Origin of the sequence: Acinetobacter sp. NIPH 2100 (assembly GCF_000369805.1) — a bacterium.
Lineage (GTDB): Bacteria > Pseudomonadota > Gammaproteobacteria > Pseudomonadales > Moraxellaceae > Acinetobacter.
The window spans coordinates 783,266-840,936 of record NZ_KB850224.1 but is presented as its reverse complement, the minus strand read 5'-3'; the positions used below and the strand labels follow the sequence as shown (position 1 = coordinate 840,936).

Sequence of the window (57,671 nt, the reverse complement as noted above, 5' to 3'; positions counted from 1 at the left end):
GCAAGCTAATACTCGTCTCACCCGCTTTCACTGTAATACGTTGACCGTCTTGAACATTCAAACGAGTCGCATCTTGCTCACCCACAGCAAACATGGCCTCAGGAATACGAGATTCCATCGCAGGTGTTTTAATGGTGAATTCGCCAGAACCAAAGATATGGTGCATTGGCACAAGACGGAAACTTTCAGGATTCACAACAACAGCTGACGGTGCCACATAGCTACGTGCAGGACGTTTTGCTAAACGATCGAATAAACGTACACCTGAATCACCACCTTTTAAGTGACCACCCACTTCATCTTGGTATTTGTTCCAAGCTTGCGGTGAGTTCCAACCTGCAGACCATGCGAAAGGTACCAATGACGATGCAGTCTGGTTACCCACATAGCCTTCCATCGAGAAGGTTAATGCTGAATCGATGTCAGTCGGTTGCTTAGGTTCGTGAATCGATAACGGCGCACGCATTGCAGTACGACCTGAATAACGACGTGGTTCACGTGCAATTTTCAAGCCGTGAATACGATAACCCGCATCAGGTGCAACATCTTCAATTGCTGCAAGCACAGGAACATTCTTCACGATGTCATCAATTACATCATCAAGAAGTGTCCAATCCACTGCTTTGCCTTTAAGACCAGTCTCAATGGCATGTAACCAGCGCCAAGATTCTTTAATCGCATATTCAGGTTTGTAGTAGCTTGGGTCATACACTTGATAGAAACGTTGTGCACGGCCTTCTTGGCTCACGACAGTACCATCACCTTCAGCGAAACTTGCTGCTGAAAGTACGATATCGGCAAGTTTCAAGGTTTCAGTTTCACTATGATCGAGTACGATCACAGTCTCAGCCTTGTCAAATGCAGCTTTCACTTGTGCAACTGGTAAACGACGAGTTAAGTCATTTTCAATCACAACCACTGCATCATAATCTTGTGCAAATGCTTGTTCTAAGCTTAAGCCACCAAACAATGCCAAGCCCATTGAGTTCACTTCTGGAACAGTCAATGACAAGCCTGCATGTTCGCCTAGATTTTGCGCTACTTGAGCTGCAGCTTCCATGATGGCAGGATCTTGTAAGCTAGTACCCGAGATAATCAATGGCTTTTTCGCAGCTTTCAAGGTATCTGCAATGGTTTGCGCAAATGCTTTTGCATCATCAGCTAAACCAGAGAGTGCTTCGCCTTTAACAGCAGCAGCAACCGCAAAACCTAAACGTGCGATATCATTTGGCGATGCAACCACTTCACCTGTTGCAACATCGGCTAAACGCGTTTGAGTTGCAGCAAGGATATAGATTGGTGATTTTGCATCTTGACCAATACGTTGCACAGGTTCAGCTAACCAGTCTGGTGTACGTGTTGCAGCAGCCATTTCTTTGGCTTTGTTTTTCGCAGCTTGGCGAACTGACAATGCCATACGTGGCGCAGTTTGAGTTAAGTCTTCACCCAAGATCAACACTGCATCATAGCTTTCAATTTCACGCATGTTCGGGTTATAGATACCCTGTGTTTGCATGATTGATGCAGCTAACTCAACCAAGTTTTGATCTTTTTGAGACATACCTGTTGAGTAATTGTCTTGCCCAACGAGTTCACGCAGTGCGTAGTTTGATTCCAAGCTCGCGCGTGGAGAACCAATACCTAACACTTTCTTGCCTTGAAGTTGAGTAATCACTTGATCAAGTGCCTGATCAACACTCACGGTCGCAACAGTTTCACCATTACGGAACTGCGGTTGACGTGGACGATCTTCACGGTTCACATAGCCTGTACCGAAACGACCTTTGTCGCAAAGGAAGTACTGGTTGACTGAACCATTAAAACGGTTTTCAACACGACGGATTTCGCCATAGCGTTCGCCCGGAGAAATGTTACAACCTGAAGAACAGCCATGACATACGCTTGGCGCATACTGCATGTCCCATTTACGGTTATAGCGTGCTGAATGTGTCTTGTCGGTGAATACACCTGTTGGGCAGACTTCAGTCAAGTTACCAGAGAATTCAGATTCTAAAGTTCCCGATTCTGGACGACCGAAATACACGCGTGATGCATTGGCATACACACCAAAGTCTGTACCGCCAGCATAATCTTTGTAGTAACGCACACAACGGTAGCAAGCGATACAACGGTTCATCTCATGCGCAATAAACGAACCCAACTCTTGGTTGTGATGAGTACGTTTGGTAAAGCGATAGCGACGACGATCATGTTGCGTCATGACTGTCATATCTTGTAAATGACAGTGACCGCCCTCTTCACAGACTGGACAGTCGTGTGGGTGGTTGGTCATCAAGAATTCAACAATCGATGCACGGAAATCCGTTGCTTCTTTGTCTTCAATCGAAATATAGGTATTGTCGGTCGCAGGTGTCATACATGACATCACCAAGCGTCCACGTGTGTCCTCAGGATTTGCGTACTGAGTCACCGCACATTGACGACAAGAACCAACAGAACCTAAGGATGGGTGCCAACAAAAATACGGGATGTCGATGCCAAGGCTTAAACATGCTTGTAGCAAGTTTTCTGTGCCGTTGACTTCATACGATTTTCCATCGACATGAATTGTAGCCATAGTCGAATTCCTTAAGCTTGTTCTACGTCTAGAGCAGGAGCATGGGTTTTAACCTTTGCTTCAAACTCGCCACGGAAATATTTAAGTGCGCCCATAAGCGGCTCCATCGCACCTGGTGCGTGAGCACAGAAAGTTTTACCAATCCATAATTTACGAGTAAGCTCTTGTAAATGATCGATATCTTCTTTCTTACCCTCGCCCGCTTCGAGTGCTTTCAGCGCTTTAACTGCCCAAGGTAAACCATCACGGCATGGTGTACAGAAACCACATGATTCACGTGCAAAGAATTCTTCTAAATTACGTGTCGCAGAAACCATACATTGGGTTTCATCCACCACCATCAACAAACAGGTTCCTAAACGTGAACCCGCTTTCATGATTGTTTCAGAATCCATTGGAAGATCAATGTGCTCAGCTGCTAAAAAGTCAGTCGATGCACCACCTGGTAACCATGCTTTCAAAGTTAAGCCATCACGCATACCGCCAGCATGTTCTTCAATCACTTCACGTGCGGTTGTACCGAATGGAAGTTCCCAAAGACCTGGGAATTTAACCTTACCTGATGCGCCATAGATCTTGGTACCTGGGTCTTTCGACTTACCAGCAGAAAGATTGATGTACCACTCAGGACCACGAAGCATAATCGCAGGCAAGTTATTATAGGTCTCAACGTTGTTGACAATCGTTGGACGACCCCATGCCCCTGCAACTTGCGGGAACGGTGGCTTAGTACGCGGATTGGCACGACGACCTTCAAGCGAGTTAATCAATGCAGTTTCTTCACCACAGATATAACGCCCTGCGCCTGTATGCACATACAACTCGAAGTTCCAACCTGTACCCAAGATATTTTCACCGAGGTAACCTTTGGCACGAACTTGCTCTAACGCTTCATTTAAGTATTGGGCAGCTTCGATATATTCACCACGAATGAAGATATAACCATGAGTTGCTTCAAGGGTATAACCCGCAATCAGCATGCCTTCGATCAATTGATGAGGAAGTTTTTCCATCAACAAACGGTCTTTAAAGGTACCTGGTTCCATTTCATCGGCATTACAGATCAAATAACGTGGACCACCATCATTTGGTGCCATCAATGACCATTTGATCCCTGCTGGGAAGCCTGCACCACCACGACCTTTAACCGTCGCAGCTTTAATCACTTCAAGCACATCTTTTGGCGGCATGCTAAGCGCTTTTTTGAAGCCAGCATAACCTTCAAGTGCTTCGTAATCGTCAGCCACACGTACGTGTTCTTGCTTACTCAAACGCCAAGTGAGTGGATGCGTTTCTGGGTTACCGTCGCCATAAATTGGTTTTGGTTCAGTATTCATACATACTTCTCCAATAACTGTTTGACTGATGACACTTCCACTAAACCGTGAGTATCTTCATCAATCATTAAAGTTGGACCTTTATCACAGTTGCCTAAACAGCAAATTGGGAGCAAGGTAAAACGACCATCTGCTGTAGTTTGTCCGTACTGGATACCCAACTCGCGCTGAAATGCTTCGGCTAAAGTTTCTGAACCCATCAAGAAGCACGCAATTGAGTCACATAATAAAATCACATGACGACCCACAGGTTGGCGATAGATTCGGTTATAGAACGTCGCTACACCTTCTAAATCCGCCACACTAATCGTCAGCAATTGTGCAATTGCATTCATTTGCGCATCATCTACCCAGCCATTACGGCCTTGTACACACTTCAATGCATCCAAAGATGCTGCACGTGGGTACGGATAGTGACCAATGTGATGTTCAATTTCATGGATTTCTTCAGCAGTCAAAATCCCTTCAACATTCACACGAGGTTTTTTATCAGTCAAAATCATCATAATCGTTTACCCCTAGCGATCCACGTCAGCCATAACCACGTCAATGGTTGCCAAATAAATGATCAAGTCAGAAACCAAACTGCCGTTAATCACTGATGGCATTTGCTGTAAGTGAGTAAATGTCGGAGTACGGATACGCGTACGATAACTCATGGTTGACTTATCAGAAGTCAAATAATAAGTACTCGCACCTTTCACCACTTCCGTCATAAATGATGACTCACCCGCAGGCATCACTGGACCCCAAGAAACGCTCAAGAAGTGCGTAATCAAGGTTTCAATATCTTGTAATGTCTTATCTTTCGGTGGTGGAACAGCCAATGGGTGATCCGCTTTATATGGACCAGATGGCATGTTGTCCAAGCACTGTTGAATGATTTTCAACGACTCAGTAATTTCACGGAAGTGAACCAAGACACGTGCATATGCATCGCCTTCATATTCCACTGGAATATCAAAGTCGAAGTTTTCATAACCACTGTATGGACGATATTTACGAACATCAAAATCAATACCTGTCGCACGTAGACCCGTACCAGTCACACCCCAAGCCAACGCAGATTTAGCATCGTATTGCGCAACATTGCGGGTACGACCAATAAATACTGAGTTTTTAAGCGCCGCAGTGTAGTACTCGTTCAAACGTTTCGGCATCCATTCCAACAACTCTTTCACCAGCTTTTGCCAGTTATTTGGAAGGTCATGTGCCGTACCACCGATACGGAACCATGCTGGGTGCATACGGTAACCAGTAATCGCCTCAACGATGTCATAGACTTTTTGACGGTCTGCGAACATATAGAATACTGGGGTCATACCACCCGCATCCTGAATCGCTGTACCACAGAACAACAAGTGGTTATTGATACGGAATAATTCGTTCAGCATCACACGAATAACTTGTGCACGCTCAGGCACTTTAATACCAGCAAGCTGCTCAACTGCCATCACGTATGGCATGTTTTGCGCACAACCTCCGAGGTAGTCAACACGATCCGTATAAGGAATGAATGAATGCCATGTTTGACGCTCAGCCATCTTTTCCACACCACGGTGGTGATAACCGATATCAGGTACACAGTCTTTCACTTCTTCACCGTCCAACTGTAACACCACACGGAAAGCACCGTGCGCAGATGGATGGTTAGGACCCAAGTTCAGGAACATGAAGTCTTCGTCGTCATTGCCGCGTTTTAGACCCCAGTCTTCTGGCACAAAGCGTAAGTGTTCTTGTTCGAAATCTTGCTTCGCTTGGTCTTGCATGTACGGCGTATATTCTGTCGCACGCGCTGAATATTCTTTACGTAACGGATGACCTTCCCAATAGGTTGGCAACAAGATACGACGGAGCATTGGATGCCCTGCGAAATCGATACCAAACATATCGTAAGCTTCACGCTCGTACCAGTTGGCATTTGGCCAAATATTGGTTGCGGTTGGGAGGCTTAAGTCATTTTCATTCAAAGCAACTTTAATACGAATATCACTATTACGCTCAAGCGATAACAAGTGATAGAACACAGTAAAGTCTGATGCTGGTAAACCATCACGGTGAACACGTAAACGCTCATCTACCGCTGATAAGTCAAACAACATCACATAAGGACGTTCCACTTTACGGAGGAACATGAGGACTTCTTGCACGCGTGCGCGCTCAACCCAGACTGTTGGAAACTCTTCAAAAGTCGTCTGCACGTAGAAGTTCTCACCAAATTTGGTTTTGAGCTCTTCTACGATTGCAAATGCAGGGCGGGAATCAACTGGTGTTGATTCTGGCATAGCAATGTCAGTTTCAGCCATTGGCTTGGCTTCCTATTTAATACAAATTCTGGCAATTTTTCCGATGACCATATCCATCACGGGACACGTCAAAAACTCATCGTCAAAATTATTTAATATCATCCATAGAGCGTAAGTTTTTCACCGCAATACGTTCAGCATTTTTACGGTCACGTTCTGGCATCATCTTTGGCTTATACACAGGCTGAAGATCATCACCAATAACCGCTGAAAGTGGACGGCGCTCTAGTTGAATTTGGTCTTGAAGTAACATCAATGCTTGAATCAATGCTTCTGGACGAGGTGGGCAACCTGGGATGTACACATCAACAGGAATAATTTTATCGACACCTTGAACGACAGAATAAATGTCGTACATACCGCCAGAGTTCGCACAGGCACCCATTGAGATCACCCATTTAGGCTCAAGCATTTGTTCATACAAACGTTGAATTACAGGTGCCATTTTGACAAAGCAGGTCCCTGCAACAATCATCAAGTCAGCTTGGCGTGGTGAAGCACGAATAACCTCAGCACCAAAACGAGACAAGTCATGTACGCCAGTTAAAGTCGTTGCATATTCAACGTAGCAGCATGACGTACCAAAGTTAAATGGCCACAAAGAGTTTTTACGCCCCCAGTTCACCGCTGTATGCAATACATCTTCAAGACGCGTCATCATTACGCTTTTATTCACTTCTTCTTCAAGTGGATCAGTAACGATTTGACGATCTTGTAATGGATATTGATCTGCATCCGGATTCGCACGGGTTAAAGTATATTTCATCCCGACTTACTCCTGTTCAAATGATGATGTAGTCGGTGTTTTTGATTTAACACGACCAGAAGACTGTGCTGGAATATGACCAGTAGGATCGACAACTAATTCTTCAATGTTATTGAAGCGAGTAATGTCAGCAATGTTCATATTTGGCGAACCGATTTTGGTTTTAATCCCAGCCGCTTTACGACGATCCGAAGGTGCCCAGTTCAGCGCGCCTGTAGAAAGTTCATAAATTAAACCGATCAATAAAACTAAAATAAAGACTGCAGCCGTTGCAAAGCCAACCCAACCAACTTCACGGACTGAAGTTGCCCAAGCGTAGAGATAGAGGGCTTCTAAATCGAAAACCACAAAGAAGATTGCAACTAAATAGAACTTGGCTGACAAGCGGATACGAGCACCGCCCGCACCAACTACACCTGATTCAAACTGCTCTTGCTTTGCACGTCCCCATGCTTTACCCCCTAGGAGTAAGGGAACAGTGAGCATAAAAACGCAAAGAAATGTAACGCCGATCACGAAGGCGATAATCGCCCATTCGTATGGAGTAATGGCACTCATGCGGGGATAACTCCTGGCAGGCCTATTTTTAACAAAGAATGTATGTATTGGCCTTCAAATACACCAAACACAAAATTAATCCCGCCAATTGTACCTGATTTCTAATTTCTCATGCTAGTTGAAGCGCTTTAGTCTTTCGGATGATTTTGTCCTTAAAGTTACAGATATATCCAAGATCATGGTTAATTCACCCCTAAAAATCGAATTATCTAATCAAGAAAACGATATTGATCATTTTTTTCTTTATTTATGCATTAAAAACATTCGCATTTTAAGCACCCTGCGCCAAAAGATTGCAGCACGAACTAAATCATTGCATTGATACAAATTTATGATGAAAATTTAAACAGAATTTATATAATAGCGCGACCTTGTCTCCCCATAGAAACGCGTCAGAATGCCTATCGCTCATGCAGCATTAAAACCACGCTCACTGTTACAATTATTTTTACTCTTTACTGGGGTGATTTTACTGTGCTGTCTACTCGGTATTGCGACGAGACATCTCACTTTTCTCGCCTCATTTTGGCCAGCCAATTCGGTTCTGCTTGGTTTACTGATTCGCTTTCCACAAACCCGCCATCCCATCAGTTTTATTGGCGCAATTGTCGGGTATTTGCTTGCAGATACCTTACAAGAGACGCCTTTTCTGTTAAATATTTGCCTGACCTCGGCAAACCTGTTGTATGTCATCACTACATTAGCCCTATATGTAAAATTTAATGCATATATTCGTTCATTGCATCATGGTTACTTCTACTTATTTTTATTCAGTTTTTGCTGTGTAGGTGGACTGGCTAGTTCTTCCTTTGCCGCAGTAACCCTTCCTTTATTTAATACTAAATTTGCTTTAGGTTCGTTTTGGATCGACTTTGGGTACTGGTTCACTGCAGAAATTCAAAATGCACTGCTGCTATTACCTGCTATCATTAGCGCGCCCTATTGGAGTGAATTTAAACAACAACTGAAAGAGTTTAAAACTCAGACCGTTCAACAAAGCCTCCCTTTATTTGCCGTTATTTTTTCCATTGCCATTGGCTACTACGATGCTGGTCCTGGCTCACTGCTCTATCCGATTGCGGCACTCATCTGGTGTGCCTTGAGTTATCGTCATTTTTCCGTGGCAATTATTACTTCAATTAGCTGTGCCTTTGTCATCTATCACGTCTCACAAAACTATCTACTGCTCTATCCTGATCAATTCTTAAATAACGCGATTTCCATCCGTCTTGGGTTGATTATGATGACCATTGCACCCCTCACGGTTTCCAGCATCAACATGGTGAGATCAAAGCTGATTCAGGAGCTACAGCACACCATTGCTCATGATGAACTGACGTCAAGCTTAACCCGACGCCAGTTTCTACAGTCGGTGCAGCTGTTACAGCAACAAGCAACACACACAGGACAAACCACGGCTTTCCTGATGCTCGACATTGATCATTTTAAACAGGTGAATGATAACTATGGACATCAAATGGGAGATCGAGCCTTGCAAAGTTGCGTGCAGACCATTCAAAGCATACTTCGTCCACAAGATCTACTCGGGCGTTTAGGTGGAGAAGAGTTTGCAATTTTTATGACAGATACCCATGCGGATGCAGCCTATCTTTGTGCAGAAAAAATCCGCTTGCAGATCAGCCAAATGCCAATTGAGTATGAACCCTACCGAAGTTTCTTTATTCAAATCAGCATCGGAATTTGTATTTGCGTACCTGAAAACCAACACAGCATCGAGCAATTATTTAAACAAGCCGATGACGCGCTTTACCAAGCCAAAAGACAAGGCCGAAACCAAGTTATCATTTCGACATAATATGTTGCAATTCAGCTAAATACTTTAATTATCTTTATACACAGCCGACCCAATAGATGAGTATTCTAGAATAAGCACAAAAGGAGAAAAATATGCATCTAGAATACACACACGCTTCGGATTATTTCTTTTTTTCACAACTACTTATGCGTCACATAGAAAGTTATGTTCGAAAACATCCAGATGCTGATAATGCGATTTTTGATTTAAGAGACATTTACGAAGTATTTAGAGAGGATTTTGCGGCCACCACCACCAATTTAGAAAGCATTTTGAATATTGCCGACACATATAAAGTCGAAACCTTAAATGGAGATCAAGCACTGATCAAAGGTTATAAAATCGATATTAAGAATAATGCCCTGCTGATTGATTTTAACGCTGAGGGACTGACCAGCTTACGTAATGGCAAAACCTTAATCACACCAGATGCGACGCTGCATGAGTAAAACTTATTCATTTCGTGCCAATAAACGGTCAGCACTTTAGATTATTGTCATTCTTTACTATATTTATAAAAAGCAGCAAAGATGCTGCTTTTTTCTTGCCAATAATTCAATAAATGGCACAAGACAATCGAAGAAATGACACTATAATCTTGAGGAACAGCGATGCAAATCAAACAATTCAACCAAAGCATCACCATGATTATGTTACTGAGCCTATCGACGATAGTCTCCGCAAAAACCGTGGAACAAGTATTTACAGCAGAGCAAATGCAACAGCTTAACAAGCTATTGAAAGAACAAAATTTGCTGGATCACAATAATCAACTGGTAGATGTGATTTCCACCTACGGCGATAATCAACCCGTTGGGCTGTTCTCACCTTTATACCAATATGTTTATAAAATCATAAAAGACTCAAGTAGCGTCGATCAAAATACTAAATTTTGGTTTAGTCAGGCAGCCGCTATTAACGCCGCAAACACCAGTATTCCTGCCAGTAATTATATCCGTGGTGCGACGCAGTATGGTCTGCAATATCGAGGTGCTATCCACTCCAACACGCCACAATATCAAATCAATCAGCAACTACAAAAAACTTCAAATCTGATTGGGCAAAATGTCATCAATGACATTTTAAACTCAAAGGGAATCCCCGTTTTTCCAGCAATGATTAGCAACGATATTAGCGCGGCAATCGGCAATTATCGTTTAGGTCGTTTTCAACAAACACCTGGAGGCTGGGGTGGCTCTTTTTATTACTGGAATGCATCATTAAATTATGGTCAAGTAGAACAAAATAATGTCAGTGTGGGGCAATCCATTTTATATGGAGCAACAGTCTATATAAATGGTTCAAATCAGTCCTTTGATCGTAGCAAAGCAGAATTCTTATATGCCAATAGCCAAGCTGTCACCGACTTTATTCTCGCCAGTAAAAGCAGTACAGTTATCCTACAAAGCCTACAAAACCCTACTGCCATCAATACGCTGGTAGATAATGCGATGAATTCAATTATGACAGGATTGAATGCTCAAGCACCACAGAGCATCAAAGCTCAATTGGCATCACAAGTCATTGCCAACTTAGGTATACGTGCAGCAACACGTAACTGGACACCAGGACCACATTCTCCAACAGGCGGACACTATTAAATAGAAACGATTAAAACCTATGTTAAAACTCTACCATCTAAGCAACTCACGCTCCCAGCGTATCGTTTGGCTGCTTGAAGTCTTACAACTCGACTATGAGCTTATTTTTTGTGAGCGCACTCGCAACGGCGAGGCACCTGAGTGGCTGAAAGACATTCACCCCTTAGGTAAGGTGCCTATTCTGGTGGATGACACATCTACTCCGCCCCAAGTTTTAGCAGAGACGTCTGCTATATTAGACAATCTACTAATGAAGGAGTCGCTTCATCAGCTCCAACCAATAAATTCAGCAAATAAACAGCACTATTTTTATTGGAAAAACTTTGCAGATGCAACGCTAATGCCGAATTTGGCACTCAAGCAAATTTTTTCTCGAATGGTAGACAGGTCACCCTTTTTTGCACGACCTGTAATGAAAATGATAAAGCGATCTTTTGATCGACAATTTCTCAACCCCACGCTTTATCGTCAGATGTCATTCATAGAACAACATCTTGCTACATCTGTATGGTTTGCAGGAGAAAGTTTTTCTGCTGCCGATATCATGATGGTCTTTTTAGTAGAAGCGCTGCTGGATTTAATCCCTGACAGTCAACGATTTTCTGCTACTACAAACTACATGCAGCGTGTCCAGAGATTAAATTCTTTTCAGGCTGCACAACACAAAGGTCATTGGAATCGTACAGAACATCAAGTTTACTGGTCTAAAACATGGGCTTAAATGCTATCGACCATGCACCTACGTTTCGCTATCACCCATACATTTGTCCCTACATAAAAAAGCAATGAGCGAACTTCAAACCTCTCCATAAAAAAAGCCAAGGCAATAAATACCTTGGCTTTTTATCTTATCGAAAAGAGCAGCACTCTTTTCGTTCTACTTTTTAATCACTTGTTTATAACGCTTTGCTGGCCAAGTCATAATAAAACGTGCACCGCCCAAGTTTGGACTCTGATCCACCTGAATCGTGCCACCGAACCAATAGGCAATACGGCTCACAATCGACAAACCAAGACCATAACCGCCCGAAGCACGGGTACGACTATCATCTAGGCGGGCAAAAGCCTCAAAGATGCGTGTGCGGTCTTGCTCTGGAATCCCTGGACCGTCATCTTCCACACAGACATAGGCATTACCATCTGCGCGAATACCACCGCTGATACGGACTTTGTTATCACAATAACGTACCGCATTACCGACAAGGTTCTGTACCACACGGTGTAAATAGCGACGCTCAGCATCCACTTTTAACGCCAAAGGTGGTGCGATCAGTTCGATTTCTTTTTGCGTCTTCAGTGCTTCCGTTTCCATTGCCACCTGATCTAATACTTCAACCAGTACAATGTCTTCAAAATCTAAAGATGGCGTACCCTGTTCCAGCTTGGCATAGGTCATGATCTCATCAATCAAGGTATTAAGTGCCTCAATATCCTTATCAATCATGTCCACTTGCTGAATGCGATAATTATAATCATCTTCTTCCGCCAGCATCTCCATCCCAAAACGAATCCGCGCTACGGGAGTTCTTAACTCATGCGACACCGCACGCATTAACTCACGCTGTGCTTCAATCAAACGCTGAATATGATCTGACATGTTGTTATAACTTGACGCCAAGTTTGCCATTTCATCCGTCCCTTCAATCGGCACACGTAATGACAAATCACCCGACTTCATCTTGTTCAACGCATAACGAACCTGACGGATTTTACGTTCAAGCGGCAAAATCAAGCCATAAACACCCAAGCTCAACAAGAACAAGCTAAATAAGGTAATCCCTGCTGAAAGCTGGAATGGCATCCAGTTGAACATTGGAACAGGCCCAAGGATCAGCACTTGTGCAGGATGATTTGGCATTGGAGAAACAATGGAAATTGTGGTGCCACGCATGGTTGCACTGTCTTTATACAGCAATACGCTTTGGTCTTGGCGCAAGCGACCGATCTGCTCAGAATCCAGATTGATGTCTTTAATATCTTTAATTTCAATTGAATAATAGAAATGTTTTTTAATTTTATCTAAATACTCACGCTCCTGCCCTGGATAAAAAATTAAATAATCCAGTACAAATATCGGAAGCGCTTTCATTTGGCGTTCGCCAATTTTATCGACTTTAATATAGAGGAAATGCTTAGGATCATCTTTCAGGCCAATAATAATATAGCCGATCCCATTATTGGCATCATAACGAACCACTGACTTTTGCTCAGCGACTCTTTTCTTCTCAGTACGGGATAATTCTACCCGTTCAGCATCGACATAGTAGATAGGGAGTTCCAGCAAGTCAGATGCATCGGAAATCCAGTCGAGTTTTTGTTGTTTTTCTGGCTGACGAGATACCCCTTCACTAATGACATAGGAAATGCCATCTGTGAGAGACTCGCGATATTCTTGCGCCCGTTGATAGTTAATAATTTGGACCAGCAAATAACAAAATGCGGCAACCACAACAACTAAAACCACCAACCCAGCATAAATACGCAAGAATATGCTGTTTTTCAGTACTCGACTCACCATAAGGTAAATAATTCCAAGCTATTAAAATCCCGCTTATGCAGCCACGCTACATAAATCCTTTGCAGAAAGGAAAGAATCCCCCTTTTTCAAGGAGGATTCGAGGGATTTAGATCCCGTTGGTTTCTTTAACAAATAGATAACCTTTACTACGCACAGTTTTGATGCGTTTCGGGTTTTCTGGGTCATCACCGATTTTTGGACGGATACGCGAAATACGCACATCGATCGAACGATCCTGACCGTCGTATTCAATACCGCGTAGACGCTCAAAGATATCTTCACGAGACAAGATGCGACCAGCGTTTGAAGCCAACAACCATAACAAGTCATATTCAGCACTAGTGAAATCAACCAACTCACCATTTAACGTTACTGAACGACCACCGTTATCAATCACAAGGTCATCAAACTCGATACGTTGTGCCACTTCATCTTCAACGGTCTTATCCGTACGGCGTAATAAGGCACGGATACGAGCTAACAATACGCGTGGCTGAACAGGTTTTGCAACGTAATCGTCTGCACCCATTTCTAAGCCAAGTACCTGATCCATATCTTCTGTACGTGCAGTCAGCATCAGAATCGGTTGGTGGTAATGTGGACGTACTTCGCGACAAACGGTTAAACCATCTGCACCTGGTAACATCACATCGAGAACCACTAAATCTGGCTGCTCGCTGATAATGCGACGGATTGCACGATTACCATCAGTTTCGACTCCAACTTCTAAACCGTTACGAATCAAATACTCTTGTGTTAAACGTGCTAAGCGTTCGTCATCTTCTACGATCAAAATCTTCGGTAACTTTTCTTCTTGGCTCATTTGTTTGCCCCTAAAATCTGAGTGAATCTGTCTATGAAATCTGACAGATACATTGGTTTATGTTTTGCAATATACACACGTTTACATTGTAAACAAGTAGCCGTTCACCAAACTGATACACGCCTACCCAGTTTTGTTATCTTTTTATTAAAATTATGAATTTTAATATCTTTTTCAGAAATATATGCATTTTCCGACAGGATGAATATTTAGTATAGATTTTGTGCCAATGTTAAACAATTTGTTTCTTTCTTGGCCCAAAATAATTTAAGTGTTTGTTTTTTGAGTTATCCACAGAGTTATCTATAAGCCTTTTTCAATGGCTTTGATATGCTATGTGACTGTGATTTCAGCAGTTAAGACATGAAAAAAAAATTAGTAAAATGTCAAGGATTGATCTACTCCAAAAAATCCCGTATCTTGTGTTGAAAATAAACTTTAACCACTAAGTATTGTGTTTATCCCTCAAACATCGTGGCATACTTTTTGCTCGATTCAAACGGTCCATGAACATAAAAATAGATGATAATGGAGCTATGCTGACATGAGCATCATCACTTCTACTCCTGGCCAACTTCAGGTCATTAAGCGCACCGGTGAGATTGCGACATTTAATGCCGAGAAAATTTCTGTTGCGATTGGGAAAGCATTTTTAGCTGTTGAAGGTCAACAAGGTACGGACTCAAGTCGTATCCATGACCGTATCACTCAACTGACTGAAATGGTAATGAACACATTTAATCGTCGTTTGCCTTCTGGCGGTACGATTCATATCGAAGAAATTCAAGACCAAGTTGAATTGGCATTGATGCGTACAGGCGAGCAAAAAGTTGCACGTGCCTACGTCATTTATCGTGACCAACGCGCAAGTGCTCGTCAGCAAACTGGTGCGAACCATCACCCTACCCTTCAAATTACAGATGCTAATGGTCAGCTCCAACCATTAGATTTGGATGCGCTTACCGCAACCATTCAAACTGCAAGCGAAGGCTTAGAAGGGATTGATGTTCAAGCTATTCTTGATGAAACGGTTAAGAACTTATATAACGGCGTAAAAGAAAGCGATATCGCGACCACCATGATGATGGCAACGCGTACCCGTATCGAACAAGAGCCAAACTATACTTATGTCACTGCGCGTTTACTCAGTAGCGAATTGGTCAGCACAGGTTTAGAGTTCTTAGGTCTACCGACAGATACCCCTGAAGGTGACGCTTTAGAAACCTTCTTGAAGAAAGGTATCGAGCTTGATCTTCTTTCTAAAGACTTGCTTGAGTTTGACCTTGCAAAATTGGCTGCTGCGATCAAACCAGAACGCTCAAACCAATTTACCTATTTAGGTCTACAGACTTTATTTGACCGTTACTTCATCCATTCAAATGGCGTGCGTTTTGAATTACCACAATTATTCTTTATGCGTGTGTCGATGGGTCTTTCGCTCAATGAAGAAAACAGAGAAGACCGTGCAATCGAGTTCTATGACTTATTGTCTAGCTTCGATTATATGGCTTCTACACCGACGCTATTTAACTCAGGTACATTGCGTCCGCAATTATCGAGCTGTTACTTAACCACGATTGGTGATGACCTGTACGACATTTATGGTGCAATGCGTGACAACGCAATGCTCTCAAAATGGGCTGGCGGTTTAGGTAATGACTGGACACCTGTACGTGCATTGAACTCTTATATCAAAGGCACTAACGGTAAATCTCAAGGTGTTGTACCTTTCCTTAAAGTTGCGAACGATACAGCCGTTGCGGTGAACCAAGGTGGTAAGCGTAAAGGTGCAGTTTGTGCATACCTCGAAACTTGGCACTTGGATGTTGAAGAATTCCTAGAGCTACGTAAGAACACAGGTGATGACCGTCGTCGTACCCACGACATGAACACAGCGAACTGGGTTCCTGACTTGTTCATGCAACGTGTTTTTGAAGATGCTGAATGGACACTGTTCACACCTTCTGAAACACCAGACCTGCATGATTTAACTGGTGCTGAATTTGCTGAGCGTTATGCACACTACGAAGCGGTAGCAAAAGAACAAAACATGCTACACAAGAAAGTACGTGCGAAAGACTTATGGCGCAAAATGCTTTCGATGTTGTTCGAAACAGGTCACCCATGGATCACATTCAAAGACGTATGTAACTTACGTTCACCACAACAACACGTGGGCGTGGTTCACTCATCGAACTTGTGTACAGAAATCACCTTAAATACAAACCAAGATGAAATCGCGGTCTGTAACTTAGGTTCGATTAACCTTGTACAACACGTTCAAGGTGGCGTATTAGATCGTGAAAAGCTTGCACGTACAGTGAAAACTGCCGTGCGTATGCTCGATAACGTGATCGACATTAACTACTATGCGGTTCCACAAGCGAAAACGTCGAACTTGAAACACCGCCCTGTGGGTATGGGTATCATGGGCTTCCAAGATGCATTGTATGAAATGAATCTTGCTTATGGTTCAGATGAAGCGGTTGATTTCGCTGATGAATCAATGGAAGTGATCAGCTACTACGCGATCGAAACATCAAGCAACCTTGCAATCGAACGTGGTGCTTACTCAACATTCAAAGGTTCATTGTGGGATCAAGGGATTCTGCCAATCGACTCTTTAGAAATTGTTGCAAAATCTCGTCCAGAGCGTATGTTCGAAGTGGATCGTACACAACGTTTAGACTGGGATACATTACGTACTAAAGTTCAAAAAGATGGTATGCGTAACTCAAATGTGATGGCGATTGCACCTACTGCAACCATCTCTAACATTTGTGGCGTGTCTCAATCAATTGAGCCAACATTCCAGAACTTGTATGTGAAATCGAACCTTTCTGGTGAGTTCACAGTCATCAACCCTTACCTTGTTCGTGCATTAAAAGAACGTGGTCTTTGGGATACTGTGATGGTGAATGACCTAAAACACTTCGAAGGTTCTGTTCAAAAAATTGCGCGTATTCCTGAAGAATTAAAAGCAATCTTCGCGACTGCATTTGAAGTGGATACTCGCTGGATCGTTGATGCTGCATCACGTCGTCAAAAGTGGATCGACCAAGCACAGTCATTGAACCTTTACATCGCTGGCGCGAATGGCAAGAAACTTGACATCACTTATAAGATGGCATGGTTACGTGGTCTTAAAACTACGTATTACCTCCGAGCTTTAGGTGCAACATCGGCTGAGAAATCAACCATTAATACTGGTGCACTCAATGCAGTGAAACCAGCATCGGTTGAAGCACCTGTTGTTGCAGCACAAGCAGCGGTTGTTGCAGAAAAAGCTGAAGTGCAAACTGAAGATGATGGTTTCTCAACCGCAGCTCCAGTGCCATTGGCGTGTTCAATCGACAACCCAGACTGCGAAGCCTGTCAGTAATTTCACACCTCTCTCTATAAATTCTCTCTCCTTTGGAGGGGGGCGAGAAAGGTTTCTATAGAGGCATAGCGCATGTTCCATCTCAGTCATAATTATCAATTTGGTGTGATAGTCCTGATCTGTGCCTTTCTAGTGTTTTATATTCCAATGGTTTACGCGTTTTTTAAAATACGTAAGCAACAGCGTAAGCAAAATAAGTTTTAGGGATTGTCAGTGTCCATTGGTCACTTTTTAAAATTTCAGTCAATAAAACTTAATTTTGCTTACACAAATTGAGCGTATAGTAGGACATCTCCTTGCTTGAGATGTCTAAATAAAAGATATAAAGCAACGAAGAGAGAATGAATATGTCTATCCTTAGTTGGGACGATTTTGAAGATGATTCGCAAAAACCGACTGCACCTGAACACAAGTCTGCGCCCATCGACACGCAAAAAACGGTTAATACGCAAGTGGTATCTGATTCAGAGCAATCATCGCCGCGCGTGGCAGCTGCACAACCCGCTGGAACCAATTCCGTGCGATCAACAAATCCCACCGATTCGTTGGCACGAGCATCTGCTGCCTTAGAGCACTTAGATGCTGCACCTGGCTTGGAAGAGCTTGAGATGGGTGCACAGCGTGTACAGGTTGATGATAAAGCGATGATCAACTGTCGCGCAGACTTAAACCAACTTGTTCCGTTTAAATACGAGTGGGCTTGGCAGAAGTATCTTGACGGGTGTGCAAACCACTGGATGCCGCAAGAAGTGAACATGAACCATGATATCGCGCTTTGGAAGTCTGAAAATGGCTTAACTGAAGATGAGCGTACCATCATCATGCGTTCTTTGGGTTTCTTCTCGACTGCGGACTCATTGGTTGCAAACAACTTGGTATTGGCGATCTACCGTCACATTACTAACCCTGAATGCCGTCAATACATCTTGCGTCAAGCATTTGAAGAAGCGATTCACACCCATGCTTATCAATACTGTATCGAATCTTTGGGTATGGATGAAGGCGAAGTCTTCAACATGTACCGCGAGATTCCAAGTGTTGCGCGTAAAGCATCGTGGGGCTTGAAGTACACTCAATCTTTAAGTGATCCAACGTTCAACACTGGTACACCTGAAAACGACCAGCGTTTATTGCGTAACTTGATCGCATTCTATTGCGTACTTGAAGGGATCTTCTTCTACTGTGGCTTTACTCAAATCTTGAGTATGGGTCGTCGTAACAAGATGAACGGTGTTGCTGAGCAGTTCCAGTACATCTTGCGTGATGAGTCTATGCACTTGAACTTCGGTATCGACATGATCAACCAGATCAAGATCGAGAACCCGCACTTGTGGACGGCTGAGTTCCAAGAAGAAGTGATTCAAATGATTCTTGAAGGTACCATGCTTGAGATCGAATATGCGCGTGACACGATGCCACGTGGTGTATTGGGTATGAATGCAAGCATGATGGAAGAATACTTGAAGTTCATCTGTAACCGTCGTTTAGCGCAACTTGGTTTACCTGAGCAGTTTGCTGGTGTAACTAACCCGTTTGCATGGATGTCTGAGATGATGGACTTGCGTAAAGAGAAGAACTTCTTTGAAACGCGTGTAACTGACTACCAAACTGGTGGTGCGTTAAGCTGGTAAGTTGAATTAACCGTTGAACGACACAAAGTTTGTCATTTGCGACGTGTAAGGTGTTATTTATAAAAAACCGCCATTATTGGCGGTTTTTTTATGGTGTAAAATAAATTTAATTATGCTTTGTTAATTTTCTCATATTCCGCATACTTAAATTCATTGATATTCCAACTCATAGCTCTTTAATTGAATTAAATAAGCAAATGTATCCAACAGCATTTATGAAAGTGAAAAAAGTATGAACAATGAAAAATTTGTTGACGGACTTAAGCTACATGTTAGAGATGCAGCAGTAAGCGATATTATTAGTAAGTTAAAAGAACCACCTGGTAGACGTATTTTGCCACAAATTAAATTGCTTTCTGAGTGGTATAAGTCTTTAGCGGAAGAGGATATTACTAAGATCAATAGTATAATTGAGTTAACTGCACATGAAGTTTTATTTGGTGTTTTAGCAGTATTAGATGGCGCTAGAGTTATTGATGAAGAAAAAGGACAGCTAGAGTTAGTATATGAAATACAGGATGCGAAAGTTAGGCTAAATAATCCTTCTGAGATAGGACTACATGAATTACTTAATGCTTCCAATTGAACCATGGGTAGCATAAATAAGGTATTTCAATTTACCTCTATTATAGTAGCTAGTAGCCTGAATAATGAACTAGAAATAAACATAGCCAATCAATAAAAAATTTTAAATTATCTTAATAATTTATATTAATTATTAATCCTAAATTTACAACTATATTCTTAACCCCACCAAAAACCCTTCAATCAACCGTTCTGGGTCATCCACACCACTTCCTCCCAATAGCAGAACCATTGCCCCATCCATCACAAACAAGAACATATGCGCATCCTTTTTAGAGGCGTTTGCAGAGTTGGTTAAAAGCAATTTATAAATTTGATTCAGCAACCATTTCCGATAGTTCACAACAATCTTATAAGCTTTGGGATAACGCTTTTCAATTTCAAAAATCGCCTTAAATGGCAAATGATACAAACCTTCTAAACTGACATGAAGAACATAAATACGTTTAAGCTTTTCATGCACGGTAAGCCCTTTATTTCGATGAATAATCGAAAATACTTCTTCTTTAAGCGCGTCTGTTTGAAATCCCAGACTCATTTCAATCAATTGTTCTTTAGACTGAAAGTATTTATAAAAACTGGCTTTGGCGATTTGAGAAGACTCAATAATACGATCTACCCCGACACTATGAAAACCATGGCTATTAAATAAATTTCGGGCAGTATCAAGCACTCTTAAAGCACGAAATGAAACCTCTAAATTCGACATATATTTTCCCTATAAAATAATTTCCCATCTCAATGAGATAAAACGATGCTCGGCTTCGTTGTAAGCAAAAAAGGCATACAAAAGCCCCTAAAGACGGCTTTAGCGCATCTCAAGTTTTTATTGTTGATTTGATTTTTTAGTCGTGACAAAGCACTGTCTGAATTGCGAAATGCATTCAAACCCTGCCAAAGACTAATAAAGAAGTATGAAAATACTGTGCATGGCCAACTCCTAATCAATTCGGAATTCTGCCAAGACATAAAGCTTTATGGAGGCAGGACGGAAAAGGGTTGACAGACCGGGTAAGACTCCAGCACACCTAAAGGTGTCCCTCTCCCGTCCTACCACTACGGAAGGGGGACGAGAAGTATACACACAAAACTATTCCTCAGACGGAATAGTTCTGATGTAGTCTTACTAAACGGTCTGTCAAAACCGACTGGCGATGTAGGCCAGCGTTTAAAGAATAATCGGGGTAATGATGAGTGTCAATTTACACTTCGGGCCAAATAAATTTTATTATTATTTTTCAATACCCTATATTTTATTATTTTTAAACTATTTTATAAGTATATTTTCACAATAAACAGGTCGCTTAAAGCACAACGCTTTAAGCAAGTTCAGTCTGCCCCACTTGGTGATAGGCACGGTTAAAATACACCAAGCTTTGATCATGTCCACTTTGTTGAACGGCCACAATACGACAAATAAAAATCGTATGCGTTCCAACTTCCTGAATTTGATCAATCTCACAATCGAAATTTACCAAAGCATCATCCAAAACAGGCGCACCCGTTTCCAACGCTGACCAAGCACCGTGTTTAAAACGCTCTTCTGGACTCAATTTAGACGAAAAAGCTTTAGAAATATGTTGATGATCTGCGCTTAACACATTCACGCTTAAGATTTTATTGTCGACAAAATGCACATGCGAACTCGATGCCCGATTCATGCAAACCAATAAAGTCGGAGGCGTATCTGTGACGCTACATACAGCAGATGCAGTAAAGCCATAACGACCAGACATGCCTGTGGTAGTAATCACACTGACTGCACTGGTGAGTAAAGACATTGCATCTCTAAAATCTGTTGCTTCAACCATCACTTTATTCCTAAATTAAACTCGATCTATTTTAAATATGCTCAGGGCTACTCTGCGCAGCCCTAAAGCCATCAAGAGATCGGTAAATTAAGCCAGTTCTTTACGAACAATTTCTGCACCTGCACTTAATGCATTCAACTTGCCACGTGCAACATCACGCGCCAACGGTGCCATACCACAGTTGGTTGATGGATAGAGCTTATCTGCATCGACAAACTGAAGTGCTTTACGTAACGTGTTTGCAACTTCTTCTGGCGTTTCAACCGTGTTGCTTGCCACGTCAATCGCACCCACCATCACCTTCTTGCCACGAATCAATTCAATCAGATCCATTGGCACACGTGAGTTGTGACATTCGAGTGAGATGATATCAATTTTTGATTGCTGTAACTTTGGAAAGGCTTCTTCATATTGACGCCATTCTGAACCGAGGGTCTTTTTCCAGTCAGTATTGGCTTTGATGCCGTAACCATAGCAAATATGCACCGCGGTTTCACACTTCAACCCTTCAAGCGCACGCTCTAAAGTTGCCACACCCCAATCATTCACTTCATCAAAGAACACATTAAAGGCTGGCTCATCGAACTGGATAATATCCACACCCGCAGCTTCTAATTCTCTCGCTTCTTCATTCAGGATTTTGGCAAATTCCCACGCCAATTTTTCACGGCTTTTATAATGCGCATCATATAGCGTATCAATCATGGTCATTGGACCAGGTAAAGCCCATTTAATCGGTTGATTGGTTTGCTGACGTAAAAACTTGGCATCTTCAACAAAAACAGGCTTTTGACGAGATACAGCACCCACAACAGTTGGAACACTGGCATCATAACGATTACGGATTCGAACCGTCTCACGTTTCTCAAAATCGACACCCGTAAGGTGCTCAATAAAGGTCGTGACAAAATGCTGACGGGTTTGTTCACCATCGCTGACAATATCAATGCCTGCCACTTGCTGTTCATGCAGAGACAAACGCAAAGCATCCTGTTTACCTTCAATCAAACCCTGCTCTTGCAGTTTCCACGGCGACCAAAGTGTTTCAGGCTCTGCCAGCCAAGATGGTTTCGGTAAGCTACCCGCAGTCGACGTTGGTAATAATCTTTTCATCATCAATAACCTTATATTTTCAATAAATTAGTGCGCGTAACTTTTTTGCGAGTTGCTTTGTGCTGCATAACTGGCAGACCACTGTTCCAGAATGGTTTGATAAGGTTTGATAAACTGTTCTTCAACAAATTTACCCTGTTCAATCGCCAAACGGCCACGTTCTTCTCGGTCATATACGATGCGAGTCAGTGAATAATCTTGGTTATTCAAACTTGGTTGATAAGACTTTCCTGCTGAAGAGTTCGCATTGTAAATTTCAGGTCGGTAAATCTTTTGGAACGTTTCCATGGTGCTGATGGTACTGATCAACTCAAGATTGGTGTAATCCGCCAGCAAATCACCAGAGAAATAGAAAGCCAACGGCGCAACACTGTTTGGCGGCATGAAATAACGCACCTTTAAGCCCATTTTTTGGAAATACTCATCTGTTAATGAATATTCATCTTGCAGGTACTCGACACCCAACACAGGATGCTGATTTTCAGTACGTTGGTACACCTTGCTGCTTGAAACACTGAGACAGATCACAGGTGGCTTTTTAAAGTTTGCCTTGTAGGTCTCTGACTCAATAAAGCTTTTAAACAAGTTGCCATGTAAATCGCCAAAGTTCTCTGGCGTGCTAAATCCAGACTGATTTTTATTATGGTCAAGCAATAGCACACTGAAATCATAGTCACGGACATAAGAAGAGAAATTGTTCCCCACAATACCTTCGATGCGCTCATTGGTTTTTTGATCAACAATATTGGTTTTCAAAATTTCAATTAAAGGAAGTGCATTGGCATTGCTTGCAGCATCAACCTTCATTTCAACCGAAATGATTTCCAGCTCAACTTTATAACGATCAGCCAAAGGATTATCCCAATGCGCCAAAGCATTAAAGCGATTGTCGATCATCTTTAAGGTGTTGTGCAGATTCTGTTGACGACTTTCGCCTCTTGCCAAATTCGCAAAGTTGGTTGTGATACGTGTATTTTCTGATGGAGTGTAGTTCTCATCAAAACCAATACGCTTAATCGTAAATGCAAACTCTTTACTCATTTTAATCTGCCACCCTAATTTCCGAGATAAATCTAAACTTCTTTATAGAGTGATTTATACCGCAATCATTAGCTGAATAAAAATGATTTAATCTAACCTCAAAATGAATGAAATTCATGTTGAGAAATTTGCTGAGATGAAAATGGCTCAACAAGGTCTGTGCAATCAGGCGAACATTAGAGCTCAGCCCGATCACATTAGGGAAAATCTGGCGCTTTTCGTTCAAGTGAAATCATCAAATGAAGTCGCAAAAAGTTTTATGATCAGTTTATTGGTCACAACATAACCGATGAACTATAAAAAAACCGCCTTTTCTAGCGGTTTAAAAACAGAACGCAATCTACACACTTGGCTAAGATAGCGAAATTAATGCAAATTTTTTCGATATTGGATAAATCCAGCATTCACCGCCATGCTGTCATAAAGCATTCGGGCCTGGTAATTGGTTTCATGGGTTAACCAATAAACACGTGAGCACTCCCTTTGTGCTGCCGCTTCATAAACCGCTTCAATTAATTTACGCCCCAAGCCTTTAACCCTTGAATTTTGATCAACAAATAAATCCTGTAAATAACAGTAATCACCTGTGGTCCACGTACTTCGATGAAAAATAAAATGCACAAAAGCAATAAGGCGATCTTGATCAACAACGACCAAACATTGCATCTGTTCGTCTGGGTCAAGCAACCGTGTAAATGTTTTTTCCGTCACCTGATGATCAATTTCAACCTTATAGAAAGCCTGATAGCCTTGCCATAATAACAACCAGTTTTGATAATCTTGCTGCTCGAGCGCTCTAAGCTGCATGCCAGCGCCTCCATGTTAGAATGATGCCCAAACATCATAGTTTTATCTTTTTATAAAGCCGAGTGCCAATTTATTGCTTTTATCTAAACCAATTTTTTGATGAATCAATCCGTTCATCTGGTTAAAATGTGACTCATCTCTCTAAACCATAAGCTATGGATTTACTAGAACTTTCTACAACTTTCACACAATAAATCATCAAAGTTGGCTTGATTTGTACATTTTGAAACATTAGTTCAACCAAAATACCGTCTAATTTAAAGTAAAATTCATGAACTAACTTCTTCAACATCAATGTTAAGGCAATCCCTTACTGTACTGATGTGCCTTTATTGCGCCTGTATCATCATTTAAATTCTTTCTCTCTATATCGCTTGTCATATAGAGCGTCATTTAATTTTTAAGGTAAATTGAATGAAAAAATTTTGGAAATATTTATTAGTACTACTCGTCGTACTAATTATTATTGCAATTGCCTTTCTTTTTAGACCAGTTGCGTCTAAGGCAATTAAAACCACCAATAACGAACCAACTGTCGATGTTGTACTCATCGGCGGCGGGATCATGAGTGCCACTTTAGGTACTTATCTCAACGAATTACAGCCTGACTGGAATATCCGTATGTACGAACGTCTTGATGCTGTTGCACAAGAAAGTTCAAACGGTTTTAACAACGCAGGTACAGGCCACTCAGGCTTTATGGAAATGAACTATACCGAAGAAAAAGACGGTAAAATGGACATTTCTAAAGCTGTAAACGTGGCTGGTCAGTTTGAAATTGCCAAGCAGTTCTGGGCATACCAAGTGAAACAGGGTGTTTTAGAAACACCAAATACTTTCATCAATCCAGTACCACATATTGCTTTCGTCTGGGGCGATAACGTCAACTTCATGGAAAAGCGTTATGCTGCCATGGTTCAAAATCCGTTATTCGCTGGCATGAAGTTGAGTGAAGACAAAGCTGAAATTCAACAATGGGCACCATTGGTGATGGACGGTCGTGATCCTCAACAGAAAGTCGCTGCAACTCGTATGGACGTAGGTTCTGACGTCAACTACGGTGCAATCACCAAGCAGTTGATTGGCAACCTTGAAAAGAGTCCAAACTTCAAGCTCAGCACTTCAACTGAAGTGACTGGCATTAGCAAAAACGATGACAACACTTGGTCTGTTGCTTTCAAAGATTTGAAATCTGGCAAAGTTAACCATGTGAAAACACGTTTTGTGTTTATTGGTGCAGGCGGTGCTGCAATTAAATTATTGCAAATGACTGGCTTACCAGAAGCTCAACAATATGCTGGTTTCCCTGTGGGCGGTGAGTTCCTTGTAACGGACAACCCAGCAATAACAGCAAAACACACTGCTAAAGTGTATGGTCGTGCTGATCTGGGTGCGCCTCCAATGTCTGTTCCACATATCGATACACGTTATATCGACGGTAAAAAATATGTGTTGTTTGGTCCATTCGCAACCTATTCAAACAAGTTCCTGAAAAATGGTTCACAGCTTGATTTGCTTGCATCAACCAACAAAAACAACGTATTGCCGATGGCTGCGATTGGTCTACAAAATGCTGACCTTGTTCAGTATCTCGTAAGCCAAGTGTTAATGTCTGATGCAGATCGTTTCAATGAGTTGAAAAAATACTACCCTGAAGCTGATCCAAAAGACTGGCATTTACAACAAGGTGGTCAACGCGTTCAGATCATCAAAAAAGAGCCTGGCAAACCTGCTAAATTGCAATTCGGTACTGAAATCTTTGCATCTAAAGACAAATCTGTAACGGCATTGTTAGGTGCTTCTCCGGGTGCGTCTACATCACCATACATCATGCTCAACTTGCTTGAAAAAGCATTCCCAGAGCAAACCAAAGGTGTATGGAATGACAAATTGCATGAGATCGTACGTTCTTATGGAAAAGACCTTTCAACAGATCCAGCGTTGTTAGATCAAATCCGTCAGTACTCAAGTTCAACTTTGGGCTTGAACTATACGACACCTGCAAACTTAGTTCCTGCGAAGAAAGTGGTTAAAGCTGAAGCTGTTGCTCAATAAGCGACGCTAAGCAGATTAAAAAGGGAGGAGTTTCAGCTCTTCCCTTTTTCTTTATTTGTATTTTATAAATCTAAGCCTTATGTCTTCTGCTGTACCTCATTCTGCTTTCGCTGCATTTGCCAGTCGTGACTTTCGGTTATTGACCATCAATCAATGCTGCCTGACGTTTGCGGTGCTGATTCAAGAAGTGCTAATCGCGTTTTATTTGTATCAAATCACCAAGAATCCGCTGATTCTCGGCTTGGTCGGGATGATGGATTTTTTACCCTTTCTCGTCCTCTCTTTATGGGGCGGCTATATTGCTGACCGTTTTAATCGTCAGCGTATTTTGCAGATCAGTTTTAGTTTTGCTATTCCCTTGTCGATCACTTTGTGGATCAGTTTTGATCTTTTCCACAGCCAAACCATCAATGAGAATTTATTATTAATCTCATCATTCAGTATTCTATTTTTATTTGGCTGTATTCGCGGCATATATAGTCCCTGTTTTAATTCTTTACGTCCGTTTGTGGTCCCCGAACATTTGTATACCAATGCAGCCACCTGGACCAGTATGTGCTGGCAAGCCAGTGGTATCCTTGCACCGGTCATTGCGGGCTTCCTGCTCGCTCATCTCGATTTAGACATTACCTTTGGTGTCATCGTGACACTGTTTTTAGGCGGCAGTATCGCCCTGTGGTGTTTGCAGAAACGAGATTTTCCTCAAATCCAAACCGAGTCGATAACTCAAAGCTTAAAAGAAGCGCTGCAGTTTATTTTTAAAACTAAAATTATCTTTTGGGCCATGTTTCTCGATCTGAGCTCCGTTTTTTTTGGTGGCATCATCGCTCTCTTGCCAGTTTTTGCCCAAGATGTTTTACATATCGGTGCAGATGGTTTTGGCCTATTACGTGCAGCACCTGCGTTTGGCGCATTGATTATGATGATAATTTTAATTCGCTATCCACCAAAATCCAGACCTTGGCAGATCATGTTGCTTGCCGTGACAGGTTTTGGTCTATGTACTTTATTGTTTGCTGTTACCAGACAACTGTATTTTTCTGTCGCAGTTCTCATTATTATGGGTGCATGTGACAGTATCAACATTGTCATTCGTCAAACGATTCTTCAGCTCATTCCACCCAAGGACATGCTTGGACGTGTAGCTGCCATTAATGGCATCTTTGTCACATCGAGTAATGAGCTTGGTGCGTTGCAGTCGAGCGTGATGACGCGCTTTTTCAGCGTGATTCCTGCGATGTTGATTGGTGGTTCACTGTCTTTGCTCTGCGTTGTTTTAACAAAGATCAAGACCAAAGATTTATTTAATTTTCGTTTTTAATTTCCATATTAAACAAACAGTTATTTTAAAATTCAATGTAATATGAAACATACTTTGCCCGCGTCTTCAGGCCTCTCTAAATTTATTATTTTTTCCGTTTTTGTATGGCTGGTGCTGTTGTGGCTGCAATCTACCTATATTGTCATTATCGGTGGGCACGCCTATTTGTTCTGGACCTCATTCGGCCTTTTGATATTGAATGTGCTGAGCTTGCGTCCGACGATTTTAAAAAATCGAATTGCTTTTGTGATTACCGCTGCCTTGCTGATTTATCTGGTGTTTAACTCATTATTTTGCACTTATTTGATGATCGCTTTTTATTGTATTTTCTATTTATATTCAGATGAATATAAGAACAAACGCGCAATTAAATTGATCAGCCTATTTTTGATCATGATCATTTTTGCGATCTACCAAACCCAATGTTTGCATGAACTCAAAAGCCATTATGAACCCTATGAAACAGGTGAAACATGGCAAAAATACGGCGCTTTATAATCAGGCCAATAAAAAACCTCACATGACGTGAGGTTTTTTATTATTCAGCAGACTAATCTTGAGAGTCTGGATACAAAGGACGATTTCCGGGACTAATACGATTAATATGCAAGAAAGTCATATGACGCTCGTACTTATCAAGAATGTCATTAATCACTTGTTCTTTGGTGTATCCAACTAGATCATTGTCCTGCGAACCCTCATACAAGAAGGTTTCTAGGCGATAGTAGAACTGCTTACCCCGTTTACCACGCTCACTAAAGTTTGGCGCGATATAACGTACAGGCCAGATTTGATAAACGAAGTTGTGCTCTTCTTCCAAATAGATGGTTAAATCTAAATGATAGAGTGCATCGTTGTCTTCCAATGCTGTTTGGGTGACATCGACATGCATACCACGTTTAACCAGTTCATCGGCAACTGTGCGTACTGCTGGTTCACAGACACTATCAAGCATCCGTTGGGTTTCACTGGTTCCAGGGTGATGCATCACACGGGCTAAACGCTTCTTCCAGTTCAGAATATCTACATTCCCAACCACTGGCGCAGCATTCATACTACGACTCGCCTTACGATAATCTTCCAGACGCAAAGATTTGTAGAGGCCAGCCATGACCAACAGCATCACAAAGCTAAAGGGTAAGCCCATGATCACGGTCGCACTTTGTAGTGCAGTAATGCCATTTGCCATCAGCATCGCCAACGTGAGCAAACCAATTGCTGTTGCCCAAAATACTCGCAACCAACGTGGTGCATCATTATCGACATTGGAAAACTTAGTGGTGAAATTGCCTAAAACCAATGCACCCGAATCTGCAGAAGTGACATAGAACAGCAGACCTGTAATCGTTGCCACGCCTGCAATAAATGCAAACCACGGATATTGCGCCAATAAGTCATAGAAACCATGTGCAGGATCCGTCAGAACGGTTTGTGCCAGTGCAGTATTACCTTCAAAAATAACGTTGTATAGGGCACTGTTTCCGAAAATGGACAACCACGTGATGGTAAACAGCAAAGGAATAATTAAGGTACCGCAAACAAATTCACGAATGGTACGACCACGGGAAATCCGCGCTAAGAACAGACCGACAAAAGGTGACCAAGCCACCCACCATGCCCAAAAGAACAAGGTCCAACTGTTCATCCATTCTTTCGGCTGATCAAAGGCAAAACTTTCTAAAGCCAAACTTGGGAATCGACTGATATAGTCACCAAAATTTTGGACCAATGCATTGAGCAAAAATCCTGTATTGCCCAAAAACAGTACAAACAACATTAAGCCTATCGCGGCAAAAATATTGATTTCGGATAAAACCTTAATCCCCTTATTGACACCCGCAGTCACCGAAATAATGGTCACAATCACGGCCACTAAAATCAGTGCCGACTGAATCCACAGGTTTTCAGGTAAATCAAACAGGACATGCAGACCATAGTTGATCTGAACGACGGCAATACCACAAGTGGTGGCAATACCAAAAATCGTCCCGATGACAGCGGCAATATCCACACTATGTCCAATTGGACCATCAATTTTTTTACCAAAAATTGGATAGAGCGCCGAGCGAATGGTGAGAGGTAAGTTATAGCGATAACTAAAATAGCCCAAGGCCATCCCGACCAAGGCATACATGCCCCAACCTGTTAAGCCATAGTGGAACAGTGTCCAGACCATGCCCTGACGCGCAGCTTCATAGGTTTGGCCTTCGCCCACAGGCGGGTTCATATAATGAGATAAAGGCTCTGCAACGGAGAAGAACATTAAATCTGTTCCGATCCCGGCGGCAAACAACATCGCCGACCAACTCAGTAAGCTGAACTCAGGTTTCGAGTGCTTCGGACCAAGTTTGATATCGCCATAACGTGAGCAAGCAATAAAAACCACAAAGATTAAATACAATGTCGCAGCTAGTAAGTAGTACCAGCTGAATTTATCACTGACCCAAGCCAGTACCACATTGAGTAAATGATTGGCAAAGTCGTTAAATAAAATCGTAACAAGTGCAAATGTTAAAATAAGTAGAGCTGAAACATAAAAGACCACACGATTTAAATGGTCTTTATTCGCTAATGTAGCATCATCAACCGCTCTTGGATTATCTGTCGCCATACAATCCTCAGGGAGTTAGAGAAGAAAAAGAAAATATTCATCCACGTCTTTCCACCGCTAAATCAATGAAAAGACAGATCTGAATAGAAAATGAAAAACAAAAGTTATTTACCCAAATTACAATGTTTCTGATTTTTCAGTTGTGTGATGTGATGACTGAGTGTCCTGCGTTATCACTTGCGGTGGTGTAGGACTAAAAAATTGATCCTGTTTAACTGCTTTGGCAAGGCCAAACATATACAGCAAAATAATAACGGAGAATGGCAAACCACACAGTACTACGGCGCTTTGCATGGAGTGGAAACTCCCTGCCAACAACAGCCCGATACTGACAATGGTAATCACCACAGACCAGAAAATTCGCAACCAAATTGGTGAATCACTTTCATTGCTACCCCCTTTCGAGGACAGATTTGCGATCATGAGTGTACCAGAACCCACAGGGGTCAAAAACAATACGAAACAAATCACAACAACAATCCCAGCAACATAAGGATTGAAAGGTAGAAATTCGAGCAGCTTAAATAGAGACAAAGCAGGATCGGTTAACACCAAATCACCCAAGATTTTTTGCTTTTGCTCCAAGATAAAATAAATTGCAGTATTGCCAAAAATCGAGATCCAGGCCAAGGTAAAACCCAGTGGAATCAGGCATACGCCGAGCACAACTTCACGAATGGTGCGGCCTTTGGAAATACGTGCAATAAACATCCCTACAAATGGCGCCCATGCAATCCACCATGCCCAATAGAACACCGTCCATGAACCTAACCACTCGCCTGCTTTGCTGTTGTAGAGATACATATCAAAGCTTTTTGCCAGAAAATGATCAAGATAATCACCCACGTTCTGGACTAATCCATTGAGCAAGTGGTTGGTTGGCCCTGTAAGGAACACGAATAGTAATAAGGCATAGAGTAAACGTAGATTAATACGGGATAACCAAGCCAAGCCCTTTTCGATCCCAACCACGGTGGTAATGGTCGCGACAGACATCATCAGCAAGACCACCGCAATCAACGTCGTATTATTATTGGGAATCTCAGGAAGTAGATAATGAACGCCAGACACCAGTACCAAAGCACCAATGCCGAGGTTGGTCACCAAAGAAATGACTGTGGCTAAAATCCCAAAGCCATCGACAAAATCACCGACCAAGCCATAGATTCGCTCACCAAAGATTGGATATAGCGCTGAACGCAATGCTAATGGCAAATCTCGACGGAAGGCAAAATAACCCAAAGTCACACCCAGTAAGGCATACAATACCCAACCATGAATGCCCCAATGCAGAAAGCTATACATCATGGCATCACGTGCAGCTTGAATTGTTCCACCCTGACCTTCTGGTGGTCGGAGGAAATGATCAACTGGTTCAGCAACGCCGTAATACAACAGTGCGATCCCGATGCCTGCAGAAAACAGCATTGACACCCAAGCCAGATAGCCAAACTCAGGTTTATCGTCATCTTTGCCTAATGGAATCTGCCCAATCCGAGAAAAAGCCAACCATGCTACAAAACCTAAACAAACCACAATGACCAGCATGTAGTACCAGCCAAACAATTGGTTCGCCTGCCCTTGTATATAGGTCAACCAGAACTGACTACGCTCTGGAAACAACACAAACAGTAGGCCAAAAATGCCGATACTGATTGCGGAGCTCCAGAAAACAAACAAATTTAAACGTATAGGTTCAGATGGGGACCCTTCATTACTTTCTGACACCATGATCTTGCTCCTTGCAATAGGTGTATTTTTCTTAAAAAATAATGTGATAAGTGTTCATTTATGCTTATCGCCTTATCCATAAGAATCTTTGATTTATTACTTTACATCTGTTTTTGCCAATCAAAAATTCATTGATTTTTACAGATTATACTTTTTATTGATTGAACGTTCAATCAATAAAAAGTATGATAAAAAATGTTATGATGCTCTACATCGAGAAATGTTGAATAAAAAGCACCTTGGCAGGGCTTTAAATGGATAAGCATGACAAAGCGTAGAGTAAAACCAGAGCATGTGCGACGTGAAGAGATTATTAGCGCCGCATTTTATGTAATTTCTGAAGTGGGGTTATCCAATACCACCATTGCACAAATTGCAAAAAAGGCCGAACTATCGACCGGTATTGTGAGTCACTATTTCGGTGACAAACAGGGATTAATCAATACCTGTATGCAAGAAATGCTCAACGTTTTGCGTCAAAAGACTGACCAATACAAAGCCGAAGCAGATGCGCATCCAGAAAGCCAGATTAAGGCCATTATTGATTCCAACTTCGATATCAGTCAGGTCAACAAACAAGCCATGCGGGTCTGGTTAGACTTTTGGTCTGCCAGTATGCACCTTCCCGAACTTGGACGTTTACAACGAATTAATGATCAACGCCTGTATTCCAACTTGAAACATTATTTTCTGATGTTGGTCGATGATAAACAACAGGCAAGCATTGCCGCTCGCGGATTAGCGGCTTTGATTGACGGATTATGGTTACGCGGCAGTTTAAGCAGTCACGATGAGTTTGACAGCCAGCTGGCACGTTCCATTGCTTATGATTATGTAAAAACGCAAATCCAATTTGCGAACAAGCCTTTGCAGGAGAAACAGAATGAGTGATGCACTAGTTCATCAATTGTATATCCACGGACGTTATGTCGCAGCGACCAGTGGCAAAACATTTAACAGTATCAATCCTGCCAACGGTGAAGTGATCGCAACACTTCAACAAGCCTCACAACAAGACATTGAAGCGGCTGTTCAAAGCGCACAACAAGGCCAGAAAATCTGGGCAGCCATGACCGCAATGGAGCGTTCACGCATTTTACGTCGTGCAGTTGATATCTTACGCGAACGTAACGATGAACTTGCCCAACTCGAAACACTCGATACAGGTAAAGCCTACAGCGAAACATCGACCGTTGATATCGTTACAGGCGCAGATGTACTCGAATACTACGCAGGTCTTGCCACCGCGATTCAAGGCGAGCAACTGCCGCTACGCGAATCAAGCTTCTTCTATACCCGTCGTGAACCCCTCGGTGTGGTCGCTGGTATCGGTGCTTGGAACTATCCAATTCAAATTGCAATGTGGAAATCAGCGCCTGCCCTAGCAGCAGGAAATGCCATGATTTTCAAACCAAGTGAAACTACACCACTGACCGCATTTAAACTTGCTGAAATCTATACCGAAGCTGGTCTGCCAGACGGCGTATTTAACGTGGTACAAGGTGCAGGTCGTGACATCGGTCAATGGCTCACTGAGCACCCAGTGATTGAAAAAATCTCGTTCACTGGTGGCGTAGAAACAGGCAAAAAAGTAATGGCCAGTGCTGCGGGCTCAACTTTGAAAGAAGTGACCATGGAGCTTGGTGGTAAATCCCCTCTTGTCATTTGTGATGACGCCAACCTTGACCGTGCTGCGGATATTGCAGTCATGGCAAACTTCTTTAGCTCTGGTCAAGTGTGTACCAACGGTACGCGCGTGTTTGTACCTAAAGCAATGCTTGCTGATTTTGAAGCAGCCGTTGTAGAACGTGTGAAACGTATCCGTATCGGTGATCCAATGGCTGAGCAAACCAATTTTGGTCCACTCACCAGCTTTCCGCATATGGAAAAAGTATTGTCATTCATTGAGTCTGGCAAACAGCAAGGTGCAAAAATACTGATCGGTGGTGGCCGTGCCACTGAAGGCGATCTTACCAAAGGTGCTTATGTACTACCGACTGTATTCAGTGATTGCCAAGATGACATGACCATTGTGCAAGAAGAAATCTTCGGCCCAGTCATGAGCATTCTCAGCTATGAAACAGAAGAAGAAGTGATCCGTCGTGCCAATGATACCGACTTCGGCTTGGCTGCGGGTGTTGTCACCCAAGACATCACCAAAGCACATCGTATTATCCACCAACTTGAAGCAGGTATTTGCTGGATTAATACTTGGGGCGAATCTCCTGCCGAAATGCCAGTGGGTGGCTATAAACAATCAGGTGTAGGTCGTGAAAATGGCTTAACCACGTTGGGTCATTACACCCGCATTAAATCTATTCAAGTTGAGTTAGGCGAGTATCAAAGCATTTTCTAATGCCCTCACCTTTCACCCTCAAAATTAATCCGATGTGCCATGCCATCTCCTGATTGCACTGGCACTCTCTAGAATACAAAAGGGATAACAATGAATACTCAAGCATATGACTACATTATCATTGGCGCAGGATCAGCCGGAAATGTACTCGCAACACGTCTGACTGAAGACAAAGACGTGACTGTTTTGTTATTGGAAGCTGGTGGTCCCGACTACCGTTTAGATTTCCGCACCCAAATGCCAGCCGCGTTAGCATTCCCGTTACAAGGTCGTCGCTACAACTGGGCTTACGAAACCGATCCTGAGCCACACATGAACAATCGCCGTATGGAATGCGGACGTGGTAAAGGCTTAGGTGGTTCTTCACTGATTAATGGGATGTGTTACATCCGCGGTAATGCCATGGATCTGGACCAATGGGCGACCATGAAAGGTCTGGAAGACTGGACTTATGCAGACTGTTTACCTTATTACAAAAAAGCCGAAACGCGTGATATTGGTGGCAATGACTATCATGGCGATAAAGGCCCTGTTTCAGTGGCAACGCCTAAAAATGGCAATAATGTGCTGTTCCACGCCATGGTTGAAGCAGGTGTACAGGCAGGTTACCCACGTACAGATGACTTAAACGGTTATCAACAGGAAGGTTTCGGCCCAATGGACCGTACCGTAACACCAAAAGGCCGTCGCTCAAGTACGGCTCGTGGATATCTCGATCTGGCTAAAGGTCGCCCAAACCTCACCATCGTGACGCATGCCACCACCAACCGAATTCTGTTTAATCAAAAACAGGCCGTCGGTGTGGAATATATTATTGGTGCAGATAAAGCCAATATGAAACAAGCGCAAGCCAAACGTGAAGTTTTGCTTTGTGCAGGTGCAATTGCATCACCACAAATTCTGCAACGCTCAGGCGTTGGTGAAAGCAATTTCCTGAAATCGATGGACATTGATGTGGTACATGACTTACCAGGTGTGGGCGAAAACCTGCAAGACCACTTGGAAATGTACTTGCAATATCAATGTAAGCAACCTGTTTCACTTTACCCTGCATTGCAATGGTATAACCAACCTGCCATTGGTGCGGAGTGGTTATTCAACGGCACAGGTGTGGGCGCGAGTAACCAGTTTGAAGCAGGCGGCTTTATCCGTAGTTCAGAAGAGTTTGACTGGCCAAATATCCAATATCACTTCTTGCCTGTCGCGATTAACTATAACGGCAGTAACGCAGTGAAAGAACATGGGTTCCAAGCGCATGTTGGTTCAATGCGTTCGCCTTCGCGTGGTCGTATCCAGCTGAAATCAAAAGATCCGTTTGAGCATCCAAGCATCCTGTTCAACTACATGTCAACCGAACAGGACTGGCGTGAGTTCCGTGATGCCATCCGTATCACCCGTGAGATCATGGCGCAGCCTGCACTTGATCCGTATCGTGGTGAAGAAATCAGCCCAGGTAAACATATTCAGACCGATGCTGAACTGGATGAATTCGTACGTACGCATGCCGAAACAGCCTTCCACCCATCATGCAGCTGTAAGATGGGTGAAGACGACATGGCAGTAGTGGATGGACAAGGTCGCGTTCACGGTGTACAAGGCTTACGTGTGGTCGACGCCTCAATCATGCCCTTAATCATTACAGGCAACTTGAATGCCACGACGATTATGATCGCAGAAAAAATTGCCGATAAAATCCGTGGACAAAAGCTGCCACGTTCTGAAGCAGGTTATTACAAAGCGGGTACAGCACCTGTACGACAAGCTCCCCTTCGTCCAATACTGTAAAGCGCACGATGTACATGTGACAGCTGAAGTTTAGCTTCGGCTGTCACTTCGCTCAGGGAATATAGAATGAAAAAATTATTATTGATTGCACCTTTGGCTTTTTATTTTCAAAGCACTCACGCGACCGAAACCACCTCCCCCTACTCGGCCAATGTTACCGCTGCCAGCCAATACATTTCACGTGGTTTTCAACAAACCTGGGGCAAACCTGCCTTACAAGGTGGGTTGGATTACAACCATAGTAGTGGTTTTTATGCAGGCACATGGGCATCGACGGTGAGTGATCATTTTATTCGTGACGCTTCTGTGGAATGGGATGTGTATACAGGCTATAGCCGTAGTTTTGGTGATTGGACTGTCGGTACCAAAGTGGCCTATTACTTTTATCCAGGTGCGAAAACGACCGCCGACACAGGCAATACCCGTTTTGATTATGGTGAAATTATCCCAGAAATCAGCTATGGGCCGCTTAGTGTGAAGTATGCGATTACCTACACCCAAGACTATTTTGGTAATAACGCAGATACTTTAGGCACAGGCAACAATAAACACTCGCGTGGCTCAGGTTATCTTGATGTCAATTGGCTTCAACCCATCACTCAAGGTTGGTCTGTAAATGCACATTATGGCAATCAGCGCATTAAAAATTTTTCAGCAGCCAGTTTTCAAGATGCCAGTTTTTCGGTCAATAAAGAGCTACCATATAACTTATCGAGTAGCTTGACCTATAGCAAAGCATGGGATAAAGACGGTTTTTATCAACAATACAGCAATGGCAATCCCAATGCCAAAGTCTCCAATCCAATTGATTCAACCCTTACTTTTTCACTCACCAAAACCTTTTAATCAGATGAGTCTAAATCAAAACCCAATAAAAAAAGCCGCTCTCGATAGAAGCGGCTTTTTAATATTTTAGAATTTAGGACTTGATCAGTTCAATGCCAGAGCCTGCACGTTTTGGATCAATCAAAATTTTGGCATGTTGCTCTGGATCACGCAGCGCCTCAAAGGCATTACCGACACCTTCCAAACCGACGACACCCGTGATCAATGGCGAACAATCCACTTTACCTTCTGCAATCATATGTAGGGTGTCACGGAATTCAAGCGGTGTATAACCCAATACATATTGGATTTCCAATTCCTTATTAATCGCCAATGCAGGTTCGATCTTGTCACTTTGCATACAGACACCGACCCCCACAATACGTGAGAACAACGGTGCACCTTCCAAAATCTGCTGCATGATCCCTGCCACACCCACGCACTCAAAAATCACTGGACGTTTTGGCAATAACCCGAGTTTATCCCCGACACGCATGGCATTGACCCATGGTAATGAGTAAGTCTGAACCTTGTCAAAAATCCCCATGCCCATATTAATCGCTTCAGAGACATTGCCTAATAAGCCAAGCTCTTTCCAACTACTAAACGGAGACTGCTGCTTAGGATCAATCAGTATATCTGCACCACATTGTTCAGCTAAGCGACGTCGGTTTGGTGAAAAATCACTGGCAACTACGGTTTTAACCCCCGCAGCCTTGAGCATAATAATCACACCTAAACCTACTGGGCCACAACCAATCACGATTGCAGGCTCATTTTTCTTGATTCGGCTACGACGTACCGCATGTAAGGCAACAGCCATTGGCTCAGTCAACGCTGCACTGTCTGCGTCTAAACCATTGGGCACTTCAAACATTAGGCTGGATTGCACCAAGACTTGTTCTGCATACCCCCCTGAAGCACTGGGTGACAGTCCTGTTGGTGCATAGCCTTGAGATTCAACATTTAATAATGGCATGGCACAAACTAAAGTATCCGCTTTCAATTTACGGCGTGTTTTTGGACCATAATCTAAGACTTTGCCACAGAACTCATGGCCGAAAACTAATTTATCAGAGGATTTGGCAACCCCATTAAACCCGACTCTTGCTGCCAGATCATGCATATGATCACAGTGATGCTGCATATGTAAATCTGAACCACAAATCCCGCAACGTACGACCTCAAGCAATACTTGTCCTTTTGCAGGAATCAATTGAAGACTATCTTCCAGTTTCAACTCAGCGTTCTGACAAACCAGTGATTTCATAGGATGCATTCCTTTTTTGTTTTATTCAAATTGTTCACCTTCAGCACTTTTATCAGCTGGAATATCAAGTAAACAACACATGACTCAATCCTGACAAGGATAATTGTCAAAAACTATGACCTAAAGATCAATATATCGAAGCAATAAAGTCAGCACTGCAAATTTATTTATCATCATTAGACTTAAACTATTTTTTATTATCGAACAACAATCACAACACGCTAACCAACTGTTCCGCTATGCCCTCAAAGATTATAATTTCACCTTCCCTCGCATGCTCGAAACGCCACGCAATATTGCTAAAAATGAAAAGAGCTAAGGCAAACACCTTAGCTCTAATTTCTTACTTCCAAGTTTGGCGAATCATATCCACGGCTTTTTCTGCAATCATAATCGCAGGTGCATTGGTATTACCATTAACAACGGTTGGCATAATCGACGCATCCACCACTCGCAGCCCTTCAACACCATAGACTTTCAGCTCTGGGTCGACCACAGCCATCTCATCCACACCCATTTTACAACTCCCCACTGGATGATAAACCGTATCGACACGTTGACGTAAAATCTCACGAATTTCATCATCAGATTGAACATTAGCAGTAAACATGTCTTCTTTAATCTTTTCACTTAAAGCAGGCGCTTGCATCAATTTTTGTGTGACTTTATAGCCATCAACCATATCTTGAAGATCCTGCTCATCCTCAAGGAATTTAAAGTCGATTAATAATGGGTCTGTCGGATTTTTACCACTTAACTTCACTGAACCACGTGCACGCGGATTCAACAGACAAACATGACATGAAATGCCATGACCGACATGCATGGTTCGAGCATGGTTGTCCACCACAGCGATCACAAAGTGTAACTGTAGGTTAGGTTTATCCAACTCTGGACGACTTTTTAAGAAACCACCACATTCTGCATAATTGGTCGTAATCAAACCACGACGCTCTTTACGATAACGTCCAATCTGCTTCACTAAATCGAAGCTACCCCCCACTGAAACCCCAAAAGTTCCAGCCATCTGCTTGGTCTTGTAAGCAAAAATAAAATCAGGATGGTCATGCAAGTTCTCACCAACGCCCGCCAAATCCTTAACGACAGGAATGCCATGTTTTTCTAGCTCTTGGCGAGGTCCAATCCCTGACAACATCAACACTTGTGGAGACTGGAACGCACCAGCAGATAAAAGCACTTCTTTCTTGGCACGAACAACCGTGCTTTGTCCATTGTGTTTATATTCGACCCCAACAGCACGACCATTTTCAATCACAATTTTTGACACCAAAGCTTTGGTAATCACATGTAGATTCGGGCGTGTTCCTAAATAAGGAAACAGATAACCACGCGCTGCGCTCCAGCGTTCACCATTTTTTTGTGTAACCTGATAAACACCGAGTCCTTCTTGTTCTGCGCCATTAAAGTCATCATTCAGCGGATAATTGACCTGCTTTGCCGCCTCAATAAAGGTCTTTTGATAAGGATTATCCGAACGCAACTCTCCAACATTTAATGGTCCATGCTGACCATGATATTCATTACGAATACGTTCGTTATGCTCTGACTTTATAAAATAGGGCAATACGTCTTGATAAGACCAGCCTGTATTCCCTAAAGCAGCCCAATGATCATAGTCACTATGGTGACCACGGATATAGACCATCGCATTGACAGCAGAGCTTCCCCCTAAACATTTACCACGCGGTTGATAACCCTTACGGCCATTCAAGCCTTTTTGTGGAATGGTTTCTAAAGCCCAGTTATTAATTTTAGTCGGGATACTGATCACTGCCGCAGCTGGGGTATTGACTAACCAACTGTTCCCATCGCCCCCAGCTTCTAATAAACATACGGAAATATTTGGATTTTCTGATAATCGCCCAGCCAGTACCGATCCTGCTGAACCACCACCTATAATTACAAAATCAAAAGCTGTTTCTGTCATTGCTATACTCTGTTTTTTCTTTTTAAAAAGTGGCAGCATTATGCCGAACACCACGTTTAGATACTGTTGTAATTGTCTAACCAATTCATATCAATAAAAGCAACTTAACTGGATCACAATCAAAGCGCAATAGCCAAATCAAGCAATGCAGTTGCAACAAATCAGCAATGGCTGAAACTATTACCTCATCATCATGATGAACAAATTAAGCCACTAAGAAGAACACAAAAGGCCAATCTTCCTTATTTATGCTCAAACTTCAATTATTCTGCAACCCTTAAAATAAACATATATAATTGATTTTTAATTAAAAAAATAAAAATAATATAAATTAAGAGTTATTCAAGTGAAATTTATTTTGAAAATATTTAGTACTATAAGCTCCTTAATTCACACTCAGCGCATAAATTTGCTCTCTGACAATTTCAACAAGCCTTATAGAATAGGAGATATAAATAATCAAAGTATAACGATGTCAAATCAGACTAATTAATTTTTTCACTTAGCAAAATCAAATATAGGTATCATTATGGAATTTAATTGGCAAACAATAATTTCTCTTTTAAGTATAACGGTTATTTCAACATCATTAATTCAAGTTTTTAAATATATGGCTCTTCCCCACTACAGACTTGAAATAAATAGAAAACAACATTCGGACAAAGCAAATGCTCTCTCCAACTATATTAATGATACATATGCCCCATATAAAGATAGTTCAAATACTACTCCCAAATCCGTGATACAAAGGCAAACTAATGCAGCCTTTGCTACAACTAAGTTTAATTTCGAACTTATCTTTTTATTGCTTGATCGTGATGTTAGAGATATTGAATTAAGAGCTGCAGATATTCAAAGCCGCTGGATATTATTAAATGTTGATTATAAAAGTAAAAAAATAAAATGTTTACTAAAAAAGACATGGCTCCCAAAAATAATTTTCATCGTATTTATACTTTATTTTGTTTTTTCCATTCTGATTATCGGAATTGTTTCAGGATATGAATGGTATGGTTTAAGAGGGATCAATGAGTCTTATCTTTTAATTACATTATTTCTCTTAATTTTAATTGATGCATATATCATTTACGTAATGGGAATAATTAAAAACTTAGAAAATTTAATTGATTGGGAGGACTAAAAATCCAGACGCAAAAAAACCGCTAACTTAGCGGTTTCTTATCTCATCTTTTAAGATGATGGTCGGAGCAGTAGGATTCGAACCTACGACCCCCTGGTCCCAAACCAGGTGCACTACCAGGCTGTGCTATGCTCCGAAATTGGGGTGAATGACGGGATTCGAACCCGCGACAACCGGAATCACAATCCGGGGCTCTACCAACTGAGCTACATCCACCATCAAACTTTGATTCTATATACCAAGCTGCCAAATGGCGCGCCTGACAGGATTCGAACCTGTGACCATCCGCTTAGAAGGCGGATGCTCTATCCAACTGAGCTACAGGCGCATAACGATGATAATACTATCACGATACTTCGCCGATATTTAAAACTATGTTTTTCAACACATTTTAAATGGTCGGAGCAGTAGGATTCGAACCTACGACCCCCTGGTCCCAAACCAGGTGCACTACCAGGCTGTGCTATGCTCCGATTTCTTTTCAGCTTTTAGTGTATCGCACATCGTGCGGTACGGTGTGCATTCTAGGCTTGACGTTGCATCACGTCAACACCTAGTTTTAAAAAAAATGACTTTTCCTTATCAAATGTATATTTAACAAGCACTTTAGCGCTTTAACGAGGCACTAAAGTTCAACATTCGATCTAAAGGTAATTTCGCTCTTTCAGCCAACGCCGGGTCAACGTGTATTTCTTGATCGGCATGTTGTAATACATGCAAAATTCCATCAAGTTCGTTCATTGCCATCCACGGACAATGTGCACATGAACGACATGTAGCCCCCTCACCTGCCGTTGGCGCTTCAAATAATTCTTTGTCTGGGGCTGCTTGCTGCATTTTATAGAAAATGCCACGATCCGTTGCCACGATCATTTGCTTATGCGGTAAAGTTTGTGCTGCTTTAATCAATTGCGACGTACTACCCACAGCATCGGCAATATCCACCACCGATTCAGGTGATTCAGGATGTACCAATACCGCTGCATCTGGATAAAGTGCTTTCATCTGTGCAATACCACGGGCACGGAACTCTTCATGTACGATACATGCTCCGTCCCATAACAACATTTCCGCACCTGTCTTCTTTTGAATATAACGGCCTAAATGCTGGTCTGGTGCCCAAATAATTTTTTCACCCAAGCTATCTAAGTGTTCGATAATTTCAACTGCACAGCTTGACGTTACCACCCAATCAGCACGTGCTTTCACCGCAGCAGAAGTATTGGCGTAGACCACCACGGTATGATCTGGATGTTGATCGCAGAATGCACTGAACTCATCCACTGGACAACCCAAGTCAAGCGAACAGGTTGCTTCCAATGTTGGCATCAATACTGTTTTTTCAGGTGATAAGATTTTTGAGGTCTCCCCCATAAATTTCACACCAGCCACCACCAATGTCGTTGCAGGATGATCTCGACCAAAACGCGCCATTTCCAATGAATCAGAAACACAACCGCCTGTCAGTTCAGCAAGCTCTTGCACTTCAGGATCACAGTAATAATGCGCCACAAGCACAGCATTACGTTTTTTAAGCTCTGCTGCAATTTGGGCGAACTTCTCTTGTTTCACTTCTGGGCTAAGACTGTTGTCCTTAGGCTCACCCAAACGATCTAAATGCGTCTGCACAATATTTTTGGCTTCGTTCGCAATTAAATTCGCATTATTCATAAAACGTCTTCTCTATCCTGCGTGCTTGCATCACTGCAAACTTTTAACGTGGGTAATGGGGTGATCATTTGAGATAAATCACCTCGTCCACAAACCAGCTTATAAAAAAAGCCCCACTGTGGAGGCTTTATTATAACGCAAATTTATGAGCGATAATCGGCATTAATTTTCACATAGTCGTAAGAAAAATCACAGGTATAAACCGTGTCTTTTGCTGTACCGCGACCAAGGTCAATACGAATGGTAATTTCCTTCTCAGCCATCACCGCAGCACCAGCCTCTTCCGTGTAATCAGGGTTTGCACCACCATCCAAGCAAATTTGTACGTCACCCAACCAAACTTGAACCTTGCTACTCTCTAGGTTTGGTACACCCGCCTTACCAATCGCCATCACAATACGCCCCCAATTGGGATCAGAAGCAAATAATGCTGTTTTAATGAGTGGCGACTCGGCAACACTATAGGCAACATCACAACATTCTTGCGTATTTGCCCCACCCTCAACCTGTACAGTAATGAATTTAGTAGCACCTTCACCATCACGTACAATCAATTGCGCCAGACGATTCATAATGCGAGCCAGGACATCAAGCACCTGCTGATAACGTGCATCATCTTGGCTCTGAATCTCAGCACCACCTGCCAGACCAGTCGCCACAAAGATACAAGAATCATTGGTCGATGTATCACCATCAATGGTAATACGGTTAAACGAATGCTCAACTGTAGTTTGCAATAACTGTTGTACCAGTTCGCGGCTAATCGGTGCATCGGTGGCCACAAAACTCAGCATGGTTGCCATATTCGGGCGAATCATACCTGCGCCTTTACTGATGCCTGTCATGGTATAGGTCACACCATCAAGCTCAAACTGTTCAGAAGCGCCTTTCGGTGTTGTGTCCGTGGTCATGATTCCTGATGCTGCATCCGCCCAACGATCTGCATTTAAATCATTTAATGCGGGTTGAATGCCTTGCACTAAACGTTCAATTGGCAATTGCTCACCAATCACACCGGTTGAAAAAGGTAAAATCTGATTGGCTTGCACACCGGCTAATTCTGCTAATTTGGCACAGGTACTTTCTGCATTTTTATAACCCACGGTGCCCGTTGCAGCATTGGCATTACCTGTGTTGATAATCAAATAACGTGGTGTGTTCTCAGCCAAGTGTTTTTTACTGAGTAAAACAGGTGCAGCAGCAAAGGCGCTTTGGGTAAATACCCCAGCAACGTTTGAGCCTTCGGCAAATTCAAAAATGACTAGATCTCGTCGATTTGGATAACGTACATACGCCTCAGTTGAGCCAATTTTTACACCCTGCACCACATGCATAAGTGGCATTGTTACGTCACCAACAGCCATTTTTAAACTTCCATTCAATTTAATAAGAAAAAGGTTGGGAAAATACACACCATAAAAACATCCCTCACCATTAGATACTCGGTAAAGTCATTCACAGCCTGCGTGATATCTGCAATATATTGTTTCTGCGGCAGAATTAAGAGAGTGCAAGAATTCAACAGGTTCTGGGAATGACAATGGTTTTGCCTACTTTTGCCAAAACAAAAGTAGGTCGAACCGAAGGTTTATCCTACAATTGATCTACCTTAAGCAAGACACCATCATGCTAGTAATTTATTTATCAATCGTTTAGATAGAATTCTACAGCTTGCCTCTGTAGCTTATTCCAAAAAGAAATGAAAATCGAGTATTCATCTTAATAATCTCTTCATGCGGCAGTCGCTATCGTGAGGCGGCATGGATGCCGCCCGTTGGACAGGGGCTACATGGAAGTGCCCTCTGTCCAACAAAAGTTTTTTGTTACTTTTCATCTTTGAAAAGTAAAAGAATACCTATACACAACGCATATAAAGTTATGCTTCAACTACATGGCTGTGCTAACTCTTGATAAGTGAACACTCAAACGATCTACATTTTAAAAACTAAATTTGTTGTTCCAAACTCAGTAAAATCTGCTTCTTATCCAAACCACCCGCAAAACCAACTAATGCCCCACTCGAACCAATCACACGATGACATGGCGCAATAATCGAAATCGGATTTTTACCATTGGCAGCTCCAACTGCACGCACGGCTTTTTCATTGCCCAACTGAACGGCTATCTCTTTATAACTCCTTGTTTCCCCATAAGGAATGGTCAATAATGCCTGCCAGACTTGTTGTTGAAATGCAGTGCCTTGAAAATCAAGTGGTAAATCGAATTGCTGACGTTGTCCTGCAAAATATTGTTCGAGTTGTTGTTTAACTTGATGCAGCATCGGATGCTGACGATCTTCAACTAATTCAGAGAGTCGTACTCGTTTATGATCTTCATTGTCCCACATCACGGCGACAAGTGCCTGATCATGAGCAACCAGTTTTAATGCACCCACTGGGGAGTCCATGTACATATATACCAGTTGCATCACACTCTCCTAAACCATTAATTTGATGATAGTTTCATCAATACAAGACCTGAAACAATCAATACGGCTGCAATCATTCGCATAGCCGTCATCGGTTCATTTAAGATCAAAATGCCAACAACAAATGATCCAATTGCCCCAATCCCAGTCCAAATGGTATATGCCGTTCCAAGTGGTAAAGTCCGCATCGATATCGAAAGTAATACCACACTTAAAATCATGAAAACAATGGTCACGATACTTGGCGTTAACTTGGTAAATCCGTCGGACAACTTCATTGAGTATGCCCAAATAACTTCAAAAATACCTGCCAAAATTAAAATTGCCCATGCCATTTTATTACGCTCAACTTTATCGAGTGTCGGGTCGTCCCAACGTGATTCTTTCGAGGGAGGTCGTCCTCCTAGGTGCAGTAGTGTACTGTGGAATTTTAAAAAATGTGATGTGTTCTGTATCTAAATTGACTCAACGTTTGAAAAAAGAAATTGTTTATTTGAGTCTACTGCTGCCAAATAATCTGATCCACTCGCATCAACTCACAGGCTCCATTGCCCGTATCTTCTCGAGATAAAGAACTTTTCCAACGCCAACCATCTTTGGCCTGAATCTCAATCAAAGTGCCTTTTAAATAGACGAGATCATCTGTTTTAATTTTCTTCATTTGCGCTGCGATTGTTGTATTCGCAGGAACGAGATGCATATTGGCACTCTGCATTGCAATCTGTCGAAGCGAGATCGGTGGCTCATGGTCGATAGACCAATGATACCAACGGTTACTTTGAGAAATATCAATCTGTTTGTAAATCTGGGGGTTGGCCATTTCTCCCCAACCGACCGCAATATCCATAGGCGAAAATTCAGCTTCACGCCCTAAGTTATAGTCTTCTCTTGAAAGCACCCGAAATGAGCCTTCATAGTTTTCCAGTGCCACCACCTGCACTCCCTGCTGCGTGGTTAGCTGGGCAATATCTGGCGCTGGCTTAATCATTTTAGTCCACAGCAACCACCCTACTGCAATCACCAGCAAGCCATACATCCATCTTGGCATCTTACTTATCCTGTTTATTTTGTATGGCTTTTATCCATTGCCTAAATCGCACTAAAGCAGCTGAAAAAAACTGCTGAATCAGGCTGAATATATTTTCATTCTGCTGCTGATATTTGGTTTGAGATGCTTCTTGTTTCGCTGTTGCAAGTTCCAAAGGTTCATAATGCGTCATGGTTTGCTGCAATTCCGCACCAAGATTCAAACGCTGTAATGCTGCCGTAACCTCTGAAACTGGATCTTGATGATAAAGTGCCAAATGTCGTGCCTCTAAATCAATACAATGCTCAATCAATAGGTCTGAGAAAGGGAGTAAGGCTTTTCTAACACGCTGCGCTTCTACAAGGCTGCTCATATGTGGAATATAATAAAAACTTACATGCATGCTGCCATCAGCAGGAATCAGTTCAAGTTGAGATAATGATGATCTCTGCGTTTTTTCTTTCAGATGGGCGTACGAATTTGTTTTATCTGTTATTGGGTTGTGTTGTTGTTCTAAAGCCATTTATGCACCATGAATGACTCAAAAAAGATACTGTTAGTATAAACCAACAGTATCTCGAAAAAATGACATTTTAAACAAAATATCAGAACTTTAGCGAAAGACCTGCACCATAGACCCAACCCGTTTTGGAGTCGCTGGCAGTTTGCCAATTGGTCTCTTTGCGTCCTTTACTATAACCATAGCCAACATCTATAAAAGGCATGACTCGATTCTTGACGATTTCATAGCGAGTTTTAATCCCCACTTCTGCATCGGCGAGACCTGTTTTGGCGGCATACTTCGATTCATCTCGAATGACCCACTCCATTTCCAGATAAGGCTGCATGATCAACTTTTGTGTGAGTAATAAATCCCTTTCAGTTTCCAAAACAAAACGCCATTGCTGATCTTGCCCGAAATAAACATGTGCATCTGTTTCAAAGAAATAAGGCGCCATACCATGCAAACCGACAACACCTTCGAATTGTTCCTTATCTAACTCACGCTCAGCGTTATAACGGTAATTTACACCTGCCTGTACATCCCAAAAGTCAGCAATATTACGGCTATAAAGTGCCGCAAGACTCTGTTCCGATTTTTCCGATTCGGCCTTGGCATAATCTGCGATGATAAATAACTTGTTCTCATCGGTTCCAACCCAAGTTTTTAATTTGGATTTGAGTGTGCCTTGTCCATCTTCGTCCAACAACCATTGTGTATCTAGCTGCGTCGCCTGATAGATCTGTCCACCATGCTCTTTGTAATGGTCAGCATGTTCATCTTTATTTTGCATCTGCGATGAAACAGTTGGACTTTGATGTTGCGAATGGTCCATAGCGGCATTCATCGACATACTGGACTGAGCTGGCATATTCATTGGCATGGTCTGATCATGCCCTTCGTGTGCATAAGTGAATGCACTTAAAGAAGAAACCATGCCACCAATCGCCAATAATTGTGTATAGCGTTTCATCTTAGAAGATTGCTTAGTGATGTGCATGGCTCGCTCCTTGAGATGATTGAACAGGTGTTTGTTTTAATGCTTTTGAATCATCAACATTTGCGACAATCAGCTTACTCATCATGCCCGCGCTCATGTGATACAACAAATGACAATGTATCGCCCATTCGCCAATTTCATCAGCGGTCAGTAATGCAGTGACCGTCTTGCCAGGTGGAACAATCAAAGTATGTTTATTTGGCATGTCCTGTGGTGCCTGACCATTTTCCAGCTGCATAAACATGCCATGTAAATGCATTGGATGCGCCATCATACTGTCATTGACGAATTTGAGACGGATACGTTCACCATAACGCACGGTTAAAGGCTTAAAGTCTGGATCACTAAATTTCTTACCATCAATCGTCCAAATATAACGCTCCATGGTTCCACCCAAACGAATCACCACTTCACGCTCTGCTGGGCGACTATAGCGCTCAGGTTGTGGCTGTAAGGATTGCAAATCGGCATAACTTAAAGCTTTATCGCCTGCTGGCGTTGCTGCGTTGGCCCATCCCTGAACGGTATCTGAAGTTGCTTTTTCAGAAGATGCCGCCATCTGGTGTTGGCTATGATCTGACGGCGTTGCTGAAGCTGACATATCCATCTGACCGTGTGCACTATGGTCCATACCCGCCATGTTCATCTGTCCATTCGAACTATGATCCATTTTCGACATGTCCATTTTTCCATGTGAACTATGATCCATCGCTGCTTTTTGCATCGGTTCAACTGGTGCTTTACCTTGAGGCATCTGATGCTGACTATGATCCATATTGGCCATATTCATTGACTGATCTGAACCATGATCCATCTTGCTCATATCCATCTGACCATGCGAACCATGATCCATGCCCATATCTTCCATCGTCAATAATGCACGTGGGCGCGCTTTAGGGATCTGAACCTTTTGCGTATTCGGTGTCATGCTATTGTGCAATGAAGCAATTGCAAAACCAGAACGATCGATTGATTCAGCTTCAATTTGATAATGTGCCTGCTTAGGTTCCACTAACACATCATAAGTTTCTGCTGTGCCAATACGAAACTCATCCACAGGAACAGGTTTCACTGGCTGACCATCTGCACTGACGACAGTCATTTTTAAGTTTGGAATGCGTACATCAAAGAAAGACATTGCTGACGCATTGATAAAACGCAAACGAACCTTCTCACCTGCATTAAAAGCGCCCGTCCAATTCTGCTGTGGTGTCTGGCCATTGACTAAATAGGTATAACCCGTGACATCAGCTAAATCGGTTTTTGCCATTCGCATCTGATTCCACATCGAACGGTCTTGCCAGGTTGCTTTTAAGCCTTGCTGCTTCACCTGTCTCCACACATCGCCAACTGTTTCACGCTGGTCCTGATAATGCTCAGCAGACTTCTTCAGATTTGCCATAATCTTGTCACTTTCCGTTTCATGGAAATCTGACAACATCACCACATAATCACGCTCAGCCTTTTCATGTGCCGCGACAGGTTGTTTGCCTTTCGGATAAATCACCAAGGGGCCATATAAACCGTCTTGTTCTTGTCCTTTGCTATGTGCGTGATACCAATAGGTGCCGTTTTGACGAACTTTGAAACGATATTCAAAACTACCATTCGGTTTAATGCCTTTAAAACCATTAAAACCAGGCACGCCATCCATCAAACCGGGTAGTAGCAATCCATGCCAATGCAGGGAAGTATCTTGATCTTTCAACTGGTTATGCACATGAATAACCGCTTCATCACCTTCTTCAAACTCTAACAGTGGGGCAATAAATTTGCCGTTGACTGTGATGCGTTTAACCGGCTTTCCTGTCACATTCACCGTGCCTTGGTTAATATTCAGGTGATATTCTTTAATTGCAGCCAAACTATAGGGTGCAAACAATAGGCTTAAGCTAGCAATGACACCAGCATATATTTTTGAGGACATGATATTTTTCCTAATCTGTTAACTTTTCAAATTGCGCGTTTCTCTGAGATGTAGAAAAACGGCTTGTAAAGACAGATCAGGTTCTAGGAGGGCGTAGAATCTCTTGCCAATAGCCAGCAAGATGTCGAGCCTGATAGTCCGTATTAATATGCGTACTGAGCTCTAGAAATGGCGAAGAAGATAAACTTGGTGTCTGTTGGTCTAACGCAAAATTGACTGTTTGGCAATGCGAAGAACTATTGCAGTCCTGACAATGCACATTATCTTGCATCATTCCCTCATGACATTTCACAAAATTACCCGAATGGGCATGTGGCATTTGATGATGTTGATCCATCATTTGCTGGTCATGACAAGACATCGCTTGAATTGTTGTAGAAGTAGTTTGATCAGATTGAAGGGTTTGAACTGCTGCAACGGCCACACTGCTTCCCCCGATGAAAAATATCATCAGGAATACAAACCACAGATGTTTGTATTGCTTGCGGAGTTGCACTAAATGTTCCTTGTTTCAATAATCAAAAATTAATTGAGTGTGCTTAGCATAATTTCTTTTATGCTTATGCACAATCCTCTTTGCATTTGAATTTCGATAATTTCATCTTAACATCGCTCGAGACTGTTGTTTTATCAAGCAAATCGACATTCCAACAACCACGCGCAAAAATAAAGCAAAATGAATAAGTTAATGCACAAAAAAAGGACAAAAAATTGTCCTTTTTTCACCAATTTGTTGTGAATATAAACAACTGAAATCATTTTGTTTATTTTAACAACATCTTATCCACCTGCTTATCAACACGGTTATCCACCCAGTTATAAACAAAGTTATCCACAGACCTATGTGAAAAATAGGATGAAAACACTAAACTTCTGTCGCCCCAACTTTTGCCAACTCTGCACGCATTTGGTCAATCACCGTTTTATAGTCAGGTTGACCAAAAATCGCTGAACCTGCAACGAACATATCGGCACCGGCTTCCGCAATTTCACGAATATTGGCTGGACCTACCCCACCATCAACTTCTAAACGGATGTCACGACCACTCGCATCAATAATTTTACGTGCTTGACGAAGCTTTTCCAAAGTCATCGGAATAAATTTCTGCCCACCAAAACCAGGGTTAACGCTCATCAATAAAATTTGATCTACCTTATCTAAAACATAGTCAAGATGATGTAACGGTGTTGCTGGATTGAAAACCAGACCTGCTTTCGCACCGCCAGACTTGATTAACTGCAAAGAACGATCAATATGATCTGTTGCTTCAGGATGGAAGGTAATAATGTCTGCACCAGCTTCCAAGAAATCACCAATCATACGATCGACTGGTGAAACCATGAGATGCACATCAATCGGGGCTTTGATACCATAGTTTTTCAGCGCCTTACAGATACCAGCACCAAAGGTTAGATTCGGTACATAGTGGTTATCCATTACATCAAAATGCACAACGTCTGCACCTGCAGCTAAAACTTTTTCTACATCTTCACCTAAACGTGCAAAATCAGCAGATAAAATCGAAGGCGCAATTAAATAAGGCTTGGACATGGACGACCTGGCAAACTCTGAGAAAATAATGTGTTGATTATAACAAACTTAGACCATCTAAGTCTGTTACAAAGTCATTATTACGGCATTGCAAACTTGCAACACCACGTTGCATCTAGACTATTTTTATCTATTGCAGGCTTTGCTATGTTAAATGCTGGAATTAGAGGATGACCTTGAATGACGAATAGCACTACTCAAATCACAACAAATGAAGGAAAACGTATTAGTAAACGTTTAGTTAATCACTGGAAGCATAAATTTGAAGTATCAGAGACTGAGCAGCATTCAAAAATTTTCATGCCAACTGCAACGGTGACTCTTACTCCGTATGAACAGCATTTAGATGTACTTATTGAAAATCAGCAAGAAAATACCACTCATTTAGAACAAGTGGTGATTGACCATTTAAATCGTATGGCACAACAAGAATTTATTGTTGAATGGCAGCACCATTAAAAAGAAGCTCATATGAGCTTCTTTTTTATCCTGCAACTTTTTCCAGTTGAATGGCATGGAATTGTAAGTGATCATCAATAAAACTTTGAATAAAGTAATAACCGTGATCATAGCCCTTATGTAAACGCAAGGTCAGATGTTGACCTGCATCCAAACAGGCTTGCTTAAATTTTTCAGGATTTAATTGATCATAAAACTGATCATCAACACCTTGATCAATCAAAATTTCATCAAAAATTCGACCCTTTTGTTGAACCAATGCTGTGGCATCATGCGCTAACCATTGTTGCTGCTCAGTACCTAAATATTGGCTGAACGCCTTTTCTCCCCAAGGACAAATACTCGGTGCACAAATCGGAGCAAAAGCAGAAACTGACTTAAATTGTTCAGGATATTTAAATGCCAAGGTCAAAGCACCATGCCCACCCATCGAATGCCCAAAGATACCGACTTGGCTTTCGATAATCGGGAACTCTTGTAAAGCATGTGCATACAGTTCATCTACCAAATAAGATTCCATTTGGTAATGTTCAGCCCAAGGCTGCTGGGTCGCATTAATATAAAAACCTGCACCTTGCCCAATATCCCAATGATCTCCCTGCGCTACACCCTCACCACGTGGAGAGGTATCTGGCGTAATCAGAATCAAACTTAACCGAGCTGCCATTCGTTGTGCATGTGCTTTAATGGCGAAGGTATCTTCAGTACAAGTTAATCCCGCAAGATAGAACAACGCTGAACATGCTTTTCCTTCCAAGGCCGCAGGTGGCAGGTATACGCCAACCTTGCTACTCCCTTTCAGATGCTGAGATTCAAGCTGATAAATTCGTTGTTCACCCTCAAAACAACGATTTTTTTGCAGTAGCTGCATGTTCATCATCCTGTGTTTTTGTAATGTCTGTGGTTGCCATATTCTGTGTTGGGAACAGATACGGCTCAAGTTGTGGCAGCATGAGTTCCATATTGCGTCCCATTGACCATTGTGGTTCAGAAGGCTCAACACCTTGTGCCACTTCCCACTTAGTCACGGTTTGTTTGGCCTGCTCAAACGCTTTTTTCATTGAATATTGTTCGCGCATTGCCAAATCAAAGAATGCTCGACCAAAATAAGTATAGTCCGCTTCATTATTACAGCCAAACGATGTTTTATCCGCCGCAGACGCGGTAATAATTAAGGTATCAGGTGATTGTAATGCTGGAATAAAACTACCTGAATAACAGGCTGAAATCACGATTACACGCCAACGAATCCCTGATTTATCCAGTGTTTCTCTTAACCATTTTGGATCAACTTGACCTAAATCCAAGGGCGCATTTTCAATTTCAAAATGATTACGTTCACCATGTGAAGTCATATACAGAAACAGCACATCACTGTCACGATTCATTTGCTGACCAATACGGCGTAAAGCCAACTCCATGCTGGTCTTTGAAGCAATTGGTACTTCTAAACGCGTCGCTGGATTATTGATCAGCATAATAGAGCGACCAAAGGTTCCAAACCGCGTATCAAACTGCTCTCTTATACGTTCGATTTCGGATTTAAATACATCCACATAGCTATCGCCTGCCACGCCCATAAAATACCAATGACTTTTGGCAATATCGCCGTATTGAATTTGATCGAGTACTTTATCTAACAAATGACTTTGTGCATAGAATGCATCTTCGGCAAAACTTGGCGGGGTTTGTTCCACTTTCCAAATTGGCTGATCTTTAACTGAAAGTTGCCAAACCACCATGGTGGCAATGGTTGCTACAAAAACCAAGGCACGTTCCCACCACGGCCAGTTCAAAGCGCGAGAAAATACCCAAATCACAGCCAGACTTTGCCAGACAAATAACCCAACAAATAATGGTGGTAAAAAACCGTTATAGATACTGTCTGGAATAAAATTGAGATAGCCGTTTGAGCCAAGATATTGAATGATGCATTGCAAAAGCAAAATATTGGTATCAAGTACAAGCCACAACAATGCAGGCACCAACATCAAACGCGGCTGGTTCATACGTTGTGACAGGAAAATACCCACAATTAGAGCAATAAAAGGCCAGAGTGCGTAACCAATCAAGCCTTGGGAATTAAATTCTCCCACTTGCCCTGAAACTAACCAACTATACAGCGAGTTGGTACAGCCTCCGAGAATTCCCCAAATAATGAGCTGGGTAATTGAAGGATGCACAACCTGTAAGGAACGACGCGACCCCAGGAACAACCACATTCCAGCAATTTGGTTACTTTTAAAATCATGCCAGATATTAATGGAAGGTTTAAGGTCTATCATAAAATTCTTCGGGAGTTTCTCTTTTCAAGCCTAAACTGAAAATATGCCATTCTAATAGTTGAATGTGCAGTACTTTTCCTAAAAGACGCGATGCGTGACTGTAGTGTAAGCTCGACAAGAATTTTTTAGCAATCATGCTTTTGCACTATATCACAAATCTTTACTGAGCATTGACGCAAGCCAAACAATCAATGCATTCTGATTTAAATTTTACCTTTTGGAAAATATGCATCAAAACGGCATGCATCACCTAACCATTGATGATCAGGCGTTTGATCTGCCAGATAAACTGCATGTCTAGGACGTTTCACAATCACACGCTTAGCAATCTGTTGAGCCAAATGCAGCAACTGATCACCTAAATCCATTTCCCCATCTTCAGGTAACAGCATATGTAATAACTGCATTTGCTTTTTGACTTGTGCCTGTTTCTTTATCGCCTGCTGATTCTGATCACGCTGTGGGAACATTGGATCCAAATACACCACATCGACCTGCTCACCATGTTGACTCAATTGCTGTAAATACGCATTTGAATCGGCAAAGATCAACTGAATCCGCTGCATAAATGCTTGTAGAAAAGGATCTTGCTCAGCTTGGACTTTGCTGTATTCCAGTAACACAAACAGAATCGGATGACGTTCTACAAGACGAACATCAGCCCCAAGGTAGGCCATGAGTAAACTGTCATGACCCAAACCCGCAGTCGCATCAATCAGGCTCGGTTTCTCACCCAGTTGACAGGCTCGGGCAATCATTTCAGATTTTAAACTGGCTCTTTTTAAACGAGGAATTTCAGCGCGCCAATCTGGCTGCATTTTCATTCCATTGGCAGCGAGACTAAGCCCATCTTCATCCAAAACCAACGCCATTTCTGGATTTAAACGCAAAAAACGGGCATTGATCTTTTCAACCAATTGCCCTGTAAGCTGTACATTCAATTCAGCCAAACGTGTTTGTAAGCGCTGGAACTGCTGTTCACATTCCACTGGATACCAACATCGCATTTGCATTACCAATGCACCCAACCTGTCCACCAGGTTGCCAAGATAAATAAGCCAAATACAATACGATAGTACGCAAATGCAGTGAAATCATGCTTCGACACATAACGAATCAAGGCACGAATCACAACCAAAGCTGAAACAAATGCAACAATAATTCCCACAGCCAACACAGCCATATCATTGCTATGCAACTCATGGCGCATCTTGTACATATCCAGTAAACCCGCACCCATCAGCACAGGAATACCTAAAAAGAAGGAAAACTCCGCCGCAGCTTTACGTGATACGCCTAAGAATAAAGATCCAATAATGGTCGAACCTGAACGAGAGGTTCCAGGGATTAAAGCTAGACACTGAATCAGGCCAATTAAAGTAGCTTGCTTAAAACTCAGATCATCAACCTCTTGGGTCACAATCTGATGCGGGCGACGCTCTGCCCATAAAATAATAAAACCACCTACAATTAAAGCGATCGCGACGGTAATGGCATTAAATAGATAAGCTTTAACCACATCACCAAAGGTCAAACCAATAATCACAATGGGAATAGAAGAAATAATCAGGTTCAGACTGAGACGGCGGCCTTGTTCCTGCCCTGTCAGCGCACCAATCAGTGCCCCCCACAGTTTGCCCCAATATTCATAAATGACTGCTGCAATCGCACCAATTTGTACAGCTACGGCAAACATATCTCTTTTTTCAACAGTCCAAAAATCCAATAATTGACCTGTTAAAATAAGATGCCCTGTACTTGAGATTGGTAGAAACTCGGTAATCCCCTCTACCAAACCCATGATCGCTGCTTTAAATAGCAATAAAAGATCCATAATTAACCTTAATTCGCCTTACCTTGTTCTGGAATTTTTTTCCATGCATCGTCACGTAAGTACACAGGTAAAGCCTGTTCCGCACCCACCCACTTTTGCTGTGCCGCATATACTCTGGCAATTATTGCAATATCCTGCGCAGTTGCCATAATTGTTGCACTGGAAGCCTCGGCTGAGTCTATTTGACTAGGCTTAATTAATTCTGAACCCGAACCAATTGCAGTAAATTTACAATATGCAGCTGCTTGCTCATAATTTAATAATTTTTCGTCATCCATCGCCTGCATAATGCCCTGCTCATCCAAACTAAAATTGGCAATATAGACCTCTTGCATACGTGCATCGAGTACTGCCGAAACTTGTTGCAAACCAGTTAAACGATAAGCAGCTTGTGCCAATGCCTGTAAGCTGGAAACTGGAATCACAGGTAAGTCTTGAGACCATGCAAGTGCCTGTGCAACCGCTGCATTGATACGAACACCGCTGAATGAACCCGGTCCACGACTAAATGCAATTGCAGTTAAATCTGCCAATTGAGTTTTTGTTTGCAATAAGGCTTGTTCAGTTAAAGGCAGAATCGTTTGAGTTTGTGCTTTAGGCCGCTCATCCAACTGAAAATACAACTCTTGAGTATCATCAATTAATGAAACCGAACACTGCTCATTTGCAGTTTCCAATGCAAGCAACTTCATGCAAAAACCTTAACGAAAAAGAGATAAAAAACGTGGGCTATCATACTCCACTCAAACACTATAGGCGAGTTATTGGCTTTTTATTGATCTAAAAACTTGCTAAAGCTGATCATTCGACTTAAAGACAATTCATTAAAAGCTAAATTCTTTCAGCTCCAAAAAGTTTTTATAATGTTCTGCATAATGTAAGGCACTTAAACGCAACCGCGCAGCACCCTGCTCATCCAGTGTTTTGACCACTTTACCGGGTGATCCCATCACCACAGAATTATCAGGAATAACTTTTCCTTCAGGAATCAATGCATTTGCACCAATAATGCAATTCTTGCCAATCACTGCGTTGTTCAAAATAACGGCATTCATTCCAATTAATGAGTTATCGCCAATGCTACAACCATGCAACATTACTTTATGTCCAATCGTGACATATTCACCAATATTCAATTCAATCCCAGCATCGGTATGCAGTACCGCATTTTCTTGAATATTCGAAAAACTACCAATTCGTATCACGCAATTATCCGCACGAACCACAGCGCCAAACCAAATACTGACCTGACGGCCCAATTCTGCTTGAC

General features: G+C 42.2%; 50 protein-coding genes, 4 tRNA genes and 1 pseudogene (2 of these 55 running past the window's edge). 18 read left to right on the top strand and 37 right to left on the bottom strand.

Annotated elements, in window-relative coordinates; all coding sequences use genetic code 11:
- From nuoG to ndhC, 6 genes are all read right to left on the bottom strand, one after another.
- Positions 1-2,578: the 5' portion of an NADH-quinone oxidoreductase subunit NuoG gene (gene nuoG / locus F887_RS14040; RefSeq protein WP_005292016.1), read on the bottom strand. It extends 107 nt beyond the left edge of the window; 2,578 of the gene's 2,685 nt are visible here — the first part of the coding sequence; it begins with the start codon at positions 2,576-2,578; the stop codon falls past the left edge of the window.
- Positions 2,579-2,589: 11 nt separating this feature from the next.
- Positions 2,590-3,915, bottom strand: a complete 1,326-nt coding sequence (gene nuoF / locus F887_RS14045) for an NADH-quinone oxidoreductase subunit NuoF (protein ID WP_005151246.1) — start codon at positions 3,913-3,915, stop codon at positions 2,590-2,592.
- Positions 3,912-4,421 (bottom strand): NADH-quinone oxidoreductase subunit NuoE, encoded by a 510-nt coding sequence (nuoE, locus tag F887_RS14050; RefSeq protein ID WP_005151248.1) that lies wholly within the window; start codon positions 4,419-4,421, stop codon positions 3,912-3,914. Before nuoE ends, nuoF begins: the two co-directional genes overlap by 4 nt.
- 12 nt (positions 4,422-4,433) lie before the next feature.
- The gene (nuoC, locus tag F887_RS14055; RefSeq protein ID WP_005292013.1) at positions 4,434-6,221 is read right to left on the bottom strand and encodes an NADH-quinone oxidoreductase subunit C/D; all 1,788 of its coding nucleotides are present in this window, start codon (positions 6,219-6,221) and stop codon (positions 4,434-4,436) included.
- A gap of 88 nt (positions 6,222-6,309) precedes the next feature.
- Positions 6,310-6,987, bottom strand: a complete 678-nt coding sequence (locus F887_RS14060; protein WP_004655450.1) for a NuoB/complex I 20 kDa subunit family protein — start codon at positions 6,985-6,987, stop codon at positions 6,310-6,312.
- 6 nt (positions 6,988-6,993) lie between these two features.
- Positions 6,994-7,545: an NADH-quinone oxidoreductase subunit A gene (gene ndhC, locus F887_RS14065; protein WP_005292010.1), complete on the bottom strand. Its 552-nt coding sequence runs from the start codon at positions 7,543-7,545 to the stop codon at positions 6,994-6,996.
- Between the two features lie 397 nt (positions 7,546-7,942).
- Here ndhC and F887_RS14070 point away from each other — a divergent pair, with 397 nt between their 5' ends.
- From F887_RS14070 to F887_RS14085, 4 genes are all read left to right on the top strand, one after another.
- Entirely contained in the window at positions 7,943-9,361 is a 1,419-nt protein-coding gene (locus F887_RS14070; protein WP_005292007.1) for a GGDEF domain-containing protein, read from the top strand.
- 92 nt (positions 9,362-9,453) lie between these two features.
- A complete protein-coding gene (locus F887_RS14075; protein ID WP_005292005.1) occupies positions 9,454-9,810 on the top strand; it encodes a hypothetical protein in 357 nt (118 codons plus the stop codon).
- Positions 9,811-9,972: 162 nt separating this feature from the next.
- The gene (locus F887_RS14080) at positions 9,973-10,962 is read left to right on the top strand and encodes a hypothetical protein (RefSeq protein WP_005292004.1); all 990 of its coding nucleotides are present in this window, start codon (positions 9,973-9,975) and stop codon (positions 10,960-10,962) included.
- Between the two features lie 19 nt (positions 10,963-10,981).
- Positions 10,982-11,683, top strand: coding sequence for a glutathione S-transferase (locus tag F887_RS14085; RefSeq protein WP_005292003.1), 702 nt, complete (start codon positions 10,982-10,984; stop codon positions 11,681-11,683).
- Positions 11,684-11,839: 156 nt separating this feature from the next.
- Here the strand turns inward: F887_RS14085 and bfmS are convergent, their stop codons facing one another.
- Both bfmS and bfmR read right to left on the bottom strand, forming a co-directional pair.
- Positions 11,840-13,480 (bottom strand): sensor histidine kinase BfmS, encoded by a 1,641-nt coding sequence (bfmS, locus tag F887_RS14090; protein ID WP_005292002.1) that lies wholly within the window; start codon positions 13,478-13,480, stop codon positions 11,840-11,842.
- A gap of 106 nt (positions 13,481-13,586) precedes the next feature.
- Complete coding sequence (bfmR, locus tag F887_RS14095; protein ID WP_004655457.1) at positions 13,587-14,303, bottom strand: response regulator transcription factor BfmR; 717 nt, start codon at positions 14,301-14,303, stop codon at positions 13,587-13,589.
- Positions 14,304-14,847: 544 nt separating this feature from the next.
- On the opposite strand from bfmR, the gene F887_RS14100 reads away from it, so the two are divergent.
- From F887_RS14100 to F887_RS14110, 4 genes are all read left to right on the top strand, one after another.
- Entirely contained in the window at positions 14,848-17,685 is a 2,838-nt protein-coding gene (locus F887_RS14100) for a ribonucleoside-diphosphate reductase subunit alpha (protein WP_005292001.1), read from the top strand.
- Positions 17,686-17,757: 72 nt separating this feature from the next.
- Positions 17,758-17,889, top strand: coding sequence for a hypothetical protein (locus tag F887_RS18245; protein WP_004804753.1), 132 nt, complete (start codon positions 17,758-17,760; stop codon positions 17,887-17,889).
- 143 nt (positions 17,890-18,032) lie between these two features.
- Positions 18,033-19,316 carry a ribonucleotide-diphosphate reductase subunit beta gene (locus tag F887_RS14105; RefSeq protein WP_005151266.1) on the top strand — a complete coding sequence of 428 codons (1,284 nt, stop codon included), beginning with the start codon at positions 18,033-18,035 and terminating at the stop codon, positions 19,314-19,316.
- Between the two features lie 232 nt (positions 19,317-19,548).
- Positions 19,549-19,902, top strand: coding sequence for a hypothetical protein (locus F887_RS14110; RefSeq protein WP_005292000.1), 354 nt, complete (start codon positions 19,549-19,551; stop codon positions 19,900-19,902).
- A gap of 150 nt (positions 19,903-20,052) precedes the next feature.
- Here the strand turns inward: F887_RS14110 and F887_RS14115 are convergent, their stop codons facing one another.
- From F887_RS14115 to F887_RS14135, 5 genes are all read right to left on the bottom strand, one after another.
- Positions 20,053-20,610, bottom strand: coding sequence for a TetR/AcrR family transcriptional regulator (locus tag F887_RS14115; protein ID WP_005291998.1), 558 nt, complete (start codon positions 20,608-20,610; stop codon positions 20,053-20,055).
- Between the two features lie 610 nt (positions 20,611-21,220).
- Positions 21,221-21,712, bottom strand: coding sequence for a flavin reductase (locus F887_RS14120; RefSeq protein ID WP_005151271.1), 492 nt, complete (start codon positions 21,710-21,712; stop codon positions 21,221-21,223).
- A gap of 87 nt (positions 21,713-21,799) precedes the next feature.
- A complete protein-coding gene (locus F887_RS14125) occupies positions 21,800-22,825 on the bottom strand; it encodes a methionine synthase (RefSeq protein ID WP_032862764.1) in 1,026 nt (341 codons plus the stop codon).
- Between the two features lie 27 nt (positions 22,826-22,852).
- Entirely contained in the window at positions 22,853-23,866 is a 1,014-nt protein-coding gene (locus F887_RS14130) for a DUF1852 domain-containing protein (protein WP_005291994.1), read from the bottom strand.
- A 366-nt stretch (positions 23,867-24,232) separates the two neighbouring features.
- Entirely contained in the window at positions 24,233-24,673 is a 441-nt protein-coding gene (locus tag F887_RS14135; RefSeq protein WP_005291992.1) for a GNAT family N-acetyltransferase, read from the bottom strand.
- A gap of 414 nt (positions 24,674-25,087) precedes the next feature.
- Between F887_RS14135 and mqo the strand changes: the two genes are divergently transcribed.
- The 3 genes from mqo (at position 25,088) to F887_RS14150 (ending at position 28,547) form a co-directional block, all read left to right on the top strand.
- Positions 25,088-26,728 carry a malate dehydrogenase (quinone) gene (mqo, locus tag F887_RS14140; RefSeq protein ID WP_005291990.1) on the top strand — a complete coding sequence of 547 codons (1,641 nt, stop codon included), beginning with the start codon at positions 25,088-25,090 and terminating at the stop codon, positions 26,726-26,728.
- A 79-nt stretch (positions 26,729-26,807) separates the two neighbouring features.
- Positions 26,808-28,049: an MFS transporter gene (locus tag F887_RS14145; RefSeq protein ID WP_005291984.1), complete on the top strand. Its 1,242-nt coding sequence runs from the start codon at positions 26,808-26,810 to the stop codon at positions 28,047-28,049.
- A 42-nt stretch (positions 28,050-28,091) separates the two neighbouring features.
- A complete protein-coding gene (locus F887_RS14150) occupies positions 28,092-28,547 on the top strand; it encodes a hypothetical protein (protein WP_005291979.1) in 456 nt (151 codons plus the stop codon).
- 52 nt (positions 28,548-28,599) lie between these two features.
- On the opposite strand, the gene F887_RS14155 is transcribed toward F887_RS14150, so the two are convergent.
- Positions 28,600-30,660, bottom strand: coding sequence for a choline transporter (locus F887_RS14155; RefSeq protein ID WP_005291978.1), 2,061 nt, complete (start codon positions 30,658-30,660; stop codon positions 28,600-28,602).
- A 117-nt stretch (positions 30,661-30,777) separates the two neighbouring features.
- Positions 30,778-32,391, bottom strand: coding sequence for a BCCT family transporter (locus F887_RS14160; RefSeq protein WP_005291977.1), 1,614 nt, complete (start codon positions 32,389-32,391; stop codon positions 30,778-30,780).
- Between the two features lie 264 nt (positions 32,392-32,655).
- Between F887_RS14160 and betI the strand changes: the two genes are divergently transcribed.
- The 4 genes from betI to F887_RS14180 all read left to right on the top strand — a co-directional run bounded on the left by betI (position 32,656) and on the right by F887_RS14180 (position 37,378).
- Positions 32,656-33,282 carry a transcriptional regulator BetI gene (gene betI / locus F887_RS14165; RefSeq protein WP_005291976.1) on the top strand — a complete coding sequence of 209 codons (627 nt, stop codon included), beginning with the start codon at positions 32,656-32,658 and terminating at the stop codon, positions 33,280-33,282.
- Positions 33,275-34,747 carry a betaine-aldehyde dehydrogenase gene (betB, locus tag F887_RS14170; RefSeq protein WP_005291975.1) on the top strand — a complete coding sequence of 491 codons (1,473 nt, stop codon included), beginning with the start codon at positions 33,275-33,277 and terminating at the stop codon, positions 34,745-34,747. The genes betI and betB overlap by 8 nt, the downstream gene beginning before the upstream one ends.
- 90 nt (positions 34,748-34,837) lie before the next feature.
- On the top strand, positions 34,838-36,532 hold the full coding sequence (betA, locus tag F887_RS14175; RefSeq protein ID WP_005291974.1) for a choline dehydrogenase: 1,695 nt from the start codon (positions 34,838-34,840) through the stop codon (positions 36,530-36,532).
- A 66-nt stretch (positions 36,533-36,598) separates the two neighbouring features.
- Entirely contained in the window at positions 36,599-37,378 is a 780-nt protein-coding gene (locus tag F887_RS14180) for a TorF family putative porin (protein ID WP_005291972.1), read from the top strand.
- Positions 37,379-37,451: 73 nt separating this feature from the next.
- Here the strand turns inward: F887_RS14180 and F887_RS14185 are convergent, their stop codons facing one another.
- Entirely contained in the window at positions 37,452-38,627 is a 1,176-nt protein-coding gene (locus tag F887_RS14185; protein ID WP_005291970.1) for a zinc-binding dehydrogenase, read from the bottom strand.
- A gap of 226 nt (positions 38,628-38,853) precedes the next feature.
- On the opposite strand from F887_RS14185, the pseudogene F887_RS18450 reads away from it, so the two are divergent.
- Positions 38,854-38,946: pseudogene (locus F887_RS18450) on the top strand (NUDIX hydrolase); the annotation flags it as partial.
- A gap of 24 nt (positions 38,947-38,970) precedes the next feature.
- On the opposite strand, the gene F887_RS14190 reads toward F887_RS18450, so the two are convergent.
- Positions 38,971-40,575 (bottom strand): GMC family oxidoreductase, encoded by a 1,605-nt coding sequence (locus tag F887_RS14190; protein ID WP_005291969.1) that lies wholly within the window; start codon positions 40,573-40,575, stop codon positions 38,971-38,973.
- 529 nt (positions 40,576-41,104) lie between these two features.
- Between F887_RS14190 and F887_RS14195 the strand changes: the two genes are divergently transcribed.
- A complete protein-coding gene (locus F887_RS14195) occupies positions 41,105-41,716 on the top strand; it encodes a hypothetical protein (RefSeq protein ID WP_005291968.1) in 612 nt (203 codons plus the stop codon).
- Positions 41,717-41,775: 59 nt separating this feature from the next.
- On the opposite strand, the gene F887_RS14200 is transcribed toward F887_RS14195, so the two are convergent.
- The 14 genes from F887_RS14200 to rpe all read right to left on the bottom strand — a co-directional run bounded on the left by F887_RS14200 (position 41,776) and on the right by rpe (position 51,823).
- Positions 41,776-41,852, bottom strand: a tRNA-Pro gene (locus F887_RS14200).
- 4 nt (positions 41,853-41,856) lie between these two features.
- A tRNA-His gene (locus tag F887_RS14205) sits at positions 41,857-41,932 on the bottom strand.
- Positions 41,933-41,967: 35 nt separating this feature from the next.
- Positions 41,968-42,044: transfer RNA gene (locus F887_RS14210), tRNA-Arg, on the bottom strand.
- A 68-nt stretch (positions 42,045-42,112) separates the two neighbouring features.
- Positions 42,113-42,189, bottom strand: a tRNA-Pro gene (locus F887_RS14215).
- A 133-nt stretch (positions 42,190-42,322) separates the two neighbouring features.
- Positions 42,323-43,387, bottom strand: coding sequence for a quinolinate synthase NadA (gene nadA / locus F887_RS14220; RefSeq protein ID WP_005291967.1), 1,065 nt, complete (start codon positions 43,385-43,387; stop codon positions 42,323-42,325).
- Positions 43,388-43,530: 143 nt separating this feature from the next.
- On the bottom strand, positions 43,531-44,751 hold the full coding sequence (gene argJ / locus F887_RS14225) for a bifunctional glutamate N-acetyltransferase/amino-acid acetyltransferase ArgJ (RefSeq protein WP_005291965.1): 1,221 nt from the start codon (positions 44,749-44,751) through the stop codon (positions 43,531-43,533).
- A 581-nt stretch (positions 44,752-45,332) separates the two neighbouring features.
- Entirely contained in the window at positions 45,333-45,815 is a 483-nt protein-coding gene (locus F887_RS14230) for a methylated-DNA--[protein]-cysteine S-methyltransferase (RefSeq protein ID WP_005291964.1), read from the bottom strand.
- A gap of 17 nt (positions 45,816-45,832) precedes the next feature.
- Positions 45,833-46,150: a DMT family transporter gene (locus F887_RS14235; RefSeq protein WP_005291962.1), complete on the bottom strand. Its 318-nt coding sequence runs from the start codon at positions 46,148-46,150 to the stop codon at positions 45,833-45,835.
- Between the two features lie 164 nt (positions 46,151-46,314).
- Complete coding sequence (locus F887_RS14240; protein ID WP_005291961.1) at positions 46,315-46,863, bottom strand: hypothetical protein; 549 nt, start codon at positions 46,861-46,863, stop codon at positions 46,315-46,317.
- Position 46,864: 1 nt separating this feature from the next.
- On the bottom strand, positions 46,865-47,365 hold the full coding sequence (locus F887_RS14245; RefSeq protein WP_005291958.1) for a hypothetical protein: 501 nt from the start codon (positions 47,363-47,365) through the stop codon (positions 46,865-46,867).
- A gap of 82 nt (positions 47,366-47,447) precedes the next feature.
- On the bottom strand, positions 47,448-48,344 hold the full coding sequence (locus tag F887_RS14250; protein WP_005291955.1) for a copper resistance protein B: 897 nt from the start codon (positions 48,342-48,344) through the stop codon (positions 47,448-47,450).
- On the bottom strand, positions 48,331-50,271 hold the full coding sequence (locus F887_RS14255) for a multicopper oxidase domain-containing protein (RefSeq protein WP_005291947.1): 1,941 nt from the start codon (positions 50,269-50,271) through the stop codon (positions 48,331-48,333). The genes F887_RS14250 and F887_RS14255 overlap by 14 nt, the downstream gene beginning before the upstream one ends.
- 76 nt (positions 50,272-50,347) lie before the next feature.
- The gene (locus F887_RS14260; protein ID WP_005291945.1) at positions 50,348-50,767 is read right to left on the bottom strand and encodes a hypothetical protein; all 420 of its coding nucleotides are present in this window, start codon (positions 50,765-50,767) and stop codon (positions 50,348-50,350) included.
- A gap of 369 nt (positions 50,768-51,136) precedes the next feature.
- Complete coding sequence (gene rpe / locus F887_RS14265) at positions 51,137-51,823, bottom strand: ribulose-phosphate 3-epimerase (protein ID WP_005151321.1); 687 nt, start codon at positions 51,821-51,823, stop codon at positions 51,137-51,139.
- A 180-nt stretch (positions 51,824-52,003) separates the two neighbouring features.
- Here rpe and F887_RS14270 point away from each other — a divergent pair, with 180 nt between their 5' ends.
- Entirely contained in the window at positions 52,004-52,282 is a 279-nt protein-coding gene (locus F887_RS14270; RefSeq protein WP_005291941.1) for a DUF2218 domain-containing protein, read from the top strand.
- 25 nt (positions 52,283-52,307) lie between these two features.
- Here F887_RS14270 and fghA read toward each other — a convergent pair whose 3' ends face one another.
- From fghA to F887_RS14300, 6 genes are all read right to left on the bottom strand, one after another.
- Positions 52,308-53,153 (bottom strand): S-formylglutathione hydrolase, encoded by an 846-nt coding sequence (gene fghA, locus F887_RS14275; protein WP_005291940.1) that lies wholly within the window; start codon positions 53,151-53,153, stop codon positions 52,308-52,310.
- Positions 53,122-54,567: a C13 family peptidase gene (locus F887_RS14280; RefSeq protein ID WP_005291937.1), complete on the bottom strand. Its 1,446-nt coding sequence runs from the start codon at positions 54,565-54,567 to the stop codon at positions 53,122-53,124. Before F887_RS14280 ends, fghA begins: the two co-directional genes overlap by 32 nt.
- A gap of 203 nt (positions 54,568-54,770) precedes the next feature.
- The gene (locus tag F887_RS14285) at positions 54,771-55,580 is read right to left on the bottom strand and encodes a class I SAM-dependent methyltransferase (protein WP_005291934.1); all 810 of its coding nucleotides are present in this window, start codon (positions 55,578-55,580) and stop codon (positions 54,771-54,773) included.
- Positions 55,580-56,401, bottom strand: coding sequence for an undecaprenyl-diphosphate phosphatase (locus F887_RS14290; protein WP_005291932.1), 822 nt, complete (start codon positions 56,399-56,401; stop codon positions 55,580-55,582). The genes F887_RS14285 and F887_RS14290 overlap by 1 nt, the downstream gene beginning before the upstream one ends.
- An 8-nt stretch (positions 56,402-56,409) precedes the next feature.
- Positions 56,410-57,093 (bottom strand): tRNA (adenosine(37)-N6)-threonylcarbamoyltransferase complex dimerization subunit type 1 TsaB, encoded by a 684-nt coding sequence (tsaB, locus tag F887_RS14295; RefSeq protein ID WP_005291930.1) that lies wholly within the window; start codon positions 57,091-57,093, stop codon positions 56,410-56,412.
- Between the two features lie 132 nt (positions 57,094-57,225).
- A protein-coding gene (locus F887_RS14300; protein WP_171067430.1) for a gamma carbonic anhydrase family protein crosses the window boundary here: on the bottom strand, positions 57,226-57,671 show its 3' portion. 82 nt of this gene lie beyond the right edge of the window; 446 of the gene's 528 nt are visible here — the last part of the coding sequence; the start codon falls outside the window, past its right edge; it ends in the stop codon at positions 57,226-57,228.

Excerpts from the sequence above, each read along its gene's own strand:
- F887_RS14070 (WP_005292007.1), top strand. The coding sequence starts at position 7,943 with ATGCCTATCGCTCATGCAGCATTAAAACCACGCTCACTGTTACAATTA.
- F887_RS14150 (WP_005291979.1), top strand. The coding sequence starts at position 28,092 with ATGAAACATACTTTGCCCGCGTCTTCAGGCCTCTCTAAATTTATTATT.
- argJ (WP_005291965.1), bottom strand. The coding sequence starts at position 44,751 with ATGGCTGTTGGTGACGTAACAATGCCACTTATGCATGTGGTGCAGGGT.
- bfmS (WP_005292002.1), bottom strand. The coding sequence starts at position 13,480 with ATGGTGAGTCGAGTACTGAAAAACAGCATATTCTTGCGTATTTATGCT.
- F887_RS14105 (WP_005151266.1), top strand. The coding sequence starts at position 18,033 with ATGTCTATCCTTAGTTGGGACGATTTTGAAGATGATTCGCAAAAACCG.
- nuoF (WP_005151246.1), bottom strand. The coding sequence starts at position 3,915 with ATGAATACTGAACCAAAACCAATTTATGGCGACGGTAACCCAGAAACG.
- nuoE (WP_005151248.1), bottom strand. The coding sequence starts at position 4,421 with ATGATGATTTTGACTGATAAAAAACCTCGTGTGAATGTTGAAGGGATT.
- F887_RS14160 (WP_005291977.1), bottom strand. The coding sequence starts at position 32,391 with ATGGTGTCAGAAAGTAATGAAGGGTCCCCATCTGAACCTATACGTTTA.
- F887_RS14245 (WP_005291958.1), bottom strand. The coding sequence starts at position 47,365 with ATGGCTTTAGAACAACAACACAACCCAATAACAGATAAAACAAATTCG.
- F887_RS14250 (WP_005291955.1), bottom strand. The coding sequence starts at position 48,344 with ATGCACATCACTAAGCAATCTTCTAAGATGAAACGCTATACACAATTA.
- F887_RS14120 (WP_005151271.1), bottom strand. The coding sequence starts at position 21,712 with ATGGTTGAAGCAACAGATTTTAGAGATGCAATGTCTTTACTCACCAGT.
- F887_RS14290 (WP_005291932.1), bottom strand. The coding sequence starts at position 56,401 with ATGGATCTTTTATTGCTATTTAAAGCAGCGATCATGGGTTTGGTAGAG.
- betI (WP_005291976.1), top strand. The coding sequence starts at position 32,656 with ATGACAAAGCGTAGAGTAAAACCAGAGCATGTGCGACGTGAAGAGATT.
- F887_RS14255 (WP_005291947.1), bottom strand. The coding sequence starts at position 50,271 with ATGTCCTCAAAAATATATGCTGGTGTCATTGCTAGCTTAAGCCTATTG.
- F887_RS14135 (WP_005291992.1), bottom strand. The coding sequence starts at position 24,673 with ATGCAGCTTAGAGCGCTCGAGCAGCAAGATTATCAAAACTGGTTGTTA.
- F887_RS14230 (WP_005291964.1), bottom strand. The coding sequence starts at position 45,815 with ATGCAACTGGTATATATGTACATGGACTCCCCAGTGGGTGCATTAAAA.
- F887_RS14155 (WP_005291978.1), bottom strand. The coding sequence starts at position 30,660 with ATGGCGACAGATAATCCAAGAGCGGTTGATGATGCTACATTAGCGAAT.
- F887_RS14240 (WP_005291961.1), bottom strand. The coding sequence starts at position 46,863 with ATGCCAAGATGGATGTATGGCTTGCTGGTGATTGCAGTAGGGTGGTTG.
- tsaB (WP_005291930.1), bottom strand. The coding sequence starts at position 57,093 with ATGAAGTTGCTTGCATTGGAAACTGCAAATGAGCAGTGTTCGGTTTCA.
- betA (WP_005291974.1), top strand. The coding sequence starts at position 34,838 with ATGAATACTCAAGCATATGACTACATTATCATTGGCGCAGGATCAGCC.
- F887_RS14185 (WP_005291970.1), bottom strand. The coding sequence starts at position 38,627 with ATGAAATCACTGGTTTGTCAGAACGCTGAGTTGAAACTGGAAGATAGT.
- F887_RS14060 (WP_004655450.1), bottom strand. The coding sequence starts at position 6,987 with ATGAAATATACTTTAACCCGTGCGAATCCGGATGCAGATCAATATCCA.
- F887_RS14100 (WP_005292001.1), top strand. The coding sequence starts at position 14,848 with ATGAGCATCATCACTTCTACTCCTGGCCAACTTCAGGTCATTAAGCGC.
- nadA (WP_005291967.1), bottom strand. The coding sequence starts at position 43,387 with ATGAATAATGCGAATTTAATTGCGAACGAAGCCAAAAATATTGTGCAG.
- F887_RS14145 (WP_005291984.1), top strand. The coding sequence starts at position 26,808 with ATGTCTTCTGCTGTACCTCATTCTGCTTTCGCTGCATTTGCCAGTCGT.
- F887_RS14195 (WP_005291968.1), top strand. The coding sequence starts at position 41,105 with ATGGAATTTAATTGGCAAACAATAATTTCTCTTTTAAGTATAACGGTT.
- ndhC (WP_005292010.1), bottom strand. The coding sequence starts at position 7,545 with ATGAGTGCCATTACTCCATACGAATGGGCGATTATCGCCTTCGTGATC.
- F887_RS14115 (WP_005291998.1), bottom strand. The coding sequence starts at position 20,610 with ATGTCGAATTTAGAGGTTTCATTTCGTGCTTTAAGAGTGCTTGATACT.
- F887_RS14270 (WP_005291941.1), top strand. The coding sequence starts at position 52,004 with ATGACGAATAGCACTACTCAAATCACAACAAATGAAGGAAAACGTATT.
- F887_RS14125 (WP_032862764.1), bottom strand. The coding sequence starts at position 22,825 with ATGAAAAGATTATTACCAACGTCGACTGCGGGTAGCTTACCGAAACCA.
- F887_RS18245 (WP_004804753.1), top strand. The coding sequence starts at position 17,758 with ATGTTCCATCTCAGTCATAATTATCAATTTGGTGTGATAGTCCTGATC.
- F887_RS14180 (WP_005291972.1), top strand. The coding sequence starts at position 36,599 with ATGAAAAAATTATTATTGATTGCACCTTTGGCTTTTTATTTTCAAAGC.
- bfmR (WP_004655457.1), bottom strand. The coding sequence starts at position 14,303 with ATGAGCCAAGAAGAAAAGTTACCGAAGATTTTGATCGTAGAAGATGAC.
- betB (WP_005291975.1), top strand. The coding sequence starts at position 33,275 with ATGAGTGATGCACTAGTTCATCAATTGTATATCCACGGACGTTATGTC.
- F887_RS14080 (WP_005292004.1), top strand. The coding sequence starts at position 9,973 with ATGCAAATCAAACAATTCAACCAAAGCATCACCATGATTATGTTACTG.
- F887_RS14075 (WP_005292005.1), top strand. The coding sequence starts at position 9,454 with ATGCATCTAGAATACACACACGCTTCGGATTATTTCTTTTTTTCACAA.
- F887_RS14235 (WP_005291962.1), bottom strand. The coding sequence starts at position 46,150 with ATGGCATGGGCAATTTTAATTTTGGCAGGTATTTTTGAAGTTATTTGG.
- nuoC (WP_005292013.1), bottom strand. The coding sequence starts at position 6,221 with ATGGCTGAAACTGACATTGCTATGCCAGAATCAACACCAGTTGATTCC.
- mqo (WP_005291990.1), top strand. The coding sequence starts at position 25,088 with ATGAAAAAATTTTGGAAATATTTATTAGTACTACTCGTCGTACTAATT.
- fghA (WP_005291940.1), bottom strand. The coding sequence starts at position 53,153 with ATGCAGCTACTGCAAAAAAATCGTTGTTTTGAGGGTGAACAACGAATT.
- F887_RS14280 (WP_005291937.1), bottom strand. The coding sequence starts at position 54,567 with ATGATAGACCTTAAACCTTCCATTAATATCTGGCATGATTTTAAAAGT.
- F887_RS14130 (WP_005291994.1), bottom strand. The coding sequence starts at position 23,866 with ATGAGTAAAGAGTTTGCATTTACGATTAAGCGTATTGGTTTTGATGAG.
- F887_RS14285 (WP_005291934.1), bottom strand. The coding sequence starts at position 55,580 with ATGCAAATGCGATGTTGGTATCCAGTGGAATGTGAACAGCAGTTCCAG.
- F887_RS14190 (WP_005291969.1), bottom strand. The coding sequence starts at position 40,575 with ATGACAGAAACAGCTTTTGATTTTGTAATTATAGGTGGTGGTTCAGCA.
- F887_RS14110 (WP_005292000.1), top strand. The coding sequence starts at position 19,549 with ATGAACAATGAAAAATTTGTTGACGGACTTAAGCTACATGTTAGAGAT.
- rpe (WP_005151321.1), bottom strand. The coding sequence starts at position 51,823 with ATGTCCAAGCCTTATTTAATTGCGCCTTCGATTTTATCTGCTGATTTT.
- F887_RS14085 (WP_005292003.1), top strand. The coding sequence starts at position 10,982 with ATGTTAAAACTCTACCATCTAAGCAACTCACGCTCCCAGCGTATCGTT.